The sequence below is a fragment of the Bacillus sp. FSL K6-2944 genome (assembly GCF_038005385.1).
In the GTDB taxonomy this organism is placed as follows: Bacteria; Bacillota; Bacilli; order Bacillales; family Bacillaceae_G; genus Bacillus_A; species Bacillus_A cereus.
In genome coordinates, this window is the sequence record NZ_JBBOTE010000003.1 from 375,001 (window position 1) to 422,500 (window position 47,500).

Below are 47,500 nucleotides of genomic sequence, written 5' to 3' on the forward strand. Positions count from 1 at the left end.
CTGTCTCAACCAGAGACTCGGTGAAATTATAGTACCTGTGAAGATGCAGGTTACCCGCGACAGGACGGAAAGACCCCGTGGAGCTTTACTGTAGCCTGATATTGAATTTTGGTACAGTTTGTACAGGATAGGCGGGAGCCATTGAAACCGGAGCGCTAGCTTCGGTGGAGGCGCTGGTGGGATACCGCCCTGACTGTATTGAAATTCTAACCTACGGGTCTTATCGACCCGGGAGACAGTGTCAGGTGGGCAGTTTGACTGGGGCGGTCGCCTCCTAAAGTGTAACGGAGGCGCCCAAAGGTTCCCTCAGAATGGTTGGAAATCATTCGTAGAGTGCAAAGGCATAAGGGAGCTTGACTGCGAGACCTACAAGTCGAGCAGGGACGAAAGTCGGGCTTAGTGATCCGGTGGTTCCGCATGGAAGGGCCATCGCTCAACGGATAAAAGCTACCCCGGGGATAACAGGCTTATCTCCCCCAAGAGTCCACATCGACGGGGAGGTTTGGCACCTCGATGTCGGCTCATCGCATCCTGGGGCTGTAGTCGGTCCCAAGGGTTGGGCTGTTCGCCCATTAAAGCGGTACGCGAGCTGGGTTCAGAACGTCGTGAGACAGTTCGGTCCCTATCCGTCGTGGGCGTAGGAAATTTGAGAGGAGCTGTCCTTAGTACGAGAGGACCGGGATGGACGCACCGCTGGTGTACCAGTTGTTCTGCCAAGGGCATAGCTGGGTAGCTATGTGCGGAAGGGATAAGTGCTGAAAGCATCTAAGCATGAAGCCCCCCTCAAGATGAGATTTCCCATAGCGTAAGCTAGTAAGATCCCTGAAAGATGATCAGGTTGATAGGTTCGAGGTGGAAGCATGGTGACATGTGGAGCTGACGAATACTAATAGATCGAGGACTTAACCATATAATATGTAGCAAATGTTATCTAGTTTTGAAGGAATATGCCTTCATAGTTTGGTGATGATGGCAGAGAGGTCACACCCGTTCCCATACCGAACACGGAAGTTAAGCTCTCTAGCGCCGATGGTAGTTGGGACCTTGTCCCTGTGAGAGTAGGACGTCGCCAAGCAACTAAAAACACAAGTCATTTGACTTGTGTTTTTTTGTATTGTTAAAAAGAATGGGAAAGAAGTAATGGAAATACAAACACGTTGCCCAAGAGTTAATCATATTATATAAAAGATGGGTGTATATTTTTCTGTAAATTGTTAAGGATTAGAAGTATAAAATAGGTTCACTTAAATAGGGAGGGAAGATTATGAAATTACAAAGTGAAGTTTGTATTGTTTGTGAGACAAAAAGAAAAGAAGGTATATATGTTTATAATAATTTAATATGCCATGAATGTGAAAAGGATATGGTGAATACAGAGACAGATGATCCGAAATATATATATTATTTAAAGCAGCTTCGAAAATTAGAAGTATCATATTTTTAAATAGGCATATGCCTATTATTTTTTTTGTTCTGTATAATAGATAGAGAATGAATAATAAGGAAGAGATGTAGATGAATCAAAATCGTATGCCTTTATATGAGGCGTTAATAGAGTTTAAAGAAAGAGGGCCGTTATCCTTTCATGTTCCTGGTCATAAGAATGGTTTAAACTTCCCTCAGGAGGCAATAAGAGAGTTTAAAGGTATTCTATCTATTGATGTAACTGAATTAGCAGGACTAGATGATTTGCATAGTCCGTTTGAATGTATAGATGAGGCACAACAATTATTGGCTGAAGTTTATAATACAAAGAGAAGTTATTTTTTAATTAATGGTTCAACAGTCGGGAACTTAGCAATGATTTTGTCTTGTTGCGGGGAACATGATATTGTTCTTGTACAAAGAAATTGTCATAAATCAATTATTAATGGTTTAAAACTTGCGGGAGCAAATCCCATTTTTTTAGATCCATGGATTGATGAAGCTTATAACGTACCAGTGGGAGTTCGTAATGAAATTATTAAGAACGCAATTGGAAAGTATCCAAATGCGAAAGCACTTATTTTAACGCATCCTAATTATTATGGTATGGGGATGGATCTAGAGGCAAGCATCGCTTTTGCACATGCACATAAAATCCCTGTTTTGGTAGATGAGGCACATGGGGCACATCTATGTTTGGGAGAACCATTTCCGAAGTCAGCATTAACATATGGTGCAGATATTGTAGTTCATTCTGCACATAAAACATTACCCGCAATGACAATGGGTTCCTATTTACATATAAATAGTCATTTAGTAGACGAAGATAAGGTTACTACTTATTTAAGTATGCTACAATCTAGTAGTCCATCGTATCCAATTATGGCTTCCTTGGATATAGCACGCTTTACAATGGCGCGTATAAAAGAAGAAGGTCACAGTGAAATTGTTGAGTTTTTACGAAGATTTAAGGAACAATTACGTTCTATTCCCCAAATCACCATTTTAGAATATCCGTTGCAAGATGAGTTAAAGGTCACCGTACAAACTCGTTGTCAGTTATCAGGGTACGAATTACAGTCTGTATTTGAAAAGGTCGGTATATATACAGAGATGGCTGATCCGTACAATGTCCTATTTATTTTACCCTTACAAGTAAATGAGGGATATATGAAGGTTATAGAGATGATCCGAGTAGCATTGCAACATTATGAGGTGAAAGACAAGAGGGAATCTATTCGTTATACTTATAATGGTGAATTCTCTCTTTTACCGTATACGTATAAACAACTAGACGGATATGAAACAAAGATAGTATCTATAGAAGAGGCTGTTGGAATGATAGCGGCGGAAATGGTGATTCCGTATCCACCTGGAATTCCATTAATTATGTATGGAGAGAGAATTACTTCAGAGCATAAAGAGCAAATTATGTATTTAGAAAGAGCAGGAGCTCGTTTTCAAGGTAATACGAAATATATGAAAGTGTATGATATAGAAAGTAGGTTTTAGGATGAAGGGATTATTTGTAACAATTGAGGGCCCAGAAGGTTCAGGTAAAACAACGTTAATTAAAAGCTTATTGCCATATTTTGAACAAAAAGCACAGAAGGTAATGGCGACAAGGGAACCAGGCGGTATTGCAATTTCTGAGGACATTAGGACGATTTTACATAAACAAGAATATACGATGATGGAAGCACGTACAGAAGCGCTTCTTTATGCTGCTGCGCGCAGACAACATTTAGTAGAAAAAGTTATGCCAGCACTTAATGAGAACTACCTCGTGTTATGTGATCGTTTTATAGATAGCTCTTTAGCATACCAAGGCTATGCAAGAGGATTGGGTATGGATAAGGTATTTGAAATAAATCGTTTCGCAACAGAGGACTGTATGCCTAGTTTAACAATTTATCTAGACATTGAGCCTGAGGTTGGTTTGGCTCGGATTGAAAAAGATGCAGGACGTGAAGTAAATCGACTAGATATGGAAGATATCTCTTTCCATAAACGTGTGCGCAAAGGGTATTTACAAGTTGTAGAACGTTTCTCGGATCGTATTGTATTGGTAAATGCTGATCAACCGATGGAAAAACTTATAGAAGAAGTTGTTCAGATTATAGAAGATAAATTGTTATAATAGAAGGAAAGAATGAAATAAGTGAGGTATGCATTATGACGAAGACGTGGGAGCAGCTTTCTGCTATACAACCCATCGGTGTAAAAATGTTGATGAATAGCATTGCAAAAGAGCGTATATCCCACGCTTACTTGTTAGAGGGAGGGAAAGGGACAGGAAAGTTTGCGACAGCAATTCAAATGGCAAAGAGTTTCCTCTGTTCTGAGCGGAATGGAGTAGAGCCCTGTCATGTATGTACAAACTGTAAGCGAATTGATTCAGGTAACCACCCTAACTTACATATTGTAAAACCAGACGGATTATCTATTAAGAAGCAGCAAATTCATGATTTACAAGAAGAGTTTTCAAAAACAGGATTAGAGGCAAATAAAAAATTATATATTATTGAGCACGCAGATCGTATGACAGCAAATGCGGCAAATACACTTTTGAAATTTTTAGAAGAACCAAGTAGTGATACAACTGCTATTTTACTTACTGAACAAAGTCATCAAATTTTAAATACGATTTTATCTCGCTGCCAAGTTGTTACGTTTAGACCGTTACCTACGGAATCTTTAATTAGAAGATTACAGGATGAAGGGATTACAGCATCTTTATCGACACTTGCTGCTCAACTTACAAATAGTTTTGATGAAGCTTTAGCTTTATGTAGTGATGAATGGTTTGCACAAGCACGAGCTTTAGTGATAAAATTATGTGAAGCGCTCGAAAAAGATAAAACCTCTATTTTTTTTGTACAAGAAAAATGGGGAAAACACTTTGGAGAGAAAGAACAATTACAGCAAGGTTTAGATATGTTACTCCTTATTTATAAGGATTTATTATATGTTCAACTTGGAGAAGAAGATCGTCTTGTTTTTCATGAGCAGAAAGAGATATTTGAATCGTTTTCCTATGCTCAGAAGCGCATTGTATCAGCTCTCTTTAATATATTAGAGGCAAAAAATAGAATCAACGCTAATGTAAATGCGCAGCTTGTGTTCGAACAGTTAGTGTTGCGGTTGCAGGAGGGATGACCGTTTTGTATGATGTAGTAGGTGTTCGCTTTAAGAAGGCCGGAAAGGTATATTACTTTGATCCAAACCAGTTCGATATCTCTGAAAATGAGTTTGTCATTGTAGAAACGGTAAGAGGTATTGAATACGGAAAAGTAGTTATTACCAAAAAACAAGTTTATGAAAACGACGTTGTATTACCGCTAAAAAAGGTTATTCGTATTGCAAATGAAAATGATCGTACCATTGTTGAAGAGAACAAATATGCTGCCAAAGAAGCATATCAAGTCTGTCAACAAAAGGTAGTAGAGCATAATCTTGATATGAAACTTGTAGATGTAGAGTATACATTCGATCGTAATAAGATTATTTTCTATTTTACTGCGGATGGTCGGATCGATTTCCGCGAACTAGTGAAGGACTTAGCCGCAATTTTTAGAACAAGAATTGAACTAAGACAAATTGGTGTTCGTGATGAAGCGAAGATGCTAGGTGGTATTGGTCCATGTGGTCGTATGCTTTGTTGTTCTACTTTTTTAGGGGATTTTGAACCTGTATCCATTAAAATGGCAAAGGATCAAAATTTATCATTAAATCCTGCAAAAATCTCTGGTTTATGTGGTCGCTTAATGTGTTGCTTAAAATATGAGAATGATGAATATGAGGCAGCAAAGGAACAACTTCCTGATTTAGATCAACGTATACAAACCCCGCATGGTACTGGCCGTGTTATCGGATTAAATATTTTAGAAAGATTAATTCAAGTGGAACTAGTAGACAAGGAACGGATAGTAGAATATACGTTAGATGAGTTAGTGAATAAAGGGGTCGTTTCGAGTCAAACCACAGATTAATGAGGTGGGTGCTTGTGGAGAAAAAAGATATTTTTGAATCGGTTTCTAGTATGGAAGAGCAAATTGGACATTTATATAAACAGTTGGGAGAGTTAAAACAGCATCTTGCAGAGTTGTTGGAAGAAAACCAGCATATAAAAATGGAAAATAACAATTTGCGACACCGTTTTGAAGAAGTGCAGAATAAAGAAAAACAAAAAACTCAAAAACGTAAAGAAGTGAAGCCGAAAACAGATATTGGTGAAGGCTATGACAATTTAGCGAGACTATATCAAGAAGGTTTTCATATTTGCAATCTACATTATGGAAGTGTACGTAAAGAGGGAGATTGTTTGTTCTGTCTTTCATTCTTAAATAAAAAGTGAAATTACCTTTCCAATTATAATTGGAAAGGTAATTTTTTATACATGAAATAGGGTAGGTTAAGGGTAAGAAAAGGAGCAGTATATGAATTTATATGAAGATGAACGTTTAGATTACTTATTAGCACAAGACATGAAGATTATACAAAGCCCATCAGTATTTAATTTTTCTTTAGATGCCGTTTTACTTGCAGATTTTGCATGGGTACCAATTCAAAAGGGGAATTTACTTGATTTGTGTACAGGTAACGCTGTTGTTCCCCTTCTATTAAGTACAAGAACAAAAGGAAATATTACTGGTGTGGAAATTCAAGAACGCTTATATGATATGGGAGTAAGAAGTGTTCAATACAATGGGTTGGAAGAAAGAATTCACCTCATACATGGAGATTTGAAAGATATGCCAGAGAAACTTGGACGTCATCAATATGATGTTGTTACATGTAATCCACCATATTTTCAAACACCTCAAACTTCAGAGAAAAATATGAATGAACATTTAGCGATAGCTCGTCATGAAATTATGTGTACATTAGAAGATGTTGTATCTGCAAGTAGTCAGTTAGTAAAACAAGGTGGGAAAGTAGCGTTTGTACATCGTCCAGGGCGATTACTAGACATTGTCACATTAATGCGTAAATATAAAATTGAACCAAAGCGTGTGCAATTTGTTTATCCTAAGGTTGGAAAAGAAGCAAATACATTGTTAATTGAAGGAATTAAGGATGGAAATGCAGATTTGAAAATTTTACCGCCTCTCGTTGTATATGAGAACAATAACGAATATACAAAGGAGCTACGTTCAATTTTATATGGAGAAGAATAAGCACTTTTTTTATGTGGTAGAGTGCTCTGATGGAAGTTATTATGCTGGATATACAAACCATATAGAAAAGAGAATTCAGACTCATAATAGCGGCAAAGGGGCTAAGTATACACGCGTCAGGCTTCCTGTCGTTTTAAAATATGTAGAGACCCACGATGATAAGCGTACAGCTATGCAAGCGGAGTATTACTTTAAGCAATTAACGAGAAAACAAAAAGAGGCATATATGCAAAAAGGAGAACGCTATGTGGCAACAAAAAAGCTTTCAACAAAATGAAAAGGGAGTTTTATATTTAGTACCAACTCCTATTGGAAATCTAGAAGATATGACATTTCGTGCAATCCGAATTTTAAAAGAAGTTGATTTAATTGCTGCTGAAGATACGAGACAAACGAAAAAACTTTGTAATTATTTTGAAATTGAAACACCTGTCACGAGTTATCATGAGCACAATAAAGAAGTAAGTGGGAAGAAACTATTAGAGAAATTAGAGGATGGAAAGAATGTAGCACTTGTTAGTGACGCTGGTATGCCGTGTATTTCTGATCCAGGTTACGATATTGTCGTTGAGGCAGTAGCTGAGCAATATCATGTAATTCCGCTTCCTGGAGCAAATGCAGCCCTTACAGCATTAATTGCATCCGGTCTTGAAACAAAGCAGTTTTATTTCTATGGTTTCTTGCAGAGAAACAAAAAGGAACGGAAGATGGAGTTAGAAAAGCTTCGTTATGTACAAACTACAATGATGTTTTATGAAGCACCTCATCGTTTAGATGATACTTTAATTTCGATGCAGGAAGTGTTGGGAAATAGAGAGATTGTATTATGTCGAGAGTTAACGAAAAAATTTGAGGAATTTATTCGAGGAACAATCGAAGAAGCAATTGAGTGGACGAAGCAAAATGAAGTACGTGGTGAGTTTTGTATTTTAGTAGCTGGTTCAACAGAAGAACCTGCTCCAGAAGAACAATGGTGGGAATCTCTTTCGGTATATGATCATATTGAATATTATATAAATGAAAAAAGTATGAATTCAAAAGAAGCGATTAAAACAGTCGCTAAAGATCGAGATTTGTCGAAAAGAGATGTATATCAAATCTATCATGTCGATAAAAAATAAGCTTCTCATAATTGAGAAGCTTATTTTGCTGTTTCGATATAATCTTGAAGTTCGTTTAAGATTTGCTCAGCGCCTTCTTTGCTTAAGATGATTTTACCTTCAGCTAAAGAAAGGTTACCGTCAGATACTTCACCAGTTACTTGGCAAGTCATGTTTGGTTTATATTTCTTTAAGATGATTTTTTCGTCATCAACATAGATTTCAAGAGCGTCCTTTTCTGCAATACCTAAAGTACGGCGTAATTCGATTGGAATTACTACACGACCTAATTCATCAACTTTACGAACAATACCAGTAGATTTCATAATTTTTTTCCTCCTAAATAAATAGTTTATAAGTTTCGAGTCTATTTTTAGATTCGTCATTTTTCGACAAAATACCCTATGGACATATGATACCAATCATTTACATTTCCGTCAATTCTTAAATTCTATATTTTTTAAAAAGATTTATAGATTTCTTATTTCGTATATATAATAGATTGAGAGGAAATTCCACAATTATTTACATTATTTTCTGAAAAAATAATAAATTAAAAGTGGATATTGTATATTTTTTTGAAATATGAGCAATAGATGATAAAGATATTGAGCATTAAGATCTAAATTGAAAATTAGGTTGGCGTAAAGAAGATAAGTTAGATTTGGGCTGCTCGTAAAAGCCCAATTAACGTAGGCTAATAATTAGTGGGGAGGAACAAAAAACCTACTGATTAAAGTTTCACTTTATATATGAGTTTTTGATATACTGTTTATAAATACATATGAGGTTATTCGGGAGGTCCAAAACAATGACAGAGGAAAATAAGTCCTTTTATATTACTACCCCAATTTATTATCCAAGTGGAAAATTACACATTGGACATGCTTATACGACAGTAGCAGGAGATGCGATGGCACGATATAAGCGTATGCAAGGTTATAATGTGCATTATTTAACAGGAACTGATGAACATGGACAGAAGATCCAAAAGAAAGCAGAAGAGTTAAATATTACGCCACAGGCATATGTTGATAACATTGTTGCAGGAATTAAAGAGCTTTGGGAGAAGATGGATATTTCTTATGATGATTTTATTCGTACAACTGAAGATCGTCATAAAGATGTTGTCGAAAAAATCTTTAAACAATTAGTAGATCAAGGTGACATTTATCTTGATGAATATGAAGGTTGGTATTCTGTACAAGATGAGACGTTCTATACAGAGCATCAATTAGTAGAGCCAATTATGGAAGGCGACAAAGTAGTTGGAGGAAAAAGCCCAGATAGTGGTCATGATGTAGAACTTGTTCGTGAAGAATCTTATTTCTTTAGAATGGGTAAATATGTCGACAGACTATTAAAGTTCTATGAAGATAATCCACATTTCATTCAGCCGGAGTCTCGTAAAAATGAAATGATTAATAATTTTATTAAACCGGGATTAGAAGATTTAGCAGTTTCTCGTACTTCATTTGACTGGGGAGTTCGTGTTCCTGGTAACCCAAAACACGTTATTTACGTATGGGTTGACGCATTATCTAACTATATTACGGCGTTAGGTTATGGAACAGCAAATGAAGAGAAATATAAAAAATTCTGGCCTGCAGATGTGCATTTAGTTGGGAAAGAAATTGTTCGTTTCCATACAATTTATTGGCCGATAATTTTAATGGCATTAGATTTACCTCTTCCGAAGAAAGTCTTTGCTCATGGCTGGATTTTAATGAAGGATGGAAAGATGAGTAAGTCAAAAGGAAACGTAGTAGATCCAGTTACATTAATCGATCGTTACGGATTAGATGCATTACGTTATTACCTACTTCGTGAAGTTCCATTTGGATCTGATGGCGTATTTACACCAGAAGGATTTGTGGAGCGTATTAATTTCGACTTAGCAAATGACTTAGGTAATTTATTAAATCGTACAGTAGCTATGATTGATAAGTACTTTAACGGAGAAATCCCTGCATTTAAAGCAAATGTGACGGAATTTGATGAAACGTTAGTAGCGTTTGCACAAGATACTTTGAAAAAAGTAGAAGAAGCAATGGAGAATATGGAGTTCTCTGTAGCGTTAGGATCTATTTGGCAACTAGTTAGTCGTACGAATAAATATATTGATGAAACACAACCATGGGTATTAGCAAAAGATGAGAATGATCGTGAAAAGTTAGCCTCTGTAATGGCTCATTTAGCAGAAGTACTTCGTCAAACAGGTATTATGCTTATGCCATTCTTAACAGTAGCACCAAGCAAGATGTTTGCTCAGCTTGGCCTTACTGATGAAGCTCATAAATCTTGGGAAAGTCTATCTACAATTGGCTGCATTCCAGCTGGAACAAAAGTAGAAAAAGGAAACCCAATTTTCCCTCGTTTAGAAATGGAAGTGGAAGTAGAGTACATTAAAGAACAAATGAAAAGCTCTGCTCCTAAAGTAGAAGAGAAAAAAGAAGAAGAACCGAAGGCAGAAGAAATTACAATTGATGATTTCTTTAAAGTAGAATTACGCGTAGCTGAAGTACTATCTGCTGAACCTGTGAAAAAAGCAGACAAGCTGTTAAAAATTCAACTAGACTTAGGTACAGAAAAGCGTCAAGTTGTTTCTGGAATTGCAAAATTCTATTCGCCGGAAGACTTAAAAGGTAAAAAGGTTATTTGTGTAACAAACTTAAAACCTGTAAAATTACGCGGTGAATTATCGCAAGGTATGATTTTAGCGGGTGAAGAGAATGGCGTATTGTCATTAGCATCAATTGACCAAAATCTACCAAATGGTACAAAAATCAAGTAATTAAGACAAGAAAAGAGATGTTTCACGTGTAACATGTGTGAAGCGTCTTTTTTCTTTTTACACTCTCTATTTTTGCATTAAGATTGTAGTATTGTTATCGTTAAGTTATTAAAGAACTTATTTTTGTAGAATAAACTTGATTTCAATATAAAAGGAGTTATGTATTATGTTGTTTGATACACATTCACATTTGAATGCAGAGCAATTCGAAGGAGATTTGCAAGAGGTTATTGCCCGAATGAAAGAAGCGGGAGTTACTTATACAGTTGTTGTTGGTTTTGATGAAGTAACGATAAAAAAGGCGATGGAATTAGCTGAAGCCTATGATTTTATTTACGCTGCGGTTGGGTGGCACCCAGTTGATGCAATCGACATGACAGAAGAACATTTAGCTTGGTTAGAAGAACTTGCTTCTCATCCTAAAGTCGTTGCACTTGGAGAAATGGGCTTAGATTATCACTGGGATAAGTCTCCAAAAGAAATACAGAAAGAAGTATTCCGTAAACAAATTGCATTAGCGAAAAAAGTAAAATTGCCGATTATTATACATAACCGCGATGCAACTCAAGATATTGTTGATATTCTAGAAGAAGAGAATGCAGCTGAAGTAGGAGGCATTATGCATTGCTTTAGCGGCAGCGTAGAGGTAGCAGAGCGATGTGTTGATATGAACTTTTTAATTTCGTTAGGTGGACCAGTTACATTTAAAAACGCTAAGAAGCCGAAAGAGGTTGCTACGGAGATTCCATTAGAGAAATTGTTAATAGAGACGGATTGTCCGTATTTAACACCGCATCCATTTCGAGGGAAACGAAATGAACCGAGTTATGTAAAACTCGTGGCAGAAGAAATTGCGAATTTAAAAGGAATTTCTTATGAGGAAGTAGCAGAAATGACAACTAAAAATGCAAAAGTTTTATTTGGTGTTGAATAAAAAAGAATGGGGAAACCTGTTCTTTTTTATTTTGAGAAAAACTAGTAGAAGTGATGAAGAAAATAAATGTGAATGATGAAGTGTTACAATAAGGACAGAGAACAAAGATTTTTCTATTCTATTTTTTAAAATATAAGAATGGGGAAAATAATAATGGAAAAGTCGTCATTTTTTTGTTTTACTAAGTAGAGACGAAATGAGTGTGGAGGCAAGCATGAAAATAAAAGAGATTATCGTTGTAGAAGGTAAAGATGATACAGTTACGATTAAGCGTGCTGTTGATGCGGATACAATTGAAACGAACGGTTCAGCAATCGGTGATCATGTTATTGAGCAAGTTAAATTAGCGCAGCAAAAAAGGGGCGTTATTATTTTCACAGATCCGGATTATCCTGGAGAGCGTATTCGAAAAATTATTTCTGACAAGGTTCCTGGCTGTAAGCATGCCTTTTTACCGAAGGAAGAAGCGCTTGCTAAAAGGAAAAAGGGTGTTGGGATCGAACACGCTTCTAATGAGTCGATTCGCCGCGCTCTAGAGAATATACATGAAGAAATGGAAGCTTACACAAGTGAAATTAGTTGGAGTGATTTAGTCGATGCAGGCTTAGTGGGCGGAGAAATGGCAAAGAGCCGCAGAGAAAGAATGGGTAAGCTATTAAAGATTGGTTATACAAATGCAAAACAGTTACATAAACGATTACAGATGTTTCAAGTTTCAAAGGAATCATTTGCAGAAGCTTATAAGCAAGTAATACAGGAGGAAAAAAAATGAAGGATATCGCAACGCCAAATCGTACAAAAGACATTGTTGAAAAGTATGGATTTTCATTCAAAAAAAGTTTAGGACAAAACTTTTTAATTGATACAAATGTATTAAATCGTATTGTCGATCATGCAGAAATTGGTTCAGAAAGTGGTGCAATTGAAATTGGACCAGGTATTGGTGCATTAACAGAGCAATTAGCAAAGCGTGCTAAAAAAGTAGTGGCTTTTGAAATTGATCAAAGACTATTACCAATTTTAGATGAGACGTTAGCGCCATATGGTAACGTTACAGTTATTAATAAAGACGTACTAAAAGCAGATGTACATGAAGTATTTAATGAGCAATTTGAAGAAGGGCAAGATGTAATGGTAGTAGCTAACTTACCATACTATATTACAACGCCAATTTTATTTAAATTGCTTGAAGAAAAGTTACCAGTTCGTGGATTTGTTGTTATGATGCAAAAAGAAGTTGGAGATCGTTTAGCTGCTAAACCTGGAACGAAAGAGTATGGTTCTTTATCGATTGCTATTCAGTATTATACAGAAGTTGAAACAGTTATGACTGTACCGCGTACAGTGTTTGTACCACAGCCAAATGTTGATTCTGCAATTATTCGCCTTCTAAAGCGTCCGAAACCGGTTGTAGAGGTGACAGATGAAACATTCTTCTTTGAAGTAGTACGAGCAAGTTTCGCACAGCGCCGTAAAACTTTGATGAATAATTTATCAAATAATTTAAATGGTTTCCCGAAAGATAAGGAATTATTGGATCGAATTTTAACAGAAGTAGGAATTGATCCAAAGCGAAGAGGCGAAACGCTATCTATTGAAGAGTTTGCAACATTAAGTAATGCATTAGTTCTTCATAAATTATCATAAGAATATGAAAGGGACAGTTCAAGTTGAACTGTCCCTTTTGTCACCTTTCTCTCTTTAAATTCATACTTTAAAAACAGGTAAGATGGCCTAATGAGTTTGGAGGTAGGAGAATGGTTTTACATGTTGGAGAATTAGTGGAACGATATTCTCATAAGAGGGATATTCTTTTTCGTATTATAGAAATAAAAGGCGAGATAGCTATATTGTTTGGAGAGGAAATTAGACTGGTGGCGGATGCGCCACTTGAAGATTTAATTAGTATAGATCAAAGAGAACATAAAAAAAGGGTGAAGCGTGAGAAAGAAACAATGGAGCGCACGTATCGTTTGTTTCAACAAGATTATGTACTGATGAAACAAAGGCATGAACATACTTCAACTGGTGGATACACAAGTGAGGTGAATTATTTTCAAATGCCGGGACGTGTATTGCATATAGATGGAGACCCTTTATATTTGCGCAAGTGCTTAGATTTATATAATAAAATTGGCGTTCCTGTTCAAGGTATTCATTGTAAAGAAACGGAGATGCATGAAAAAGTAGTAGACTTAATAGATCACTTTCGCCCAGACATTCTCGTTATTACAGGGCATGATGCATATACAAAATCAAAAGGAGTGAAGGGAGATTTAGCGGCATATAGGCATTCAAGACATTTTGTACAGGCTGTTCGTGAAGTGCGAAAAAAATATCCATCATTGGATCAACTTGTTATTTTTGCTGGGGCATGTCAATCACATTTTGAGGCACTAATTCGTGCAGGGGCCAATTTCGCTAGTTCACCATCTAGAATTAATATTCATGCACTAGATCCTGTATATGTAGTTGGTAAAATTAGTTTTACTTCATTTATGGAGAGAGTCAATGTATGGGATGTCGTACGTAATACAATTACTGGTGAAAAGGGACTAGGTGGAATTGAAACGAGAGGGATTTTACGAACGGGATTACCTTTTCAACATTACGAAGAGTAAGCAGGATACATATGTATCTTGCTTTTTTGTATGGAAGGATTTAAATGAATTTGGATAAAAAGAGGTAAGAACGTGCAGACTACGTAATGATACTTTTACAATATAGTATTTCTTCTATCTATTCAAACGCAGGATGATATTAGCTGTGAATCGCGGTTAATAATTAGGATAGATATATCGTGCTTTAAGTGTTCAATCTAAATTACAGCGAGGTGTAGCGAAGTATATGTCAAAACGTTTAGATGAAATTAAAAGCGAATTAGATCACCATCTTGGACAGCGACTTATGTTAAAAGCAAATAGTGGAAGAAGAAAAACTGTGGAGCAATCAGGTGTACTAGCAGAAACATACCGTTCCGTTTTTGTTGTACAATTAGATCAACAAGAAGATGCGTTGCAACGTGTATCTTATAGTTATGCAGATGTTTTAACAGAGACAGTAGAGTTAACATTTTATGGAGACCCTCATAATGAGGTCATTTTATAATTTGTATATCATTACATATATTCCCATAAATGAAAAGCTATATTATTTTGCATACTAACTATACCGTAGCAAAATAAGGAGGGACTCTGCATTGAGTAGACGAAGAGGTGTCATGTCAAACCAATTTAAAGAAGAGCTAGCAAAAGAGCTTGGCTTTTATGATGTTGTTCAGAAAGAAGGATGGGGCGGAATTCGTGCGAAAGATGCTGGTAACATGGTGAAACGTGCTATAGAAATTGCAGAACAGCAATTAATGAAACGAAACCAGTAGTTGTAAGATACTTTCTATGCTACGGTAGCCGAGGAGACATTCCTCGGCTTTTTGTACTCTAAAAGGTGCCATCATTTTACATAAGTAGTTTCATTCTGAATGCTTTTCGTTATAATTAGGGAAGTGTCATCGTCTTACTATAAATTTATGGTAAAATAAACGATAAAAGATTGAGTACATAGAGTGGGTGAATAGATTGAAGCTACTAGTGAAAGCACCAGCAAAGATTAATCTGTCGTTAGATGTACTGGGAAAAAGACAAGACGGATATCATGAAGTGAAAATGATTATGACAACCATTGATTTAGCAGATCGTCTAGAACTAACGGAATTAGCAGAAGACCGTATTGAAATTTTATCCCATAATCGGTATGTCCCAGACGACCAACGAAATTTAGCTTATCAGGCAGCGAAATTATTAAAAGAGAAGTTTAATGTAAAAAAAGGTGTATCTATTACTATTGAAAAAACGATTCCAGTAGCAGCTGGATTAGCAGGTGGAAGTAGTGATGCAGCAGCGACATTACGTGGTCTTAATAAATTATGGAATTTAGGGCTTACAATTGATGAGTTAGCAGAGCTTGGCGCAGAAATTGGATCAGATGTATCGTTCTGTGTATACGGAGGCACAGCAATTGCCACTGGAAGAGGAGAGAAAATTGAGCATATAAAGACTCCGCCTTCTTGTTGGGTTATTTTAGCGAAACCACATATAGGTGTATCTACTGCTGATGTGTATGGAAATTTAAAGTTAAATCGAGTTACACATCCGAATGTAGATAAAATGGTTGATGTCATAAATTCTGGTGATTATAAAGGAATTTGTGATACTGTTGGTAACGTTTTAGAAGATGTAACATTTGGAATGCATCCTGAAGTTGCCCGTATTAAATCACAGATGAAGCGATTTGGAGCGGATGCTGTATTAATGAGTGGAAGTGGTCCAACTGTATTTGGACTTGTACACCATGATTCACGAATGCATCGCATTTATAACGGATTAAAAGGATTTTGTGAACAAGTCTATGCGGTACGTTTATTAGGAGAGCGAGAAACGCTTGAATAAAGACGTATAATACGTTATGATTTGTTTAGAATATTCGTGATTTGAGGTGAGAGTATGAAAATTAGAAGAAGTACAAGATTAGTCGATATGACTTATTACTTGCTACAAAACCCTCGTCAGCTAGTATCTCTCACTTTTTTTGCTGAAAGGTATCAATCGGCTAAGTCTTCCATTAGTGAAGATTTAGTTATTATTAAGCAAACGTTTGAACAACAAGGGGTCGGCACATTGCAAACGATACCAGGAGCAGCAGGAGGAGTGAAATATATACCGTATATAAGTGAAGAAGAGGCAGATCTAATTATTGATGAGCTTTGTGGCTTATTTGAAAACCCAGATCGTATTTTGCCTGGCGGTTACTTATACATGACAGATTTATTGAGTAATCCTCGCCATATTAATGGCGCAGGTCGTTTGTTTGCTTCTGTTTTTGCTAGGCAACCAATTGATGCAGTTATGACGGTGGCAACGAAGGGGATTCCACTTGCTTATGCAGTGGCAAATTACTTAGATGTACCAGTTGTAATTGCAAGGAAAGATAATAAGGTAACAGAAGGTCCGACTGTTAGTATTAACTATGTGTCGGGTTCTTCTAAACGAATTCAAACAATGACGTTAGCAAAACGCAGTCTTCCAGAAGGGTCGAATGTTTTAATTATTGATGACTTCATGAAAGCTGGCGGAACAATTCAAGGTATGATGAGTATGTTAGAAGAGTTCAAGGCTAATGTTGTTGGTATTGGTGTATTAGTAGAATCCACAGATATTGAAGAACGACTAATTAATAATTTTGTATCATTAATTCGTCTATCGGAAGTTGATGTGAAAGAAAAAACGATTCAAGTGGAAAAAGGGAATTATTCTCTTGCGCCATTTGATGAAGGGCTTGTAGAGGCGGAATAAAAGATAGAGCAGATAGCTCTATCTTTTTTTATTTTATTTATAGATTATAAAATAGATGGACAAACTGCCTTTCGTACACTATTTTTAAAGAGTAAAATAAATAATAAAAGGGTGAAAAGTATGAAAGTTGTTCAAACAAGCAAGGCACCACAAGCAATTGGACCTTATTCACAGGGGATTATTGTAAATAACATGTTCTATAGCTCAGGACAAATTCCATTGACGGCAAATGGGGAGCTTGTAACAGGAGATGTAACAGTACAAACAGAACAAGTATTTCAAAATTTACAAGCGGTATTAGAGGAAGCAGGTGCTTCATTTGATACAGTCGTAAAAACAACAGTATTTTTAAAGGACATGGATGATTTTAATGCTGTGAATGAAGTGTATAGCTCTTATTTCTCTACTCATAAACCAGCTCGATCTTGTGTGCAAGTAGCAAAATTACCGAAAGATGTTTCCGTTGAAATTGAAGTAATCGCCCTAGTTAAGTAACCTTTTGTAAGCGATAACCTCCACTAATCTCTATATTCAACTACTTTAAAAATTTTTATCTTAAAAATTTTTAAAAAATTAAAGGGAAAATAGAAAATTTGTGGAATTTATACAAATATATCGCTTATTTAGAAAAGGGTGGTGAACACAAGATGGAAGTGACTGACGTAAGATTACGCCGCGTAAACACAGAAGGCCGCATGAGAGCAATTGCCTCTATTACTCTAGACCATGAATTTGTTGTTCATGATATTCGTGTAATTGATGGTAATAATGGATTATTTGTAGCAATGCCAAGTAAACGTACTCCAGATGGAGAGTTCCGTGACATTGCACATCCAATTAATTCTGGTACACGCTCTAAAATTCAAGATGCGGTTTTAACAGAGTATCATCGTTTAGGCGAGTTAGAAGAGGTTGAGTTTGAAGAAGCGGGTGCTTCGTAAAATTCGAATGAAAAGGGCTTTTGACAAAAAGCCTTATAATTTTGTAGCAAACTCCTGTAAGCATTTACAGGGGTTTGTTTTTTTTTGCTTTATATTTGGAAACTGCATAATTTATTAACATAAAAAGAAGAAACTACTAATTTTTTCAAAATCATTTTAAATAGTATAGCTTATTTCTTAAAAAAGATACTAAAGAGTAAAACATCTTATAAGAATTATGGTAAAATTTAATAGTTAAAATGTGTTTCTTGAAATATATGATGATTTAGGATAATATCTTTAATGGATAAATAGGTTGCGATGGAGGGTCTATATGTCAAACAGATTTGCAGTGATTCTAGCTGCAGGTAAAGGCACACGTATGAAGTCTAAGCTATACAAAGTGCTGCATCCTGTATGTGGAAAACCTATGGTACAACACGTAGTCGATCAAGTATCTCAATTAGGATTGCAGAAACTTGTAACGGTTGTTGGACATGGTGCTGAAATGGTACAAGAACAGCTAGGGAACGTAAGTGAATTTGCATTACAAGCAGAACAACTTGGTACAGCACATGCTGTAGATCAAGCTGCAAGTGTACTTGCAAATGAAGAAGGAACAACTTTAGTTATTTGTGGTGATACGCCTCTAATAACTGCTGAAACAATGGAAGCATTACTTCAGCAACATAAAGAAGCAGGAGCAATGGCGACGGTGCTAACAGCATACATAGAAGAGCCTGCTGGATATGGCCGTATTGTTCGTAATGAGAATGGTCATGTTGAAAATATTGTTGAGCATAAAGATGCAAATGAGAAAGAATTAGCTATTAAAGAAATCAATACAGGTACGTATTGTTTTGATAATAAGGCTTTATTTGCTTCACTTTCTAAAGTTTCAAATGATAACGTGCAAGGTGAATATTACCTTCCAGATGTTATTGAGATTTTAAAAAATGAAGGTCATATCGTATCAGCTTATCAAACAGAGCAGTTCGACGAAACGTTAGGTGTTAACGACAGAGTCGCTCTATCGCAAGCGGAAATTATTATGAAAAACCGTATCAACCGAAAGAACATGGTAAACGGTGTTACAATTATTGATCCAAGTAACACTTATATTTCTGCTGATGCAGTTATCGGTAGTGATACAGTTCTTCATCCAGGAACAATTATTGAGGGGAACACTGTAATTGGCTCTGATTGTGAAATTGGACCGCATACAGTAATTCGCGATAGTGAAATTGGAGATCGTACGACAATTCGACAATCTACTGTACATGATAGTAAGCTTGGTACAGAAGTATCGGTTGGTCCATTTGCACATATTCGCCCAGATTCAGTTATTGGAGACGAAGTACGCGTTGGAAACTTCGTGGAAATCAAAAAAACTGTCTTTGGTAATAGAAGTAAAGCTTCACACTTGAGTTATATCGGGGATGCACAAGTTGGAGAAGACGTGAATCTTGGTTGTGGTTCAATTACGGTGAACTATGACGGTAAGAATAAATTCAAAACTGTGATTGGTAATGGGGTATTTATTGGATGTAATTCAAACCTTGTTGCTCCAGTAACAGTTGAAGATGGTGCTTATGTGGCAGCAGGCTCTACAATTACAGAGAATGTTCCATCAAAAGCATTATCGGTAGCACGTGCACGTCAAGTTAACAAAGAAGACTATGTTGATCAATTGCTGAATAAGAAAAAATCATAATGTGGAGGGTTAATCTAGATGTCGACTCAATATCTAAATTCTAATTTGAAAGTATTCTCTTTAAACTCTAATAAGGAACTTGCTGAGCAGATTGCAAAGCATATTGGAGTAGGGCTAGGAAAATGTTCTGTTGATCGTTTTAGTGATGGAGAAGTTCAAATTAACATTGAAGAAAGTATCCGTGGTTGCGATGTATTCATTATTCAATCTACAAGCTTCCCAGTAAACGAACATATCATGGAATTACTTATTATGATTGATGCATTAAAACGTGCATCTGCGAAAACAATTAATATTGTTATTCCTTACTATGGTTATGCGCGTCAAGACCGTAAAGCGCGTTCTCGTGAACCAATTACATCGAAACTTGTAGCAAACTTGCTTGAAACAGCAGGTGCAACTCGTGTAATCACTCTAGATTTACATGCTCCACAAATTCAAGGGTTTTTTGATATCCCAATCGACCACTTAATGGGTGTACCGATTCTTTCAGATTACTTTGAAACAAAAGGTCTTAAAGATATCGTAATCGTGTCTCCTGACCATGGTGGTGTAACTCGTGCAAGAAAAATGGCAGATCGTCTAAAAGCGCCAATCGCTATTATTGATAAGCGTCGTCCTCGCCCGAACGTATCAGAGGTAATGAACATTATCGGTAATATTGAAGGTAAAACAGCGATTTTAATTGATGACATCATTGATACAGCTGGTACAATTACATTAGCAGCAAACGCTCTTGTTGAGAACGGTGCTTCTGAAGTATATGCTTGCTGTACACACCCAGTATTATCTGGTCCAGCAATTGAGCGTATTCAAAATTCAAATATTAAAGAGTTAGTTGTAACGAACTCTATCGTATTACCAGAAGAGAAGAAAATCGACAAAGTACATGAACTTTCAGTTGCTCCATTAATCGGAGAAGCAATCATTCGTGTATACGAAGAAGAATCTGTGAGTGTATTATTCAATTAATTGGATAGAATGAGACGTAACCAAAATTGGTTACGTCTTTTCGTATCGAAAAAAGAAAGTAGTGGTACAAGAATGAAATTGATAGTAGGACTTGGGAACCCAGGTAGAGAATATGAATTAACAAGGCATAATATTGGATTTATGGCCATTGATGAACTTGCGAAGCGTTGGAACATTTCTTTGAATGAACAAAAATTTAAAGGTGTATTTGGTGCAGGGTTTGTTAATGGAGAAAAGGTAATCTTATTAAAGCCGCTAACATACATGAACTTATCTGGGGAAAGTATTCGTCCACTCATGGATTATTATAAAATTGATGTTGAGGACTTCGTTGTTATGTACGACGATTTGGACATTCCTGTAGGTAAATTGCGTCTTCGCATGAAAGGTAGTGCTGGTGGACATAATGGTGTAAAGTCAACGATTTCGCACCTAGGAACACAAGAATTTCAACGTATCCGTATGGGAATCGATCGCCCGAAAAATGGAATGAAGGTAGTCGATTATGTATTAGGACGCTTTACATCTGAAGAGATTCCGGATGTTAACCATTCTATTGAAAAAGCAGCGGATGCATGTGAAGAGTGGCTAAATAAGCCTTTTCTCCAAATCATGAATACTTTCAATAGTTAAAAATGAGATTGGGAATATTTCTCTTTTGTTTTACCCATACTAGTAGTAATTGAATTTTTAGGAGGCTAGTATGGAAGGGTATTATTATTGCAGACACTGCGGAGGTAATGTAGGCTCCATTAACGCAGAAAAAGTATATAGCGACGTTTTATTTCAACTAACAGAGCAAGAAGTAGTAGAAATGATTCATTTTCATGAGAATGGAAATATATATATAAAAACGATTTGTGAATCGTGTCAAGAAACGCTCGCATCTTATCCTGAGTATTATGAGTATGAAAAATTTCTGCAATAAAATGTTGTCGCTTTGGCATGTCCAAAGCATTTTTCTGTTTTCCTTTTCCAAAATATTTGCATAAAATAGAATGACTTGCTCTTTATGTTGAGAGGAGTTTTAAAAATGATAGGTTTATTAGAGCAATTTTATAAAAATGAAGAGATACAATCGGTTATTAATGGATTAGAAGATGGGTTAAAAGAACAACTTATATCAGGGATGGCAACGTCTTCTCGTTCGTTATTAATGGCGGCTTTATATAAAAAAACAAAAAAATCACAATTAATCGTGACACATAACTTATACCAAGCACAAAAAGTACATGAAGATTTAGTGGCATTACTTGGTGAAAAAGATGTGTGGCTATATCCAGTGAATGAACTGATAGCATCGGAAATTGGGGTTGCAAGTCCAGAATTGAAGGCGCAACGTATAGAAGTGTTAAATCGCTTGGCTGCGGGAGAGAATGGAATCATTGTAGCGCCAGTGGCAGGATTGCGTAGATTTTTACCAATAAAAGAATTGTGGAAGCAAAAGCAAGTTGAAATCAATCTAGGGCAAGAGATTGATTTAGATGCGCTCTTGCATACTTTACATCATATTGGCTATGAACGTAAGTCGATGGTAGAAGCTCCAGGGGAGTTCAGTTTGCGTGGGGGAATATTAGATATTTATCCTTTAACTGAAGAACTACCATTTCGTATTGAATTCTTTGATACAGAAGTCGATTCTATTCGATTATTTGATGTGGATGAACAGCGTTCTCAAGGTAAAAAAGAAAGCGTTAGGTTTGGTCCGGCAACAGAGTTTTTATTTTCACAGGAAGAATTAAAATCAGGAATTCAGCATCTTGAAGAAGGTTTAACTAAGACGATGCAAAAACTTTCTGATGATAAACTAAAGACTACAGTGCTTGAGACGGTAAGTCATGAAATTGAGATGTTGAAAAACGGGCAAAGTATAGAACAGATGTTTAAATACTTATCTATTTTCTATAAAGAACCTGCTAGTCTGATAGATTATTTACCAGAAGACGGTGTTGTAATTTTAGACGAGATTTCCCGTATTCAAGAAACAGCATCGCATCTTGAAACAGAAGAGGCGGAATGGTATATATCACTTCTTGGTGAAGGAACAATTATTCAAGATTTATCTTTCTCTCACCCATTCGAGGGGTTTCTTCATCATAAAAAAAGAAGTTTTGTATATTTAACGTTATTCTTGCGTCATATCGCACACACACATCCGCAAAATATTGTTAATGTAACATGTAAAACAATGCAAGATTTCCATGGACAGATGAATTTGTTAAAAACAGAAATTGATAGATGGAATGAAGGGCATTTTACGACTGTTGTACTTGGAACAGATGATGAACGTGTGAAAAAATTACAACATATTTTAAGTGATTATGATATTGAGGCAGATATTGTAGAAGGTACAGATATCTTATTGCCTGGAAGGTTACAAATTGCTGTAGGTGATTTACATGCAGGATTTGAAATGCCGATGCAAAAGCTTGTTGTCATTACTGAAAAGGAGCTTTTTCATAAGAAAGTTAAAAAATCACAACGTAAACAAAAGTTATCGAATGCTGAACGTATTAAAAGTTATTCGGAATTAAAAGTTGGAGATTATGTAGTTCACGTAAATCATGGTATAGGTAAATTTTTAGGTATTGAGACATTAGAGATTAATGGTGTTCACAAAGATTATTTAAATATTAAATATCAAGGTAATGATAAGCTATACGTTCCAATTGAACAAATTGATCAAGTCCAAAAATATGTAGGATCTGAAGGTAAGGATCCGAAAGTTTATAAATTAGGCGGTAATGATTGGAAAAAGGTTAAAACGAAAGTTGAAAAATCTGTACAAGACATTGCGGATGACCTAATTAAACTATATGCTGAGCGCGAAGCTTCAAAAGGCTATGCATATACGCCAGATACGGCAGAACAACAAGAGTTCGAATCCTCTTTCCCATATCAAGAGACAGAGGATCAGTTACGTTCTATTGACGAGATTAAAAAAGATATGGAACGCGGACGCCCGATGGATAGGCTCCTTTGTGGTGACGTAGGGTATGGAAAGACTGAAGTGGCTATTCGTGCGGCATTTAAAGCAATTATGGATGAAAAACAAGTTGCAATTTTAGTACCGACAACGATTCTTGCGCAGCAACACTATGAAACAATTCGAGAGCGTTTTCAAGATTATCCGATCAATATAGGCTTATTAAGTAGATTCCGTACGAGAAAACAACAAAATGAAACAATTAAGGGCTTAAAGGATGGAACAGTAGATATCGTAATCGGAACACATCGTATTTTATCTAAAGATGTTACGTATAAAGATTTAGGGCTTCTTATTATTGATGAAGAACAAAGATTTGGTGTAACACATAAAGAAAAAATTAAACAATTGAAGGCAAATGTTGACGTATTAACATTAACGGCAACTCCGATTCCGCGGACGCTTCATATGTCTATGCTTGGTGTGCGCGACTTATCTGTTATTGAGACACCACCAGAAAATCGTTTCCCAGTCCAAACGTATGTAGTCGAGTATAATCCAGCGTTAATGCGAGAGGCAATAGAGCGAGAGCTTGCAAGAGGTGGTCAAGTTTACTTCCTATATAACCGTGTAGAGGATATTGAAAGAAAAGCAGATGAAATTTCGATGTTAGTTCCAGATGCCCGCGTAACGTACGCACATGGGAAAATGAACGAAAGCGAATTAGAGTCTGTTATGCTATCATTTTTAGAAGGACAGCATGATGTTCTTGTAAGTACAACAATTATTGAGACGGGTGTAGATATTCCGAATGTAAATACGTTAATTGTATTTGATGCAGATCGTATGGGATTATCACAGTTGTATCAGCTTCGTGGGCGTGTTGGACGTTCTAATCGTGTTGCGTATGCATACTTTGCATATAAACGTGACAAAGTGCTGTCAGAGGTTGCAGAGAAGCGTCTACAAGCAATTAAAGAGTTCACGGAACTTGGATCTGGTTTCAAAATTGCGATGAGAGATTTATCTATTCGTGGAGCAGGTAATTTGTTAGGGGCAGAACAGCATGGATTTATTGATTCTGTCGGATTTGATCTATATTCGCAAATGTTAAAAGATGCAATTGAACAGCGTAGAGGAACAGATGGGGCTGAAAATATAGTTAATGTTGAAATTGACTTAGAGGTAGATGCATATTTACCAGATGCTTATATTTCAGATAGTAAGCAAAAAATTATGATGTATAAACAATTTAGAGGTGTTTCTGCAATTGAGGATATTGAAGAATTGCAGGAAGAAATGATCGATAGATTTGGCGATTATCCACAAGAAGTTGGTTATTTATTACAAATTGCAAATATTAAAGTGTTGGCAATGAAAGAACAAATTGAATTAATTAAGCAGAATAAATTTGAAGTAACATTCCTGTTTTCTGAACAAGCAAGTCAAAATATTGATGGTGGAAAATTATTCATGCTCGGAAATAGTTTTGGACGTATGATCGGTTTAGGAATGGAAGGATCACAATTGAAAATTGTTATGAAAACAAATGGCTTAGAGACATCGAAGTGGTTAACAATTGCTGAAAATTTATTAAAAGGCTTACCAGATGTAAAAAAAGAAGTAATAAATGCCTAAAATAAGATAAAAAAATACAATTCGACGTGCATAGAAGAACTAATGTGTAAAATACTATGTCTAACAGTTGGTGATTTTTACATGAACAGGTAAATTCACCACTTTGATCATCAGTAGAAAGTGAGGCAGCATTAGAATGAAAGCAACTGGAATCGTACGTCGAATTGATGATTTAGGCAGGGTAGTAATCCCGAAGGAAATTCGTAGAACTTTACGTATTCGAGAAGGAGACCCACTAGAAATATTTGTTGATCGCGATGGAGAGGTAATTTTAAAGAAATATTCTCCAATTAGTGAGCTAGGTGATTTTGCAAAAGAATATGCTGACGCTTTATATGACAGCTTAGGACATAATGTGCTTGTGTGTGATCGAGATTCTATCATCGCAGTATCAGGCGTATCGAAAAAAGAATACTTAAATAAAAGTGTTGGCGATCTAATTGAAAAAACGATGGAAGAACGAAAGTCTGTTATTATGACGGATGAAAGTGATATTTCCATTATTGATGGTGTAACAGAAAAGGTTCATTCTTATACAGTTGGACCGATTGTTGCAAACGGAGATCCGATTGGAGCCGTCATTATTTTTTCAAAAGAAGCCATTATAAGCGAGATCGAGCATAAAGCGGTTAATACTGCTGCCAGTTTCTTAGCGAAACAAATGGAACAGTAAGGGTATATTGATTTTAGAAGTAGCAATCTTTCCTAATTATGATCTTTCTTTTTGAGAAATCAATTATTTGGAGATATATGTATATTGAATGAAGGTAGCACTTTGCTACCTTTTTTCGTTGAATATTTTTAACATTTAGGAACTCATTATTACCCGTGTTGGTAAGGGAGTTTGTTCTTTTCTTTATGATATAATACGAGAGGTGAGAATAGAAAAAGGAGTTTTCTTGTATGGAAGCGAAGAAGTATCAAGCCTTTTGGCGTGGGGCTATTATATTAACGATTGCAAGTTTCGTTACAAAAGTATTAAGCGCTTTTTACCGTATTCCATATCAAAATATAGCGGGGGATATTGGGTTTTATATTTACCAACAAATTTACCCGTTTTATGGATTTTGTTTAATTTTAGCTACTTATGGATTTCCTGTTATCATTTCGAAAATGGTTGCAGAACGACTAGAGCGGGGAAAACAAAAAGAAGCAGAAGAAATTATTTGTGTATCTTTTTGGTTCTTATTAGGGATTGGTTTTATAGGCTTCTTTACACTGTTTTTTGGGGCCGAAACAATTGCGGTAGCTATGGGCGATATACACTTAGATAAGTTACTACGTGTTATTTCATTTTCATTCTTATTGATGCCATTTTTGTCTGTAGCAAGAGGGTATTTTCAAGGATTCAATAATATGATGCCAACGGCTGTTTCGCAAGTAATAGAACAAACAATTCGAGTTTCTATTATTGTATTTTTATCGCTATTCCTAATTGCTCACGGATTTGATTTATATACAGTTGGTGCAGGGGCTATGTTAGGCTCAATTGCGGGTGGACTTATTGGGATTATTGTACTTATATTGTATATGCGTCAAGATTTTCGTTCTATATTCTTCAAAAGTGCAGCGAGAATTAAGGGTAAAAGGAAGATAGTTAAAATCCTTTTTTGGCAGGGGTTAGCGATTTGTGTTAGTAATTTAGTGCTTATTTTTATACAGATGGCTGATTCAGTGTCCTTTTACAGCTTACTTATTGGTGCGGGAGAACAGGTTGAAAATGCAAAGGTATTAAAGGGTGTTTATGATAGAAGTATTCCGCTAATGCAATTAGGTGCTGTTGTGACGACTTCTTTCTCGTTGTCACTTATTCCGATTATTACAGCGGCGAAGGAAAGAGGAGATCTTTCCTTTATTCAAGAAAAGGTAAAGTTAGCAATGAAAATAACATTTGTTATTGGACTTGCAGCAGCTATTGGACTAACTTGTATTATTCAACCTACCAATATTATGTTGTTTGAAAACAGTGATGGATCAGATGTTTTATCTATTTTATCGTTATCTATTTTATTTAGTTCATTGTCAATTACGACAGCTTCTATTTTACAAGGATTAGGGCAAACGTTTAAGCCAGCGTTATTTGTTGTATTTGGAGGTTGCTTAAAGTTAGCGTTAAATTATATATTCATGCCTTATTTTGGTGTGAAAGGTGCAGCTTTTGCGACTTTATGTGCGTTAATTATAATCTCTGGATTAAATAGTTTGTTGCTTACGAGAGCTGTATCAGGGTCACTTATCAATAAGCGAAATATGTTAGGGATAGTAATTAGTGGTATCTGTATGGGGTTTATATTAATGATGTTCACACGTGTGTTACAGATGTCTGGATTAGTAATTAATACGGAACATAGAGGAAGCGCGACGCTTGAAGCGTTGTTAGGTGTAGCCATCGGCGGATTGACATATATGTTTTTTATTTTGAAATTACGTGTATTTACAAAAAAAGAATTAGGAACCGTTATGAAACAAGAGAAAAAAGAAGGTTCATTGAAGAAGAGTGGATAGAGGTGACTGGTTGTGAGTGGAATCATTACTATTTTAGGTTTAGGAGCTGGTGAATTAGATCAGCTAACGATGGGTGTATATCGAAAAATAAAAGAAGCAGACCATCTGTTTGTTAGAACGAAGGAACATCCAGTTATAGAAGAATTGGAGAAAGAAGGCGTACAATATACGTCTTTTGATGCTGTATATGAAGCGCATGATACGTTTGAAATTGTATATGAAACAATTGCGAATAAATTGCTAGAACAAGCTGAAGGTACAGAAATTATCTATGCTGTTCCCGGGCATCCACTTGTAGCAGAAAGAACAGTTCAGCTACTGTTAGAAAAAGGAGAAGTTTCAAATGTTGAAGTGCGAATTGAGGGTGGACAAAGTTTCCTTGATCCTATGTTTGCAAGTCTAAAGATTGATCCGATTGAAGGATTCCAATTACTTGATGCTACATCATTTGAAAGAGGGCAATTAGAACTGCGTCAACATTTAATCTTTTGCCAAGTATATGATGCATTCGTTGCATCTGATGTGAAATTAACATTAATGGAGATGTTACCAGATGATTATGAAGTGTATATCGTAACAGCTGCAGGAACTTCATTTGAACAAGTAAAGAAGGTACCGTTGTACATGTTAGATCATGAAACGGAATTGAATAATTTAACGAGTGTGTACGTGCCGCCAGTTCAGGAGCGTGCGTCCTTGTATCAACAGTTTGATGTTCTTAGAGAAATTATTGCGGAACTTCGTGGTCCAAATGGTTGTCCGTGGGATAAAAAGCAAACACATCAATCATTAAAGAAATATTTAATTGAGGAAGCTTATGAAGTGTTGGAAGCAATCGATGAAGAGGATGATGATCACTTAGTAGAAGAATTAGGTGATATATTATTACAAGTTATGCTTCATGCTCAAATCGGAGAAGATGAAGGTTGGTTCTCTATAGATGATATCATTCGAACTCTATCTGAGAAAATGGTTCGTCGCCATCCGCATGTGTTTGGAAATACGGATGTAAACAGCGCTGATGAAGTGATTGCAAATTGGGAAGAAATTAAAAAACAAGAAAAAGGATTCGTGAAAGAATCTGTTTTAAATGGCGTTCCAAAAAGTTTGCCGCAGTTACTACGCGCCTATGAAATTCAGAAGAAAGCTGGTAAGGTTGGATTTGATTGGGTTGATGTGCAACCGATGATAGAGAAAGCTTTGGAAGAATGGCAAGAGTTCCAACAAGAGGTTACAAATATGGATGAGGAAAAGATGCTGGGTGAGTTTGGTGATTTACTATTTGCATTTGTTAATATAGCTCGTCATTACAAAATAGATCCAGAAGAGGCGTTACGTTCAACTAATGAGAAATTTACTGGTCGTTTTTTATACATGGAGGCAAAAGTAGCTGAAATGAATAAAGAGATGAAAGATTTATCATTAGAACAGTTAGATGTTTTATGGGAAGAAGCGAAACAAACAGAGCGTTAATAGGGGGATTTGATATGCGTCTAGATAAGTTTTTAAAAGTATCACGTTTAATTAAAAGAAGAACATTAGCGAAAGAAGTAGCTGATCAAGGAAGAATATCTATTAATGGTCAAGTGGCAAAAGCGAGTTCTGATGTGAAAGTAGCTGATGAATTAACAATTCGTTTTGGTCAAAAAATAGTGACTGTGAAAATAAATGAATTAAAAGAAACAACTAAAAAAGAAGATGCAGCAAATATGTATAGCTTAGTTCGTGAAGAAAAAGTAAAAGCGGAAGAAGGCTTGTTCTAAAATCATGTATCCCCTCATACATTACTATTAGCTAGTAAAAACCTATGGGGGGATTTACGTGAATAATGGTTACTCACCTACGTCTTCTAATCAACAAAATGTTTCTGTAGAGCATGACATTATTATGCGTGGCAGGCGTATAATTGATATTACCGGTGTGAAGCAGGTAGAGAGTTTTGATAGCGAAGAGTTTTTACTAGAGACCGTAATGGGTTTTTTAACGATTCGTGGTCAAAATTTACAAATGAAAAATTTAGATGTGGAAAAAGGTATTGTGTCGATTAAAGGGAAAGTTAATGAGATGCTGTATATTGATGAAAATCAAGGGGAAAAAACTAAAGGTTTCTTTAGTAAGTTGTTTAAATGAGCTTAACAATTCAGTTGTATACAATGCTTTCAATGATTGGAATGGGTGCTTGGATTGGAGCGTCTTTAGATACATATCAACGTTTTTTAAAGCGCCAAGAACGTAAACGTTGGCTTGTATTTATACATGATATATTATTTTGGATTGTCCAAGCATTATTCGTCTTTTATGTATTGCTTCTCGTAAATGAAGCTGAGCTACGTATATATGTGTTTTTGGCATTATTATGTGGTTTTGCGGCATATCAAAGCTTATTGAAGGCACTATACATGAAGCTGTTAAATTTTCTCATCTATATTTTTATGCAAACAACATATTTTTTTGTTCGAATTATACAGCTACTCATGATAAAACCTGTTATTATTATAGCGCAGCTATTTATTGCATTTATATTATTCTTATTTCGTATACTGCTTTCAATTGGACATGTGTTATGGAAAATGGTGATTTGGATATTACTTTTCATATGGAAAGTTTTTTTCTGGCCTGTTCGATTTATTGCTTCGCTCATATGGAAACTTCTCCCTAATCGTGTTAAACTTTTTATAGTGAAACATATAGGGTTCCTGCAATATATAGCAAAATTGAAGGGACATATCTTCCAACTATGGGAGCATATAAAAAAGAAGTTAGGGGGACCTCGGAAATGAGGGAACTGAGACAAAGAACAATCGAAAAACAGAGTCCAAATCCTGTTAAAGAGCATATAATACAAACGGATGAGAACAGGAAGCGACTTTATCGCCGTTTAGCGGTTTTTCTTGTCTTTACTTTTACAATTATTGCGAGTATTAGTGTAACGTTTTATCAACAAAACAGTTCCATTAAAGCAAAAGAAGCAAAAGTTAAGGACATGAAAAAAGAACTGGATTCATTAACGAATAAAGAAAAAAGTCTAAAAGACGAAGTTCAAAAGTTAAATGATGAAGAGTACGTATTAAAGATTGCTAGAAGGGATTATTTCTTCTCTGGTAAAGGGGAGATAATTTTTCCTGTTTCTAAGTAGAGTATGTCTTATTGACACTATATTTTAGGATTATATATAATAAAGTAAAATTTGACTTTTTAACCACTAAGGAGGAGCATTTTTTTTATGTCAATCGAGGTAGGCAGCAAGTTACAGGGTAAAGTAACAGGTATTACAAATTTTGGGGCTTTTGTGGAGCTGCCAGAGGGCTTAACGGGTCTTGTTCATATTAGTGAAGTTGCTGATAACTATGTAAAAGATATTAACGATCACTTAAAAGTGGGCGACCAAGTAGAAGTAAAAGTTATTAATGTTGAAAAAGATGGAAAGATTGGTTTATCTATCAAAAAAGCGAAAGAACGTGAAAAAACAGAAGGAGATCGTCCACGTGGTGAATACCAACGCGGTGGTGATCAACAACGTTCTGGACGTCCACAACGTAATAATCGCTCTTTCAACAGAGATAATCGCGGTGGCGGTAACGACCGAGCTCCGAAAGAAACATTTGAGCAAAAGATGGCACGCTTCTTAAAAGATAGCGAAGATCGTTTAACTTCTTTAAAGCGTAACACAGAGTCTAAACGTGGTGGCCGTGGCGCGCGTCGCGGATAATAAGGACGTTTAGTTTTTAACATATAGAGAGGTACCCAGAGTAATGTCTCAGGGTGCTTTTTTATATGTAAAAAATATTTTCAAAAAAGTTTTTGAGATGTGTTGACTTTAATTAGTATCTGATGTAAGATACTAATTGTCCGTTAAATAAGACGACATGGCGGTGTAGCTCAGCTGGCTAGAGCGTACGGTTCATACCCGTGAGGTCGGGGGTTCGATCCCCTCCGCCGCTATATTTAATTTAACGGCCCGTTGGTCAAGTGGTTAAGACACCGCCCTTTCACGGCGGTAACACGGGTTCGAATCCCGTACGGGTCATCTAAAAAGATCATGCAAATTTGCATGATCTTTTTTTGTTAAATAAATTAAGATATACAACACTTCTACAAAATCACCCTATATTTTCTGAATGTTTAATTAAAATCTCGAAAATAACTTACATACCCTGTATATCTGTAGAGTTATTTCGAATAAAAAGTCGAACGATTATAAAAGTGAAAACTGTTGTTTTGACAAAAAAACCAACAATCATCTTTTATAATGACAGTAATTAAACTATGCAGGTGGTGTTAAAAATATGCCTAAAGCAGGAAGGAATACTATGAATACAAGTGCATTGGCAATGAATGAGAGTCAGCTTGATGGAATAAAGTGGACGAGTAAGTTGCGAATGAAATTTGAGCAAGTTTTCTTTAGATGGGGATTTATTATTGTTGTTATTGGTTTTCTTTTGGGACGAGCATATATATTAACAAATATTTTACCGTTTGCACTGCCATTTTTTGCTGCTGTTTATGTTATGAAGCGGGATAAGATGCCGCTAGCATTTTTAGCTCTAATGGGAGGAGCTCTTTCAGTATCGATAGATAATTTGTTTTTTACCTTTGCATCTATCTTTACCTTCTTCATTTATAATATCTTCTTTAGTCGATTTACACGTAAAACTGTTGGACTTGTTCCATTTCAAGTATTTATCTCCGCATTAACCGCACACTTAGTTGTTGTATATTTTGCACAACAAACTGTCACCATGTACGATTTACTCGTTAGTACCATTGAGGCTGGGCTTAGTTTTGTATTAACTATGATATTTTTACAAAGTGTCCCACTTTTAGTGGAAAGGAAAGGAAAACAACAGGCATTAGAGACGGAAGAAATTGTTTGTTTGATTATATTACTAGCATCTGTTTTAACGGGTACAACAGATTGGTTTGTATATGATGCTTCTATTCAACATATTTTTACAAGGTATTTAGTGCTAGTATTTGCATTTATTGCGGGTGCTGCCACAGGGTCTACAGTGGGGGTTGTAACAGGACTAATATTAAGTTTAGCAAATGTGTCTAGCTTGTCTCAGCTTAGCCTTCTTGCTTTTTCTGGATTGCTTGGTGGATTGTTAAAAGAAGGAAAGCGTTTAGGTGTTAGTTTAGGTTTATTAATTGGGACAAGCTTAATTACATTATATGTAGACAAACAGACAAATATTGTAACAACTTTAATTGAGTCAGGTGTAGCGATTGTTGTCTTCTTATTAACACCGAAGCTTGTTTTGGATCGTATTGCTAAATTTATGCCAGGTACACAAGAGCATTCGCAAGATCAACAACAATATTTAAGAAGGATGCGTGATGTTACAGCAAATAAAATCAACCAATTTGCAAATGTATTTGCTGCTTTATCTAATAGCTTTTCTGTATATGGGTATGTAGAGGAAGAAGATAAAGAGACAGAAGCAGATTTGTTTTTGAGTACAATTACTGCGAAAACATGTCAAACATGCTTTAAAAAGGATCAATGCTGGGTAGTGAATTTTGATAAAACGTACGATTATATGAAACAAATAATGAATGAAACGGAAGAAGGAACCCTGCAACATAATCGTAAATTAGTTCGTGAGTGGGACAAGCATTGTGTGAGAGGGAAAAAAGTGACGGATTTAGTAGCCGGTGAATTAGATCACTTCTATGAGGGACAAAAATTACGAAAACAAATGAAGGAAAATCGTAGAATAGTAGCGGAGCAACTATTAGGTGTATCAAAGGTTATGGAGGATTTTGCTAAGGAGATACAACGAGAGCGTGAAAATCATCAAGTGCAGGAAGAACAGATTATGCAAGCGTTCCGAGATTTTGGTGTCGAAGTAGAGCATGTTGATATTTATTGTTTAGATAGAGGAAGTATTGATATTGAAATGTTAATTCCAGTTGCATCTAATGAACATGGTGAGTGTGAAAAGTTAGTTGCACCGATGCTTTCAGATATCCTTAAAGAAAATATTGTCGTTAAACATGAAGAAAAGTCTTCTTATCCAAATGGCCATAGTTTAATATCATTTGGTTCGGCGAAGACGTATTCTCTTGATACAGGATTGGCTACAGCTGCAAAAGGCGGTGGATTTGTTTCGGGTGACTCTTATGCGATGATGGATTTAAGTGTTGGTAAATATGCACTTGCGATTAGTGATGGTATGGGTAATGGGCAAAGAGCTCATATGGAAAGTAAGGAAACGGTGAAATTATTACAAAAAATACTCCAATCAGGCATTGATGAAGAAATAGCAATTAAGTCTATCAATTCAATTCTTTCTTTGAGAACGACAGAAGAAATGTTTACGACATTAGATTTAGCTATGGTAGATTTGCGGGATGCGAGTGCAAGGTTTTTAAAGATTGGATCAACGCCGAGTTTTGTTAAACGCGCAAATAATATTTTGAAAATTGAAGCAAGTAATTTGCCGATGGGAATCATCGAAGATGTTGAAGTTGATGTGGTGGGTGAACAATTAAAAACGGGCGATATTCTTATTATGATGAGTGATGGGATTTTTGAAGGAGCACAGCATGTGGAGAATCATGAATTGTGGATGAAACGAAAAATTAAAGAATTGCAAACCGAAGACCCGCAAGAAATTGCTGATATCATTATGGAAGAAGTGATTCGCTCTTGTGATGGTTATATAAATGATGATATGACTATTGTAGTGGCAAAAGTGAAGAAAAATATGCCGAAGTGGGCTACGATTCCGATTGTAGGAATGCAAGCGCAGTAAAATGTAAGTGGAATGTTTATCTATAATTTGATTTTAAAAACCTAGGTGAATACCTAGGTTTTTTTGTGGGAAAAGGTAATGTTATTAATTTTGTGAATATACACGGAGGATGTAAGATAAAAATGTAATTTTTGTATATCTTTTTTTTGCACAATGTTTGTAAAAGTTGTACCATTGTAGACAAGGTGACTAAGGTTGCTGTTCTTGTTTAATGAAAGGTGATTGCGAAGTTGAAAGATACATTTGTTGAAAAAGTAGATGACTTTGTAAAGCAGCATGATGTATTAAAGAATGATTCAACAATTGTTGTGGGAGTTTCTGGTGGTCCTGACTCGTTAGCGCTTTTATATTATTTATTAGAAAAAAGAGCGGAAAAACAGTTGGAAATTGTAGTTGCTCATGTGGATCATATGTTTAGAGGTGATGAATCTTATGAGGATTTACAGTTTGTGCAGGGCCTTTGTGAAGAACTGGGAATTATTTGTGAAACGATAAGGATTAATGTATCACAATATCAACAGCAATACGGAATGAATGCACAGGTTGCTGCGAGAGAATGCAGATATGCATTTTTGGAAAGAATAATGAAGAAATATGATGCAAGATATGTTGCTCTTGGACATCATGGAGATGATCAAGTCGAGACAATTTTAATGCGTCTTGTAAGAGGGAGTACTCCGAAAGGATATGCAGGAATTGCAGTGAAGCGTCCTTTTCATAATGGATATTTAATTAGGCCGTTACTTGGCGTAACGAAGGAAGAAATTGTTGATTACTGTAATAAGCTAAATTTAATGCCACGTATAGATCCGAGTAATAAAAAGGAAGTATATACAAGGAATCGATTACGTAAATATGTCCTTCCTCATTTGAAAGAAGAAAATCCACAAATGCATGAGAAATTCCAAAAATTTAGCGTGCAGATGCAAGAGGATGAGGCTTATTTGCAGGAATTAGCTTTTGAGAAAATGAATAAAGTAATTACAAAAAAAAGTGATAAACAAATTAGCTTATCAATTCCTGCCTTTGAATCCATGTCTATGCCTTTACAAAGAAGAGGGATTCAACTAATATTAAACTATCTTTATGAATATAAGATTCCATCTTCTCTTTCTTCTATACATATTGACAAGTTGATTGAGTTTTTTAAGCGGACACAACCTTCAGGTTCACTTGATTTTCCGGGTGATTTGAAAATTGTTCGTTCATACGAGGAGTGTAGCTTTAGATTTAAACAAGAAATTGTCTCTCCTTTTTCACAAGATTTATTAGTACCCGGGACCATTACGCTATTGAACGGGGATGAATTTGTAACAGAGGTGAGCGAAGATATACCAAGTAACATGAATGAAACAGTATTTGTTGCTAAGTATAATGATATATCATATCCACTTCGTATTCGTTCTAGAGAAAATGGAGATCGCATGTCAATACAAGGTATGAATGGCACGAAAAAGATAAAAGCTATTTTTATCGAAGCGAAAGTACCGAAAGAAAAAAGAGAAGAATGGCCGGTCGTTTGTGATGCAAGTGGGACTATTATTTGGGTACCCTTGTTGAAACGATCTGCATTTGCAATTTCGAAAGAGATGGCAAAGAAGGATAAATATATGATTATTCACTACAAAAGCAAGGAGTCTTCCGGGAGGATAATGAAATGATGAATCAAGATATCGAAAAAGTATTAATTTCTGAAGAGCAAATACAAGAAAAGGTGCGCGAACTAGGTGCAATTATTGCAGAGGATTATAAAAACACAGTACCTCTTGCAATTGGTGTATTAAAAGGCGCAATGCCATTCATGGCAGATTTATTAAAGAGAACAGATACATATCTTGAAATGGATTTTATGGCTGTATCTAGTTACGGTCACTCTACAGTTTCAACAGGCGAAGTGAAAATTTTAAAAGATCTTGATACTTCTGTAGAAGGTCGCGATATTTTAATCGTCGAAGATATTATTGATAGTGGTCTTACACTAAGCTACTTAGTAGACTTATTCAAATATCGTAAAGCGAAGTCTGTAAAAATTGTTACATTATTAGATAAGCCAACAGGCCGTAAGGTTGATCTGAAAGCGGATTATGTTGGATTTACTGTTCCACATGAATTTGTAGTAGGATATGGATTAGATTATAAAGAGCAATACCGTAATCTTCCTTATGTAGGCGTATTAAAACCAAGCGTTTACTCAAATTAATTAAATATAGGCTTCACAATTGTATAGGAAAGTTTTTCTATGTTACGATTTACTATAGTGTTTATGCCGTGAGAGGAGGTTAGGAATGAATCGTATCTTCCGTAATACCATCTTTTATTTACTGATATTCTTAGTAGTAATTGGAATCGTGAGCTATTTTAATGGTTCGACACAAAAAACGACATCAGTTAGCTACGACAAATTCATTACTAAACTAGAAAGCGGTGAAGTGCGTAATGTGCAACTTCAACCGAAAAATGGTGTATTTGAGGTAAAAGGACAATTTAATAACTCTAGCCAAGGAGAACAATTTGTTACTTATGCACCAAATACTGAGGAATTACAAAAGAAAATTAATGATAAAGCGAAAGGTGCCGAAGTTAAGTATCAACCAGCAGAAGAAACAAGTGCTTGGGTAACATTCTTTACTTCAATCATTCCATTTGTCATCATCTTCATTTTATTCTTCTTCTTATTAAACCAAGCTCAAGGCGGCGGTAGCCGTGTTATGAACTTCGGGAAAAGTAAGGCGAAGTTATATAATGATGAAAAGAAAAAAGTTCGTTTCAGAGATGTTGCTGGTGCGGATGAAGAGAAACAAGAACTTGTTGAGGTAGTTGAATTCTTGAAAGACCCTCGTAAGTTCTCTGAAGTTGGTGCTCGTATTCCAAAGGGTGTCCTATTAGTTGGACCTCCAGGTACAGGTAAAACTTTATTAGCACGTGCTGTTGCAGGTGAGGCTGGCGTTCCATTCTTCTCTATCAGTGGTTCTGACTTCGTAGAGATGTTTGTCGGTGTCGGTGCATCACGTGTACGTGATTTATTTGAAAATGCAAAGAAAAATGCTCCTTGTATCATTTTCATTGATGAAATTGATGCAGTAGGTCGTCAACGTGGCGCAGGTCTTGGTGGTGGTCATGATGAGCGTGAGCAAACATTGAACCAATTACTTGTTGAAATGGATGGATTCGGTGCAAACGAAGGTATTATTATCGTTGCTGCGACAAACCGTCCAGACATTCTTGACCCAGCGTTATTACGTCCAGGTCGTTTTGACCGTCAAATTACAGTAGATCGTCCAGATGTAAATGGCCGTGAAGCTGTACTGAAAGTACATGCACGTAATAAACCACTTGATGAGCATATTAATTTAAGAGCAATTGCGACTCGTACACCAGGATTCTCTGGTGCGGATCTTGAAAACTTATTAAACGAAGCTGCTTTAGTAGCTGCACGTCAAGATAAGAAGAAAATTGATATGAGTGATATCGATGAAGCGACGGATCGTGTTATTGCAGGTCCAGCTAAGAAAAGTCGTGTTATCTCTGAAAAAGAACGTAATATCGTTGCTTTCCATGAAGCAGGTCATACTGTAATTGGTGTTGTTCTTGATGAAGCAGATGTCGTTCATAAAGTAACAATTGTCCCTCGTGGTCAGGCTGGTGGATATGCGGTAATGCTTCCGAAAGAAGATCGTTACTTCATGACGAAACCAGAGTTACTTGATAAAATCACTGGTTTACTTGGTGGCCGAGTAGCTGAGGAGATTGTATTTGGTGAAGTGAGTACAGGTGCTCATAATGACTTCCAACGTGCGACTGGTATTGCAAGACGTATGGTTACGGAATTTGGTATGAGTGACAAACTTGGACCGATGCAATTTGGTAGCTCGCAAGGTGGTCAAGTGTTCTTAGGAAGAGACTTCCACTCAGAACAAAACTATAGTGATGCGATTGCACATGAAATCGATATGGAAATGCAATCAATTATGAAAGAATGTTATGCTCGTGCAAAACAAATTCTTACTGAAAACCGTGATAAACTAGATATTATCGCACAAACGTTACTTGAAGTAGAAACGTTAGATGCAGAGCAAATCAATCATTTATGTGATTACGGCAGATTGCCAGAACGTCCAACATCTTCAGATGATGTGAAAGTAAACATCAACATGAAGAAAGACGATGAAGATAAAGAAGATAAGTAAGAAGTGAAGGAGTGACTATCGTCACTCCTTTTTTGTTTGTTAAAATCTTTGTTAATTACTATTGAGAACTTAGTGGATAAAGTAATTTAAGTAAAACTAGTATTAAAAATTGAAATAGAGAGCAATCTTTTTGTAAAATGATGAGGATAGGAAAGCTGATTATATAAGTATGTGTGATATGATGTTTTTATAAGTTTTATACATACTGCACAAATATAGATTAAATAAGATAAGTGGTGAGAATATGATTTTTGTATTGGATGTAGGGAACACAAATGCTGTACTAGGTGTGTTTGAAGAGGGGGAACTTCGTCAGCATTGGCGCATGGAAACAGATCGTCATAAGACAGAAGATGAATATGGAATGCTTGTAAAGCAATTGCTTGAGCATGAGGGTCTTTCGTTTGAAGATGTGAAAGGTATTATTGTGTCTTCAGTCGTACCACCAATTATGTTTGCTTTAGAGCGCATGTGTGAAAAATATTTTAAAATTAAACCGCTTGTAGTAGGGCCTGGGATAAAAACAGGACTAAATATTAAATATGAAAATCCGCGTGAAGTAGGCGCAGACCGAATTGTAAATGCAGTAGCAGGAATTCACTTATATGGAAGTCCGCTCATTATTGTTGATTTTGGTACGGCTACTACATATTGTTATATTAACGAAGAAAAACATTATATGGGTGGAGTTATTACGCCAGGAATTATGATTTCAGCAGAGGCTTTATATAGCAGAGCAGCAAAACTTCCTCGTATCGAAATTACAAAACCAAGCAGTGTTGTTGGGAAAAATACAGTAAGTGCGATGCAATCTGGTATTCTTTATGGTTATGTTGGACAAGTGGAAGGTATTGTTAAGCGTATGAAAGAAGAAGCTAGACAAGAACCTAAAGTTATTGCAACAGGTGGATTGGCAAAATTAATTTCCGAAGAATCGAATGTAATTGATATTGTAGATCCGTTTTTAACGTTAAAAGGTTTGTATATGTTATATGAACGTAATGCAAATTTACAGCATGAGAAAGGTGAATAAATACGTATGAAAGATTATTTAGTAAAAGCGTTAGCATTTGATGGAGAAGTGCGTGCGTATAGTGTACGTACAACAAATACAGTAAGTGAGGCGCAAAGACGTCATGATACATGGAGAACAGCTTCAGCGGCACTAGGGCGTTCTTTGACTGCGGGTACAATGATGGGCGCAATGTTAAAGGGTGAGCAAAAGTTAACGATTAAGGTAGAAGGTAACGGTCCAATTGGCCCTATCTTAGTAGATGCTCATGCAAATGGAGATGTACGTGGTTATGTAACGAATCCGCATGTTGATTTTGAAGGAACAGAACAAGGGAAGTTACGTGTATATCAAGCGGTAGGTACAGAGGGGTTTGTAACTGTAATTAAAGATATTGGAATGCGTGAGCCGTTTATTGGTCAATCTCCAATCGTTTCAGGAGAATTAGGAGAAGACTTTACGTATTATTTTGCAGTTTCTGAACAAACGCCTTCTTCTGTAGGTGTTGGTGTTCTTGTAAATGGAGATGATAGCATATTAGCGGCAGGTGGATTCATCCTTCAAATTATGCCGGGTGCGCAAGATGAAACGATTTCATTTATTGAAGACCGTTTACAAAAGATTCCACCTGTATCAACGTTGATTGAACAAGGTCTTTCTCCGGAAGAGCTACTATATGCAGTTCTTGGAGAAGATAAAGTAAAAGTATTAGAAACAATGGATGTTCAATTTAATTGCACATGCTCACGCGAGCGTATTGAGAGTGTATTAATTAGTTTAGGTAAAACAGAGTTAGAGCAAGTTCGTGAAGAAGAGGAAGAGACAGAAGTTCACTGTCATTTCTGTAATGAACGATACAAGTTCTCTAAAGAAGATATTACAAATTTAATCGAGAATTTGTAATAAGGGAATTAAGAGGAGCAATCCTCCAAATGAATTGACAAACAGGGAATTTTCTGACAAAATCTAAATATAGATAAAACCAATAAAAATACTCGGTGTTAGGAGTGACAGGAATGCGAGTGGCACAATCAGTTTCAGAATTAATCGGGAAAACGCCGATCGTTAAGTTGAACCGCATCGTAGAATCAGACAGCGCAGATATATACTTAAAATTAGAATTTATGAATCCGGGGAGTAGTGTTAAAGATCGTATCGCATTAGCTATGATTGAAGATGCTGAAAAAAAGGGATTATTAAAAGAGGGCGATACAATCATTGAGCCGACAAGTGGTAACACAGGAATTGGTTTAGCGATGGTAGCGGCTGCTAAAGGATATAATGCAATCTTAGTAATGCCAGAAACAATGAGTATTGAGCGTCGTAATTTATTACGTGCTTACGGTGCGGAATTAGTATTGACTCCAGGGCCTGAAGGAATGGGTGGAGCAATTCGTAAAGCGACTGAATTAGCAAAAGAACATGGCTACTTTATACCACAACAGTTCAAAAACCAATCGAATCCAGAAATTCACCGTTTAACAACAGGTCCAGAAATTATTGAACAAATGGGCGACCAATTAGATGCGTTTATTGCAGGTATTGGTACAGGTGGAACGATTACTGGTGCTGGTGAAGTACTGAAGGAAGCGTATAAAGATATTAAAATTTATGCAGTAGAACCTGCAGATTCACCAGTATTATCTGGTGGGAAGCCAGGTCCACATAAAATCCAAGGAATTGGGGCGGGATTTGTTCCGGAGACGTTGGATGTAGAAGTATATGATGAAATTATTCAAGTGAAAACAGAGCAAGCATTTGAATATGCGAGAAGAGTGGCTAAAGAGGAAGGTATTTTAGTTGGTATCTCTTCAGGCGCAGTTATTTATGCAGCAACAGAGGTTGCGAAAAAGTTAGGAAAAGGGAAAAAGGTACTTGTTATTATCCCGAGTAACGGTGAACGTTATTTAAGTACACCACTTTATCAATTTGAATCCTAATTAAACGCGATTGAAAAAGCACCCTTGAAAAAGGGTGCTTTTTCTTTTGGGATTGGAAATAGGAAAAGAGTGAATGACTAGAAAACTTCATGTAAAATAAGAGGTAGTATAATTAAATTATTTTCACTAGCCTTCGAGTATAATCAATCTCTATATAAATAACTTATGTAGTTTGAGCTGGTTTATCTAAGAGGGTGGGATAAAAGAAGACGGGGTGTTGATATGCAACGAAGAAAATCTTTAGCGCTTTCTATTCCATATCAGTTAGATTTCTTTAAGCAATATAAATTTCTTTCTCAGGGTAAATCGCAACATATTTTGTTAGAAAGCGGCCGTGGCGGTCGTTATAACATTGTAGGGCTGAACCCAGTAGCGGTAATCCGAGGGAAGGGTGAAACGTTACATATAAGTGAAAGTGGTAAGGAAACAATAAAACGAGGGAATCCGTTAGATTTAATGCAAGAATATATGGAACAATGGAAGACGGACTATAACCCAGAGTATCCGCCTTTTCAAGGTGGTGCAATTGGCTATTTCAGTTATGACTGTATCCGTTATATTGAAAAGCTGCCTTCTCTTGCGGAAGATGATATTGATATACCTGACATCTTCTTTTTATTATTTGATGACGTATTTGTCTATGATCAAAAAGAACAAGTGTTATGGGTTATTACGCATTATGTAGATAAATATGAAGAGGCGAAAGAACGGCTAAATGAGTGGAAGAGTCTTTGGATGACAGAAGCGCCTGAAGTGACCGTGCCCTTTGAAAGTCCTGAAAAGAAAAGTGAAGCAGTTGCTTTTACTGAAGCTGGCTTTATGAAGGCAGTTGAATGTATTCAAGAATATATTGGAGCGGGTGATGTGTTCCAAGTAAACTTGTCGACGAGACAAGAAAGAACGTTACAGACACACCCACTAGAAATTTATACAAGTCTTCGTGAAATTAATCCATCTCCATATATGGGTTACCTGGAGCTTGGGGATTTTCAAATCGTTAGTGGATCGCCAGAGTTGTTAATTAAGAAACAAGGAACTGAAGTAAGTACAAGACCAATTGCTGGAACGAGATCTAGAGGCGCGGATGAGCAAGAGGATGAAGAATTAGCAAGAGAATTAATTGAGAACGAAAAAGAAAGAGCAGAGCATGTAATGCTTGTGGATTTAGAAAGAAATGATTTAGGACGTGTTTGTAAATATGGCACTGTAGAAGTAGATGAATTTATGGTAATTGAGAAATACTCACATGTTATGCATATTGTTTCTAATGTGCGTGGTGAGGTGGAAGAAGATAAAGATGCTTTTGATTTAGTGAAGGCTGTATTCCCTGGGGGAACAATTACTGGTGCCCCAAAAATACGTACGATGGAAATTATTGAGGAATTAGAACCTGTTCGAAGAGGGATTTATACAGGTTCAATCGGTTGGATTGGTTATTCTGGAGATACAGAATTGAATATTGTAATTAGAACACTTCTTGCTAAAGATGGAAAAGCTCATGTACAAGCAGGGGCGGGAATTGTAATTGATTCAAATCCGGAAAATGAATATAAAGAGTCGTTAAAAAAGGCGATTGCTTTATGGCGTGCAAAAGAACGTAGTGAAGAAACGGTTAGGTGAGAGAAATGATATTAATGATTGATAATTATGATTCTTTTACATTTAATTTAGTGCAGTTTCTTGGAGAACTTGGACAAGAGCTCGTTGTTAAACGTAACGATGAAGTGACTATTTCAGATATTGAGAATATGAAACCAGATTTTCTAATGATTTCTCCAGGTCCGTGCAGTCCTAATGAAGCTGGGATTAGTATGGAAGTTATTAAATACTTTGCTGGAAAGATTCCGATTTTTGGTGTTTGTCTAGGGCATCAATCCATTGCACAAGTGTTTGGTGGAGAGGTTGTCCGTGCAGACCGATTAATGCATGGAAAAACGTCGCTTATGCATCATGATGGAAAGACGATTTTTTCGGATATTCCTAATCCGTTTACTGCGACGCGCTATCATTCCCTTATTGTTAAGAAAGAGACGTTACCCGATTGCTTAGAGGTAACATCTTGGACAGAGGAAGGGGAAATTATGGCACTTCGTCATAAGACATTACCGATAGAGGGTGTGCAATTCCATCCAGAATCTATTATGACTTCTCATGGGAAAGAGCTGTTGCAGAATTTCATTCGTAAATACAGTCCAAGTGTGACATTATGTTAATTTACGTAAATGGTCAGTATGTAGAAGCAAGTGAAGCGAGAATTTCTCCTTATGATCATGGTTATTTATATGGTCTTGGAGTTTTTGAAACGTTTCGTATTTATAATGGTCATCCTTTCTTATTGGATGATCATTATAACCGTTTAATAGAGGCGCTGGATACATTGCAAATTAAATGGACAATGACAAAAAATGATGTGATGCTTATTTTGAAAGATTTACTCGCTAAGAATGAATTGAAGCATGCATATGTACGTTTTAATGTATCGGCGGGTATAGATGAAATAGGATTACAAACGGAAATGTATGAAGAGCCTTCTGTTATTGTTTTTATAAAACCTTTAACAGCTCCAGGGGATGTAGTGGAAAAAGAAGGTGTTATTCTAAAACAAGTGCGAAATACACCGGAAGGGACATTTCGCCTGAAGTCTCATCACTATTTAAATAATATTTTAGGGAAGCGTGAAATTGGAAATGTTGTGAGTAAGGAAGGTATTTTCCTCACTGAAGCAGGTTATGTTGCAGAGGGCATTGTTTCGAATCTATTTTTTGTGAAAGGTGATGTTTTATATACACCTTCGTTAGAGACAGGGATTTTAAATGGTATCACTCGTGCGTTTATTATAAAGAGTGCTGAAGAATTAAATATAGAAGTAAAGGAAGGGTTCTTTAAAAAAGATGAGCTACTTTCAGCGGATGAAGTCTTCGTAACAAACTCCATTCAAGAAATTGTTCCGCTTTATCGTATAGAAGCGCAGGATTTCCCGGGTAAAGTAGGAGTGGTTACAAAAAGTTTAATGTACCTTTATGGAATGCAAAGAGAGAAATTATGGAGCAGAAATGAATTACGAAGAGGAGATGTGTAGTTTGAAGTGGGATTATGATTTGCGCTGCGGCGAATATACATTGAATTTAAATGAAAAAACATTAATTATGGGGATTTTAAATGTAACACCAGATTCGTTTTCTGATGGTGGGAGTTACAACGAGGTAGATGCTGCGGTACGTCACGCAAAAGAAATGCAAGGTCAAGGTGCTCATATTATTGATATTGGTGGCGAATCTACTCGCCCAGGTTTTGCTAAAGTATCAGTAGAAGAAGAAATAAAGCGAGTTGTCCCGATGATTCAAGCAGTTTCAAAAGAAGTAAAATTGCCTATATCTATCGATACATATAAAGCTGAAGTTGCAAAGCAAGCAATTGAGGCTGGTGCTCATATTATTAATGATATTTGGGGAGCGAAGGCGGAGCCAAAAATTGCTGAAGTCGCAGCTCATTATGATGTACCCATCATTTTAATGCATAACCGCGATAATATGAATTATCGTAATTTAATGGCGGATATGATTGCTGATTTGTATGACAGTATTAAAATTGCTAAAAATGCTGGTGTGCCAGATGAGAATATTATTTTAGATCCAGGTATCGGTTTTGCTAAAACACCTGAGCAGAACTTAGAGGCGATGCGTAATTTAGAACAGTTAAATGTGCTAGGTTATCCAGTTCTCTTAGGTACTTCGAGAAAGTCCTTTATTGGGCACGTATTAGATTTGCCAGTGGAGGAACGCCTTGAGGGAACAGGAGCTACCGTTTGTCTTGGTATTGAAAAGGGCTGTGAGTTTGTTCGTGTCCATGATGTGAAAGAAATGGCGCGTATGGCTAAAATGATGGATGCGATGATTGGTAAGGGGGTAAGGTAATTGGATAAAATTTATATCCATGATATGGAGTTTTATGGTTATCATGGTGTGTTCCCAGAGGAGAATAAATTAGGTCAGAGATTTAAAGTTGACTTAACGGTGGAGTTGGATTTAAAGCGTGCAGGGGAAAGTGATGACTTAGAGCATTCGGTCAATTATGGAGAGCTTTTCGAATTATGTAGAAAAGTTGTTGAGGATAGAAAGTATAAGCTTGTGGAGAGTATCGCTGAAAATATTGCTGCAGATATATTAAAACAATATGAAAGTATTTCACGCTGTACAATTAAGGTAATTAAGCCGGATCCACCGATACCGGGTCATTATCGTGCTGTAGCAGTAGAAATTACGAGAGAACGTCCATGAACAATATAGCTTACATTGCATTAGGGTCAAATATTGGAGAGCGTTATACGTATCTAACTGAAGCGATTCAGTTTTTAAATAAAAATCCTTATATTCAGGTTGATGATATTTCATCTGTATATGAAACTGAGCCAGTTGGCTATACTGACCAAAGTTGCTTTTTAAATTTAGTTATAAAAATTTCTACCAATTTATCACCACAAGAGTTATTGAAAGTAACACAAAAAGTAGAAAATGACCTAGGAAGAAAAAGGGAAATTAGGTGGGGGCCGAGGACTATCGACCTTGACATTTTACTTTATAATCAAGAGAATATTGAAGCAGAGAATCTTATTGTTCCGCATCCGCGGATGTTTGAAAGAGCTTTTGTTATCGTTCCGTTGTTAGAGATTAATCAAGACATAAAACAAAACATTTCACGTTCACAAGTAGAAGAAATGAAAAGGCGAGAGGGAGTAACGGTATGGAAGCAGAAAAATGGGGAAGACGCATTCGTGCTTTTCGAAAGTTAAAAGGCTATACACAAGAAGGTTTTGCTAAAGAACTAGGGGTATCTGTATCTGTTTTAGGTGAGGTTGAGAGAGGGAATAGATCGCCTTCTCAAGATTTTGTAGTAGAAGTTGCTAAGGCATTAAATGTTTCGATAGAGGAATTAATGCCAAAGTGATTGTACAGGAAGGAGTAGGTTGATTGTTAAAGATTGCAAATATCGAGATGAAAAATCCGGTTGTACTAGCACCGATGGCGGGAGTGTGTAACTCTGCATTCCGTTTAACAGTAAAAGAATTTGGTGCCGGCTTAGTTTGTGCTGAAATGGTAAGTGATAAGGCAATATTACTTAATAATAAAAGAACATTAGATATGTTATATATCGACGAGAGAGAAAAGCCATTAAGTTTACAAATTTTTGGTGGAGAGAAAGAAACTCTTGTAGATGCTGCGAAATATGTAGATAAATATACGACAGCAGACATAATTGATATTAATATGGGTTGTCCAGTGCCGAAAATCGTTAAATGTGATGCGGGGGCAAGGTGGCTTTTAGATCCGAATAAAATATATGAAATGGTAGCAGCGGTTGTAGATGCTGTAGAAAAGCCGGTTACAGTTAAAATGCGTATCGGTTGGGATGAAGAACATATTTTCGCAATAGAAAATGCTAGGGCTGTTGAGCGTGCTGGTGGCCAAGCTGTGGCGGTTCACGGACGTACACGAGTGCAAATGTATGAAGGAAGAGCGGATTGGGATATTATTAAACAAGTAAAACAATCTGTAAATATCCCGGTTATCGGAAATGGTGATGTCGCAACGCCGCAAGATGCAAAGCGTATGCTTGATGAAATTGGTGTAGATGGTGTTATGATTGGTCGTGCGGCTCTTGGAGATCCGTGGATGATTTATCGTACGGTAAAGTATTTGGAGACAGGTGAATTAATGCCGGAACCAACAGTGCGCGAGAAAATTGATGTATGTATGTTACATCTAGATCGTCTTATTGACTTAAAGAACGAAAGTGTCGCTGTAAGAGAGATGAGAAAACATGCAGCTTGGTATTTAAAAGGTGTTCGTGGTAATGCGAGTGTACGTAATGGTATTAATGCTTGTAACACACGGGAAGACCTTGCGAATGTGTTAGGTACATTTGTAGAAGAAGTGGAAGCGAAACAACAAACAATTTACGTTGGTTAATAATGGACATAGGAGATTGACATTCTTCTATACACTTCCTATAATTACGTGAAAGAAAGAAGAGCTGCCAGTTAGTTGCTGGCAGTTTTTCTAGTTGAGTAGAAAATGCTATACTGTATATATTGTAAAATTAAATAGAGCTGGAGTGATATCAATATCATGGATAACATGAACCACGAAG

Annotated in this window: 50 protein-coding genes, 2 tRNA genes and 2 rRNA genes (2 of these 54 running past the window's edge); 53 read left to right on the forward strand and 1 reads right to left on the reverse strand. The window is 36.3% G+C overall.

Annotated features, from left to right (window positions below; genetic code table 11):
* The 11 genes from MHH55_RS28355 to rsmI form a co-directional block, all read left to right on the forward strand.
* Positions 1–910 (forward strand): 23S ribosomal RNA (locus MHH55_RS28355) (it extends 2,012 nt beyond the left edge of the window).
* 49 nt (positions 911–959) lie between these two features.
* Positions 960–1,075: ribosomal RNA gene (gene rrf, locus MHH55_RS28360) — 5S ribosomal RNA — on the forward strand.
* Between the two features lie 189 nt (positions 1,076–1,264).
* Positions 1,265–1,444 (forward strand): sigma factor G inhibitor Gin, encoded by a 180-nt coding sequence (locus tag MHH55_RS28365; RefSeq protein WP_000776278.1) that lies wholly within the window; start codon positions 1,265–1,267, stop codon positions 1,442–1,444.
* A gap of 71 nt (positions 1,445–1,515) precedes the next feature.
* Positions 1,516–2,937, forward strand: a complete 1,422-nt coding sequence (locus tag MHH55_RS28370) for an aminotransferase class I/II-fold pyridoxal phosphate-dependent enzyme (protein WP_017657146.1) — start codon at positions 1,516–1,518, stop codon at positions 2,935–2,937.
* Between the two features lies 1 nt (position 2,938).
* Positions 2,939–3,565 carry a dTMP kinase gene (tmk, locus tag MHH55_RS28375; RefSeq protein ID WP_078186628.1) on the forward strand — a complete coding sequence of 209 codons (627 nt, stop codon included), beginning with the start codon at positions 2,939–2,941 and terminating at the stop codon, positions 3,563–3,565.
* 35 nt (positions 3,566–3,600) lie between these two features.
* Positions 3,601–4,584: a DNA polymerase III subunit delta' gene (holB, locus tag MHH55_RS28380; protein WP_048538417.1), complete on the forward strand. Its 984-nt coding sequence runs from the start codon at positions 3,601–3,603 to the stop codon at positions 4,582–4,584.
* Between the two features lie 5 nt (positions 4,585–4,589).
* Positions 4,590–5,417: a PSP1 domain-containing protein gene (locus MHH55_RS28385; RefSeq protein ID WP_139362439.1), complete on the forward strand. Its 828-nt coding sequence runs from the start codon at positions 4,590–4,592 to the stop codon at positions 5,415–5,417.
* 14 nt (positions 5,418–5,431) lie between these two features.
* Positions 5,432–5,782: a DNA replication initiation control protein YabA gene (gene yabA, locus MHH55_RS28390; protein ID WP_000412063.1), complete on the forward strand. Its 351-nt coding sequence runs from the start codon at positions 5,432–5,434 to the stop codon at positions 5,780–5,782.
* An 82-nt stretch (positions 5,783–5,864) separates the two neighbouring features.
* Positions 5,865–6,605: a tRNA1(Val) (adenine(37)-N6)-methyltransferase gene (locus MHH55_RS28395; RefSeq protein WP_001055366.1), complete on the forward strand. Its 741-nt coding sequence runs from the start codon at positions 5,865–5,867 to the stop codon at positions 6,603–6,605.
* Entirely contained in the window at positions 6,592–6,882 is a 291-nt protein-coding gene (locus MHH55_RS28400) for a GIY-YIG nuclease family protein (RefSeq protein ID WP_000414350.1), read from the forward strand. The genes MHH55_RS28395 and MHH55_RS28400 overlap by 14 nt, the downstream gene beginning before the upstream one ends.
* Entirely contained in the window at positions 6,851–7,726 is an 876-nt protein-coding gene (gene rsmI / locus MHH55_RS28405) for a 16S rRNA (cytidine(1402)-2'-O)-methyltransferase (RefSeq protein ID WP_000267821.1), read from the forward strand. Before MHH55_RS28400 ends, rsmI begins: the two co-directional genes overlap by 32 nt.
* A 20-nt stretch (positions 7,727–7,746) precedes the next feature.
* Here the strand turns inward: rsmI and MHH55_RS28410 are convergent, their stop codons facing one another.
* The gene (locus tag MHH55_RS28410; protein ID WP_000843036.1) at positions 7,747–8,031 is read right to left on the reverse strand and encodes an AbrB/MazE/SpoVT family DNA-binding domain-containing protein; all 285 of its coding nucleotides are present in this window, start codon (positions 8,029–8,031) and stop codon (positions 7,747–7,749) included.
* Between the two features lie 485 nt (positions 8,032–8,516).
* Here MHH55_RS28410 and metG point away from each other — a divergent pair, with 485 nt between their 5' ends.
* The 42 genes from metG to lysS all read left to right on the forward strand — a co-directional run.
* Positions 8,517–10,499, forward strand: a complete 1,983-nt coding sequence (metG, locus tag MHH55_RS28415; protein WP_000134140.1) for a methionine--tRNA ligase — start codon at positions 8,517–8,519, stop codon at positions 10,497–10,499.
* Positions 10,500–10,665: 166 nt separating this feature from the next.
* A complete protein-coding gene (locus MHH55_RS28420; protein WP_000895851.1) occupies positions 10,666–11,433 on the forward strand; it encodes a TatD family hydrolase in 768 nt (255 codons plus the stop codon).
* 214 nt (positions 11,434–11,647) lie between these two features.
* Complete coding sequence (rnmV, locus tag MHH55_RS28425) at positions 11,648–12,205, forward strand: ribonuclease M5 (protein ID WP_000692843.1); 558 nt, start codon at positions 11,648–11,650, stop codon at positions 12,203–12,205.
* Positions 12,202–13,080 (forward strand): 16S rRNA (adenine(1518)-N(6)/adenine(1519)-N(6))-dimethyltransferase RsmA, encoded by an 879-nt coding sequence (rsmA, locus tag MHH55_RS28430; RefSeq protein WP_000651548.1) that lies wholly within the window; start codon positions 12,202–12,204, stop codon positions 13,078–13,080. Before rnmV ends, rsmA begins: the two co-directional genes overlap by 4 nt.
* 110 nt (positions 13,081–13,190) lie before the next feature.
* On the forward strand, positions 13,191–14,054 hold the full coding sequence (yabG, locus tag MHH55_RS28435; protein ID WP_000242868.1) for a sporulation peptidase YabG: 864 nt from the start codon (positions 13,191–13,193) through the stop codon (positions 14,052–14,054).
* A 226-nt stretch (positions 14,055–14,280) separates the two neighbouring features.
* Positions 14,281–14,541: a biofilm formation stimulator Veg gene (gene veg / locus MHH55_RS28440; RefSeq protein ID WP_000044347.1), complete on the forward strand. Its 261-nt coding sequence runs from the start codon at positions 14,281–14,283 to the stop codon at positions 14,539–14,541.
* Between the two features lie 91 nt (positions 14,542–14,632).
* Positions 14,633–14,812, forward strand: coding sequence for an acid-soluble spore protein SspF (gene sspF, locus MHH55_RS28445; RefSeq protein WP_002094215.1), 180 nt, complete (start codon positions 14,633–14,635; stop codon positions 14,810–14,812).
* 196 nt (positions 14,813–15,008) lie between these two features.
* The gene (gene ispE, locus MHH55_RS28450) at positions 15,009–15,878 is read left to right on the forward strand and encodes a 4-(cytidine 5'-diphospho)-2-C-methyl-D-erythritol kinase (protein WP_000772104.1); all 870 of its coding nucleotides are present in this window, start codon (positions 15,009–15,011) and stop codon (positions 15,876–15,878) included.
* A gap of 54 nt (positions 15,879–15,932) precedes the next feature.
* Positions 15,933–16,781, forward strand: coding sequence for a pur operon repressor (gene purR / locus MHH55_RS28455; RefSeq protein ID WP_000702466.1), 849 nt, complete (start codon positions 15,933–15,935; stop codon positions 16,779–16,781).
* Positions 16,782–16,901: 120 nt separating this feature from the next.
* A complete protein-coding gene (locus MHH55_RS28460) occupies positions 16,902–17,276 on the forward strand; it encodes a RidA family protein (protein WP_000869815.1) in 375 nt (124 codons plus the stop codon).
* 152 nt (positions 17,277–17,428) lie between these two features.
* Positions 17,429–17,722, forward strand: a complete 294-nt coding sequence (gene spoVG / locus MHH55_RS28465; RefSeq protein WP_000454041.1) for a septation regulator SpoVG — start codon at positions 17,429–17,431, stop codon at positions 17,720–17,722.
* A gap of 313 nt (positions 17,723–18,035) precedes the next feature.
* Positions 18,036–19,415 carry a bifunctional UDP-N-acetylglucosamine diphosphorylase/glucosamine-1-phosphate N-acetyltransferase GlmU gene (gene glmU, locus MHH55_RS28470; RefSeq protein ID WP_078186630.1) on the forward strand — a complete coding sequence of 460 codons (1,380 nt, stop codon included), beginning with the start codon at positions 18,036–18,038 and terminating at the stop codon, positions 19,413–19,415.
* An 18-nt stretch (positions 19,416–19,433) separates the two neighbouring features.
* Positions 19,434–20,387, forward strand: coding sequence for a ribose-phosphate diphosphokinase (locus tag MHH55_RS28475; protein WP_000107420.1), 954 nt, complete (start codon positions 19,434–19,436; stop codon positions 20,385–20,387).
* Positions 20,388–20,459: 72 nt separating this feature from the next.
* Positions 20,460–21,020, forward strand: coding sequence for an aminoacyl-tRNA hydrolase (pth, locus tag MHH55_RS28480; RefSeq protein WP_000767702.1), 561 nt, complete (start codon positions 20,460–20,462; stop codon positions 21,018–21,020).
* A 70-nt stretch (positions 21,021–21,090) separates the two neighbouring features.
* Positions 21,091–21,315, forward strand: coding sequence for an anti-sigma-F factor Fin family protein (locus MHH55_RS28485; protein WP_000399438.1), 225 nt, complete (start codon positions 21,091–21,093; stop codon positions 21,313–21,315).
* 105 nt (positions 21,316–21,420) lie between these two features.
* The gene (gene mfd, locus MHH55_RS28490) at positions 21,421–24,951 is read left to right on the forward strand and encodes a transcription-repair coupling factor (protein WP_000579688.1); all 3,531 of its coding nucleotides are present in this window, start codon (positions 21,421–21,423) and stop codon (positions 24,949–24,951) included.
* Between the two features lie 136 nt (positions 24,952–25,087).
* Positions 25,088–25,624 (forward strand): stage V sporulation protein T, encoded by a 537-nt coding sequence (gene spoVT, locus MHH55_RS28495; RefSeq protein ID WP_000648302.1) that lies wholly within the window; start codon positions 25,088–25,090, stop codon positions 25,622–25,624.
* 230 nt (positions 25,625–25,854) lie between these two features.
* On the forward strand, positions 25,855–27,456 hold the full coding sequence (locus tag MHH55_RS28500; RefSeq protein ID WP_078186631.1) for a putative polysaccharide biosynthesis protein: 1,602 nt from the start codon (positions 25,855–25,857) through the stop codon (positions 27,454–27,456).
* Between the two features lie 12 nt (positions 27,457–27,468).
* Positions 27,469–28,929, forward strand: a complete 1,461-nt coding sequence (gene mazG / locus MHH55_RS28505; RefSeq protein ID WP_000014239.1) for a nucleoside triphosphate pyrophosphohydrolase — start codon at positions 27,469–27,471, stop codon at positions 28,927–28,929.
* Positions 28,930–28,943: 14 nt separating this feature from the next.
* On the forward strand, positions 28,944–29,219 hold the full coding sequence (locus tag MHH55_RS28510; protein WP_001234876.1) for an RNA-binding S4 domain-containing protein: 276 nt from the start codon (positions 28,944–28,946) through the stop codon (positions 29,217–29,219).
* 58 nt (positions 29,220–29,277) lie between these two features.
* Positions 29,278–29,586 (forward strand): sporulation protein YabP, encoded by a 309-nt coding sequence (gene yabP / locus MHH55_RS28515; protein ID WP_001059104.1) that lies wholly within the window; start codon positions 29,278–29,280, stop codon positions 29,584–29,586.
* Entirely contained in the window at positions 29,583–30,236 is a 654-nt protein-coding gene (yabQ, locus tag MHH55_RS28520; protein ID WP_000059772.1) for a spore cortex biosynthesis protein YabQ, read from the forward strand. The genes yabP and yabQ overlap by 4 nt, the downstream gene beginning before the upstream one ends.
* Positions 30,233–30,592, forward strand: coding sequence for a cell division protein DivIC (gene divIC / locus MHH55_RS28525; protein WP_001208739.1), 360 nt, complete (start codon positions 30,233–30,235; stop codon positions 30,590–30,592). The genes yabQ and divIC overlap by 4 nt, the downstream gene beginning before the upstream one ends.
* Positions 30,593–30,679: 87 nt before the next feature.
* Positions 30,680–31,165 carry a S1 domain-containing RNA-binding protein gene (locus MHH55_RS28530; protein WP_000021451.1) on the forward strand — a complete coding sequence of 162 codons (486 nt, stop codon included), beginning with the start codon at positions 30,680–30,682 and terminating at the stop codon, positions 31,163–31,165.
* 159 nt (positions 31,166–31,324) lie between these two features.
* Positions 31,325–31,398: transfer RNA gene (locus MHH55_RS28535), tRNA-Met, on the forward strand.
* 13 nt (positions 31,399–31,411) lie between these two features.
* Positions 31,412–31,483, forward strand: a tRNA-Glu gene (locus MHH55_RS28540).
* Positions 31,484–31,742: 259 nt separating this feature from the next.
* On the forward strand, positions 31,743–34,214 hold the full coding sequence (gene spoIIE, locus MHH55_RS28545; RefSeq protein WP_139362440.1) for a stage II sporulation protein E: 2,472 nt from the start codon (positions 31,743–31,745) through the stop codon (positions 34,212–34,214).
* 230 nt (positions 34,215–34,444) lie between these two features.
* Entirely contained in the window at positions 34,445–35,875 is a 1,431-nt protein-coding gene (tilS, locus tag MHH55_RS28550; RefSeq protein WP_000655463.1) for a tRNA lysidine(34) synthetase TilS, read from the forward strand.
* Positions 35,872–36,414, forward strand: coding sequence for a hypoxanthine phosphoribosyltransferase (hpt, locus tag MHH55_RS28555; protein WP_000981842.1), 543 nt, complete (start codon positions 35,872–35,874; stop codon positions 36,412–36,414). Before tilS ends, hpt begins: the two co-directional genes overlap by 4 nt.
* Before the next feature lie 85 nt (positions 36,415–36,499).
* A complete protein-coding gene (ftsH, locus tag MHH55_RS28560) occupies positions 36,500–38,401 on the forward strand; it encodes an ATP-dependent zinc metalloprotease FtsH (RefSeq protein ID WP_001079674.1) in 1,902 nt (633 codons plus the stop codon).
* Positions 38,402–38,645: 244 nt separating this feature from the next.
* Positions 38,646–39,434 carry a type III pantothenate kinase gene (locus MHH55_RS28565; RefSeq protein WP_000578368.1) on the forward strand — a complete coding sequence of 263 codons (789 nt, stop codon included), beginning with the start codon at positions 38,646–38,648 and terminating at the stop codon, positions 39,432–39,434.
* Positions 39,435–39,440: 6 nt separating this feature from the next.
* Complete coding sequence (gene hslO / locus MHH55_RS28570) at positions 39,441–40,316, forward strand: redox-regulated molecular chaperone HslO (protein ID WP_000656372.1); 876 nt, start codon at positions 39,441–39,443, stop codon at positions 40,314–40,316.
* A gap of 113 nt (positions 40,317–40,429) precedes the next feature.
* Positions 40,430–41,353, forward strand: coding sequence for a cysteine synthase A (gene cysK, locus MHH55_RS28575; RefSeq protein WP_001261712.1), 924 nt, complete (start codon positions 40,430–40,432; stop codon positions 41,351–41,353).
* Positions 41,354–41,575: 222 nt separating this feature from the next.
* A complete protein-coding gene (pabB, locus tag MHH55_RS28580; protein WP_001189728.1) occupies positions 41,576–42,973 on the forward strand; it encodes an aminodeoxychorismate synthase component I in 1,398 nt (465 codons plus the stop codon).
* Positions 42,974–42,978: 5 nt separating this feature from the next.
* On the forward strand, positions 42,979–43,566 hold the full coding sequence (gene pabA / locus MHH55_RS28585) for an aminodeoxychorismate/anthranilate synthase component II (protein WP_000602294.1): 588 nt from the start codon (positions 42,979–42,981) through the stop codon (positions 43,564–43,566).
* A complete protein-coding gene (pabC, locus tag MHH55_RS28590; protein WP_078186632.1) occupies positions 43,560–44,432 on the forward strand; it encodes an aminodeoxychorismate lyase in 873 nt (290 codons plus the stop codon). Before pabA ends, pabC begins: the two co-directional genes overlap by 7 nt.
* The gene (gene folP / locus MHH55_RS28595) at positions 44,407–45,267 is read left to right on the forward strand and encodes a dihydropteroate synthase (RefSeq protein ID WP_002164656.1); all 861 of its coding nucleotides are present in this window, start codon (positions 44,407–44,409) and stop codon (positions 45,265–45,267) included. The genes pabC and folP overlap by 26 nt, the downstream gene beginning before the upstream one ends.
* Entirely contained in the window at positions 45,268–45,630 is a 363-nt protein-coding gene (folB, locus tag MHH55_RS28600) for a dihydroneopterin aldolase (protein ID WP_000358062.1), read from the forward strand.
* Positions 45,627–46,142 (forward strand): 2-amino-4-hydroxy-6-hydroxymethyldihydropteridine diphosphokinase, encoded by a 516-nt coding sequence (gene folK, locus MHH55_RS28605; RefSeq protein ID WP_001059450.1) that lies wholly within the window; start codon positions 45,627–45,629, stop codon positions 46,140–46,142. The genes folB and folK overlap by 4 nt, the downstream gene beginning before the upstream one ends.
* A complete protein-coding gene (locus tag MHH55_RS28610) occupies positions 46,094–46,297 on the forward strand; it encodes a helix-turn-helix domain-containing protein (protein WP_000387031.1) in 204 nt (67 codons plus the stop codon). Before folK ends, MHH55_RS28610 begins: the two co-directional genes overlap by 49 nt.
* A 23-nt stretch (positions 46,298–46,320) precedes the next feature.
* Entirely contained in the window at positions 46,321–47,319 is a 999-nt protein-coding gene (dusB, locus tag MHH55_RS28615) for a tRNA dihydrouridine synthase DusB (RefSeq protein ID WP_000912256.1), read from the forward strand.
* Positions 47,320–47,478: 159 nt separating this feature from the next.
* Positions 47,479–47,500, forward strand: partial view of a lysine--tRNA ligase gene (gene lysS / locus MHH55_RS28620; RefSeq protein WP_000369668.1) — the 5' end (the start) only. The gene runs 1,478 nt beyond the window's last position; 22 of the gene's 1,500 nt are visible here — the first part of the coding sequence; its start codon is at positions 47,479–47,481; its stop codon lies beyond the right edge, outside the window.

Excerpts from the sequence above, each read along its gene's own strand:
- MHH55_RS28365 (WP_000776278.1), top strand. The coding sequence starts at position 1,265 with ATGAAATTACAAAGTGAAGTTTGTATTGTTTGTGAGACAAAAAGAAAA.
- MHH55_RS28370 (WP_017657146.1), top strand. The coding sequence starts at position 1,516 with ATGAATCAAAATCGTATGCCTTTATATGAGGCGTTAATAGAGTTTAAA.
- tmk (WP_078186628.1), top strand. The coding sequence starts at position 2,939 with ATGAAGGGATTATTTGTAACAATTGAGGGCCCAGAAGGTTCAGGTAAA.
- holB (WP_048538417.1), top strand. The coding sequence starts at position 3,601 with ATGACGAAGACGTGGGAGCAGCTTTCTGCTATACAACCCATCGGTGTA.
- MHH55_RS28395 (WP_001055366.1), top strand. The coding sequence starts at position 5,865 with ATGAATTTATATGAAGATGAACGTTTAGATTACTTATTAGCACAAGAC.
- MHH55_RS28400 (WP_000414350.1), top strand. The coding sequence starts at position 6,592 with ATGGAGAAGAATAAGCACTTTTTTTATGTGGTAGAGTGCTCTGATGGA.
- rsmI (WP_000267821.1), top strand. The coding sequence starts at position 6,851 with ATGTGGCAACAAAAAAGCTTTCAACAAAATGAAAAGGGAGTTTTATAT.
- MHH55_RS28410 (WP_000843036.1), bottom strand. The coding sequence starts at position 8,031 with ATGAAATCTACTGGTATTGTTCGTAAAGTTGATGAATTAGGTCGTGTA.
- metG (WP_000134140.1), top strand. The coding sequence starts at position 8,517 with ATGACAGAGGAAAATAAGTCCTTTTATATTACTACCCCAATTTATTAT.
- MHH55_RS28420 (WP_000895851.1), top strand. The coding sequence starts at position 10,666 with ATGTTGTTTGATACACATTCACATTTGAATGCAGAGCAATTCGAAGGA.
- rnmV (WP_000692843.1), top strand. The coding sequence starts at position 11,648 with ATGAAAATAAAAGAGATTATCGTTGTAGAAGGTAAAGATGATACAGTT.
- rsmA (WP_000651548.1), top strand. The coding sequence starts at position 12,202 with ATGAAGGATATCGCAACGCCAAATCGTACAAAAGACATTGTTGAAAAG.
- yabG (WP_000242868.1), top strand. The coding sequence starts at position 13,191 with ATGGTTTTACATGTTGGAGAATTAGTGGAACGATATTCTCATAAGAGG.
- veg (WP_000044347.1), top strand. The coding sequence starts at position 14,281 with ATGTCAAAACGTTTAGATGAAATTAAAAGCGAATTAGATCACCATCTT.
- purR (WP_000702466.1), top strand. The coding sequence starts at position 15,933 with ATGAAAATTAGAAGAAGTACAAGATTAGTCGATATGACTTATTACTTG.
- MHH55_RS28460 (WP_000869815.1), top strand. The coding sequence starts at position 16,902 with ATGAAAGTTGTTCAAACAAGCAAGGCACCACAAGCAATTGGACCTTAT.
- spoVG (WP_000454041.1), top strand. The coding sequence starts at position 17,429 with ATGGAAGTGACTGACGTAAGATTACGCCGCGTAAACACAGAAGGCCGC.
- glmU (WP_078186630.1), top strand. The coding sequence starts at position 18,036 with ATGTCAAACAGATTTGCAGTGATTCTAGCTGCAGGTAAAGGCACACGT.
- MHH55_RS28475 (WP_000107420.1), top strand. The coding sequence starts at position 19,434 with ATGTCGACTCAATATCTAAATTCTAATTTGAAAGTATTCTCTTTAAAC.
- pth (WP_000767702.1), top strand. The coding sequence starts at position 20,460 with ATGAAATTGATAGTAGGACTTGGGAACCCAGGTAGAGAATATGAATTA.
- MHH55_RS28485 (WP_000399438.1), top strand. The coding sequence starts at position 21,091 with ATGGAAGGGTATTATTATTGCAGACACTGCGGAGGTAATGTAGGCTCC.
- mfd (WP_000579688.1), top strand. The coding sequence starts at position 21,421 with ATGATAGGTTTATTAGAGCAATTTTATAAAAATGAAGAGATACAATCG.
- spoVT (WP_000648302.1), top strand. The coding sequence starts at position 25,088 with ATGAAAGCAACTGGAATCGTACGTCGAATTGATGATTTAGGCAGGGTA.
- MHH55_RS28500 (WP_078186631.1), top strand. The coding sequence starts at position 25,855 with ATGGAAGCGAAGAAGTATCAAGCCTTTTGGCGTGGGGCTATTATATTA.
- MHH55_RS28510 (WP_001234876.1), top strand. The coding sequence starts at position 28,944 with ATGCGTCTAGATAAGTTTTTAAAAGTATCACGTTTAATTAAAAGAAGA.
- yabQ (WP_000059772.1), top strand. The coding sequence starts at position 29,583 with ATGAGCTTAACAATTCAGTTGTATACAATGCTTTCAATGATTGGAATG.
- divIC (WP_001208739.1), top strand. The coding sequence starts at position 30,233 with ATGAGGGAACTGAGACAAAGAACAATCGAAAAACAGAGTCCAAATCCT.
- MHH55_RS28530 (WP_000021451.1), top strand. The coding sequence starts at position 30,680 with ATGTCAATCGAGGTAGGCAGCAAGTTACAGGGTAAAGTAACAGGTATT.
- spoIIE (WP_139362440.1), top strand. The coding sequence starts at position 31,743 with ATGCCTAAAGCAGGAAGGAATACTATGAATACAAGTGCATTGGCAATG.
- hpt (WP_000981842.1), top strand. The coding sequence starts at position 35,872 with ATGATGAATCAAGATATCGAAAAAGTATTAATTTCTGAAGAGCAAATA.
- ftsH (WP_001079674.1), top strand. The coding sequence starts at position 36,500 with ATGAATCGTATCTTCCGTAATACCATCTTTTATTTACTGATATTCTTA.
- MHH55_RS28565 (WP_000578368.1), top strand. The coding sequence starts at position 38,646 with ATGATTTTTGTATTGGATGTAGGGAACACAAATGCTGTACTAGGTGTG.
- hslO (WP_000656372.1), top strand. The coding sequence starts at position 39,441 with ATGAAAGATTATTTAGTAAAAGCGTTAGCATTTGATGGAGAAGTGCGT.
- cysK (WP_001261712.1), top strand. The coding sequence starts at position 40,430 with ATGCGAGTGGCACAATCAGTTTCAGAATTAATCGGGAAAACGCCGATC.
- pabB (WP_001189728.1), top strand. The coding sequence starts at position 41,576 with ATGCAACGAAGAAAATCTTTAGCGCTTTCTATTCCATATCAGTTAGAT.
- pabA (WP_000602294.1), top strand. The coding sequence starts at position 42,979 with ATGATATTAATGATTGATAATTATGATTCTTTTACATTTAATTTAGTG.
- pabC (WP_078186632.1), top strand. The coding sequence starts at position 43,560 with ATGTTAATTTACGTAAATGGTCAGTATGTAGAAGCAAGTGAAGCGAGA.
- folP (WP_002164656.1), top strand. The coding sequence starts at position 44,407 with ATGAATTACGAAGAGGAGATGTGTAGTTTGAAGTGGGATTATGATTTG.
- folK (WP_001059450.1), top strand. The coding sequence starts at position 45,627 with ATGAACAATATAGCTTACATTGCATTAGGGTCAAATATTGGAGAGCGT.
- MHH55_RS28610 (WP_000387031.1), top strand. The coding sequence starts at position 46,094 with ATGGAAGCAGAAAAATGGGGAAGACGCATTCGTGCTTTTCGAAAGTTA.